Annotated in this window: 37 protein-coding genes, 1 tRNA gene and 1 pseudogene; 22 read left to right on the top strand and 17 right to left on the bottom strand. The window is 30.7% G+C overall.

The genetic code is table 11. The features are described from left to right. The 5 genes and pseudogenes from BVC87_RS23550 to BVC87_RS20170 all read left to right on the top strand — a co-directional run. Positions 1–752, top strand: a pseudogene (locus tag BVC87_RS23550) (hypothetical protein); the annotation flags it as partial. A 14-nt stretch (positions 753–766) separates the two neighbouring features. Then, on the top strand, positions 767–5,011 hold the full coding sequence (locus BVC87_RS20185) for a DUF6443 domain-containing protein (protein ID WP_159439397.1): 4,245 nt from the start codon (positions 767–769) through the stop codon (positions 5,009–5,011). A gap of 386 nt (positions 5,012–5,397) precedes the next feature. Beyond that, a complete protein-coding gene (locus BVC87_RS20180; RefSeq protein ID WP_075344219.1) occupies positions 5,398–6,393 on the top strand; it encodes an RHS repeat-associated core domain-containing protein in 996 nt (331 codons plus the stop codon). Positions 6,394–6,403: 10 nt separating this feature from the next. Further along, positions 6,404–7,021 carry a hypothetical protein gene (locus BVC87_RS20175; protein WP_075344218.1) on the top strand — a complete coding sequence of 206 codons (618 nt, stop codon included), beginning with the start codon at positions 6,404–6,406 and terminating at the stop codon, positions 7,019–7,021. A gap of 20 nt (positions 7,022–7,041) precedes the next feature. Continuing rightward, entirely contained in the window at positions 7,042–7,500 is a 459-nt protein-coding gene (locus tag BVC87_RS20170; RefSeq protein ID WP_075344217.1) for a DMP19 family protein, read from the top strand. A 251-nt stretch (positions 7,501–7,751) separates the two neighbouring features. On the opposite strand, the gene BVC87_RS20165 is transcribed toward BVC87_RS20170, so the two are convergent. Continuing rightward, positions 7,752–7,958, bottom strand: coding sequence for a hypothetical protein (locus tag BVC87_RS20165; protein WP_075344216.1), 207 nt, complete (start codon positions 7,956–7,958; stop codon positions 7,752–7,754). 201 nt (positions 7,959–8,159) lie between these two features. On the opposite strand from BVC87_RS20165, the gene BVC87_RS20160 reads away from it, so the two are divergent. Beyond that, positions 8,160–10,607: a T9SS type A sorting domain-containing protein gene (locus BVC87_RS20160; RefSeq protein ID WP_075344215.1), complete on the top strand. Its 2,448-nt coding sequence runs from the start codon at positions 8,160–8,162 to the stop codon at positions 10,605–10,607. A 14-nt stretch (positions 10,608–10,621) separates the two neighbouring features. Then, positions 10,622–10,777 carry a hypothetical protein gene (locus tag BVC87_RS23720; RefSeq protein WP_200799215.1) on the top strand — a complete coding sequence of 52 codons (156 nt, stop codon included), beginning with the start codon at positions 10,622–10,624 and terminating at the stop codon, positions 10,775–10,777. Positions 10,778–11,329: 552 nt separating this feature from the next. Here BVC87_RS23720 and BVC87_RS20155 read toward each other — a convergent pair. Further along, positions 11,330–11,417, bottom strand: a tRNA-Ser gene (locus BVC87_RS20155). Positions 11,418–11,858: 441 nt separating this feature from the next. Between BVC87_RS20155 and aroC the strand changes: the two genes are divergently transcribed. Both aroC and BVC87_RS20145 read left to right on the top strand, forming a co-directional pair. Then, a complete protein-coding gene (gene aroC / locus BVC87_RS20150) occupies positions 11,859–12,920 on the top strand; it encodes a chorismate synthase (RefSeq protein ID WP_075344214.1) in 1,062 nt (353 codons plus the stop codon). A gap of 155 nt (positions 12,921–13,075) precedes the next feature. Then, positions 13,076–14,140, top strand: a complete 1,065-nt coding sequence (locus BVC87_RS20145; RefSeq protein ID WP_075344213.1) for a PA0069 family radical SAM protein — start codon at positions 13,076–13,078, stop codon at positions 14,138–14,140. Between the two features lie 152 nt (positions 14,141–14,292). Here BVC87_RS20145 and BVC87_RS20140 read toward each other — a convergent pair whose 3' ends face one another. Further along, positions 14,293–15,153 (bottom strand): transporter, encoded by an 861-nt coding sequence (locus BVC87_RS20140; RefSeq protein WP_143569860.1) that lies wholly within the window; start codon positions 15,151–15,153, stop codon positions 14,293–14,295. Between the two features lie 4 nt (positions 15,154–15,157). Next, a complete protein-coding gene (locus BVC87_RS20135) occupies positions 15,158–16,354 on the bottom strand; it encodes an Ig-like domain-containing protein (RefSeq protein WP_075344211.1) in 1,197 nt (398 codons plus the stop codon). A gap of 313 nt (positions 16,355–16,667) precedes the next feature. On the opposite strand from BVC87_RS20135, the gene BVC87_RS20130 reads away from it, so the two are divergent. The 3 genes from BVC87_RS20130 to BVC87_RS20120 all read left to right on the top strand — a co-directional run bounded on the left by BVC87_RS20130 (position 16,668) and on the right by BVC87_RS20120 (position 20,388). Continuing rightward, positions 16,668–17,714: an AraC family transcriptional regulator gene (locus BVC87_RS20130; RefSeq protein ID WP_075344210.1), complete on the top strand. Its 1,047-nt coding sequence runs from the start codon at positions 16,668–16,670 to the stop codon at positions 17,712–17,714. A gap of 93 nt (positions 17,715–17,807) precedes the next feature. Continuing rightward, positions 17,808–18,233, top strand: coding sequence for a nuclear transport factor 2 family protein (locus BVC87_RS20125; protein ID WP_075344209.1), 426 nt, complete (start codon positions 17,808–17,810; stop codon positions 18,231–18,233). 1 nt (position 18,234) lies between these two features. Continuing rightward, the gene (locus BVC87_RS20120; protein ID WP_159439396.1) at positions 18,235–20,388 is read left to right on the top strand and encodes a DUF5916 domain-containing protein; all 2,154 of its coding nucleotides are present in this window, start codon (positions 18,235–18,237) and stop codon (positions 20,386–20,388) included. Between the two features lie 66 nt (positions 20,389–20,454). Here BVC87_RS20120 and BVC87_RS20115 read toward each other — a convergent pair whose 3' ends face one another. From BVC87_RS20115 to BVC87_RS20075, 9 genes are all read right to left on the bottom strand, one after another. Then, positions 20,455–22,095 carry a pyruvate dehydrogenase complex dihydrolipoamide acetyltransferase gene (locus BVC87_RS20115; RefSeq protein ID WP_075344207.1) on the bottom strand — a complete coding sequence of 547 codons (1,641 nt, stop codon included), beginning with the start codon at positions 22,093–22,095 and terminating at the stop codon, positions 20,455–20,457. Positions 22,096–22,120: 25 nt separating this feature from the next. Continuing rightward, positions 22,121–23,110 (bottom strand): pyruvate dehydrogenase (acetyl-transferring) E1 component subunit alpha, encoded by a 990-nt coding sequence (pdhA, locus tag BVC87_RS20110; protein WP_075344206.1) that lies wholly within the window; start codon positions 23,108–23,110, stop codon positions 22,121–22,123. Positions 23,111–23,238: 128 nt separating this feature from the next. Further along, entirely contained in the window at positions 23,239–23,904 is a 666-nt protein-coding gene (locus BVC87_RS20105) for a hypothetical protein (RefSeq protein WP_075344205.1), read from the bottom strand. Between the two features lie 105 nt (positions 23,905–24,009). After that, a complete protein-coding gene (locus BVC87_RS20100) occupies positions 24,010–24,681 on the bottom strand; it encodes a M15 family metallopeptidase (protein WP_234974700.1) in 672 nt (223 codons plus the stop codon). Positions 24,682–24,684: 3 nt separating this feature from the next. Then, a complete protein-coding gene (locus BVC87_RS20095) occupies positions 24,685–25,746 on the bottom strand; it encodes a bestrophin family protein (protein WP_075344204.1) in 1,062 nt (353 codons plus the stop codon). Positions 25,747–25,878: 132 nt separating this feature from the next. Beyond that, positions 25,879–26,409 carry a nuclear transport factor 2 family protein gene (locus BVC87_RS20090; RefSeq protein WP_075344203.1) on the bottom strand — a complete coding sequence of 177 codons (531 nt, stop codon included), beginning with the start codon at positions 26,407–26,409 and terminating at the stop codon, positions 25,879–25,881. 22 nt (positions 26,410–26,431) lie between these two features. Then, positions 26,432–28,450: a PspC domain-containing protein gene (locus BVC87_RS20085; protein ID WP_075344202.1), complete on the bottom strand. Its 2,019-nt coding sequence runs from the start codon at positions 28,448–28,450 to the stop codon at positions 26,432–26,434. After that, positions 28,443–28,787, bottom strand: a complete 345-nt coding sequence (locus BVC87_RS20080; RefSeq protein ID WP_075344201.1) for a PadR family transcriptional regulator — start codon at positions 28,785–28,787, stop codon at positions 28,443–28,445. Before BVC87_RS20080 ends, BVC87_RS20085 begins: the two co-directional genes overlap by 8 nt. A gap of 10 nt (positions 28,788–28,797) precedes the next feature. Continuing rightward, positions 28,798–29,232 carry a DUF4870 domain-containing protein gene (locus tag BVC87_RS20075; protein ID WP_075344200.1) on the bottom strand — a complete coding sequence of 145 codons (435 nt, stop codon included), beginning with the start codon at positions 29,230–29,232 and terminating at the stop codon, positions 28,798–28,800. A gap of 164 nt (positions 29,233–29,396) precedes the next feature. Here BVC87_RS20075 and BVC87_RS20070 point away from each other — a divergent pair, with 164 nt between their 5' ends. Both BVC87_RS20070 and BVC87_RS20065 read left to right on the top strand, forming a co-directional pair. Next, the gene (locus BVC87_RS20070; RefSeq protein WP_075344199.1) at positions 29,397–29,852 is read left to right on the top strand and encodes a DUF4442 domain-containing protein; all 456 of its coding nucleotides are present in this window, start codon (positions 29,397–29,399) and stop codon (positions 29,850–29,852) included. Between the two features lie 42 nt (positions 29,853–29,894). Continuing rightward, positions 29,895–30,701, top strand: a complete 807-nt coding sequence (locus tag BVC87_RS20065) for a TIGR00266 family protein (RefSeq protein ID WP_075344198.1) — start codon at positions 29,895–29,897, stop codon at positions 30,699–30,701. A gap of 73 nt (positions 30,702–30,774) precedes the next feature. On the opposite strand, the gene BVC87_RS20060 is transcribed toward BVC87_RS20065, so the two are convergent. Together BVC87_RS20060 and BVC87_RS20055 are read right to left on the bottom strand one after the other, a co-directional pair. Beyond that, positions 30,775–32,178, bottom strand: coding sequence for a TlpA family protein disulfide reductase (locus BVC87_RS20060; protein ID WP_075344197.1), 1,404 nt, complete (start codon positions 32,176–32,178; stop codon positions 30,775–30,777). A 188-nt stretch (positions 32,179–32,366) separates the two neighbouring features. After that, a complete protein-coding gene (locus tag BVC87_RS20055) occupies positions 32,367–33,758 on the bottom strand; it encodes a TlpA family protein disulfide reductase (RefSeq protein ID WP_075344196.1) in 1,392 nt (463 codons plus the stop codon). Between the two features lie 276 nt (positions 33,759–34,034). Between BVC87_RS20055 and BVC87_RS20050 the strand changes: the two genes are divergently transcribed. Both BVC87_RS20050 and BVC87_RS20045 read left to right on the top strand, forming a co-directional pair. Next, complete coding sequence (locus BVC87_RS20050) at positions 34,035–34,838, top strand: SDR family oxidoreductase (protein WP_075344195.1); 804 nt, start codon at positions 34,035–34,037, stop codon at positions 34,836–34,838. 171 nt (positions 34,839–35,009) lie between these two features. Beyond that, the gene (locus tag BVC87_RS20045) at positions 35,010–36,530 is read left to right on the top strand and encodes a fibronectin type III domain-containing protein (protein ID WP_075344194.1); all 1,521 of its coding nucleotides are present in this window, start codon (positions 35,010–35,012) and stop codon (positions 36,528–36,530) included. Between the two features lie 4 nt (positions 36,531–36,534). Here BVC87_RS20045 and BVC87_RS20040 read toward each other — a convergent pair whose 3' ends face one another. Further along, the gene (locus tag BVC87_RS20040) at positions 36,535–37,356 is read right to left on the bottom strand and encodes an HAD family hydrolase (protein WP_075344193.1); all 822 of its coding nucleotides are present in this window, start codon (positions 37,354–37,356) and stop codon (positions 36,535–36,537) included. A gap of 154 nt (positions 37,357–37,510) precedes the next feature. Here BVC87_RS20040 and fsa point away from each other — a divergent pair, with 154 nt between their 5' ends. From fsa to BVC87_RS20020, 4 genes are all read left to right on the top strand, one after another. Then, complete coding sequence (gene fsa, locus BVC87_RS20035) at positions 37,511–38,164, top strand: fructose-6-phosphate aldolase (RefSeq protein ID WP_075344192.1); 654 nt, start codon at positions 37,511–37,513, stop codon at positions 38,162–38,164. A gap of 78 nt (positions 38,165–38,242) precedes the next feature. Beyond that, positions 38,243–39,895, top strand: coding sequence for a 2-succinyl-5-enolpyruvyl-6-hydroxy-3-cyclohexene-1-carboxylic-acid synthase (gene menD / locus BVC87_RS20030; RefSeq protein WP_075344191.1), 1,653 nt, complete (start codon positions 38,243–38,245; stop codon positions 39,893–39,895). After that, positions 39,896–40,312, top strand: a complete 417-nt coding sequence (locus BVC87_RS23880) for a S1 RNA-binding domain-containing protein (RefSeq protein ID WP_075344190.1) — start codon at positions 39,896–39,898, stop codon at positions 40,310–40,312. It abuts the gene before it with no gap. A gap of 16 nt (positions 40,313–40,328) precedes the next feature. After that, a complete protein-coding gene (locus BVC87_RS20020; protein WP_075344189.1) occupies positions 40,329–41,087 on the top strand; it encodes a transporter in 759 nt (252 codons plus the stop codon). Between the two features lie 75 nt (positions 41,088–41,162). Here the strand turns inward: BVC87_RS20020 and BVC87_RS20015 are convergent, their stop codons facing one another. Continuing rightward, complete coding sequence (locus tag BVC87_RS20015) at positions 41,163–42,428, bottom strand: alpha/beta hydrolase-fold protein (protein ID WP_075344188.1); 1,266 nt, start codon at positions 42,426–42,428, stop codon at positions 41,163–41,165. Positions 42,429–42,520: 92 nt separating this feature from the next. Here BVC87_RS20015 and BVC87_RS20010 point away from each other — a divergent pair, with 92 nt between their 5' ends. Continuing rightward, the gene (locus tag BVC87_RS20010) at positions 42,521–43,360 is read left to right on the top strand and encodes a 1,4-dihydroxy-2-naphthoyl-CoA synthase (RefSeq protein WP_075344187.1); all 840 of its coding nucleotides are present in this window, start codon (positions 42,521–42,523) and stop codon (positions 43,358–43,360) included. Positions 43,361–43,667: 307 nt separating this feature from the next. Continuing rightward, a complete protein-coding gene (gene purU, locus BVC87_RS20005; protein ID WP_075344186.1) occupies positions 43,668–44,537 on the top strand; it encodes a formyltetrahydrofolate deformylase in 870 nt (289 codons plus the stop codon). The last annotated feature ends 116 nt before the right edge of the window (positions 44,538–44,653 follow it).

Raw genomic sequence — 44,653 nt, 5'->3', positions numbered from 1 at the left:
AAAAGCTTTTTAGAAAAAAGGACATATTATATGATTCAGAAGCAAATGTTAGTACGAGTACTGATTACTTTTATGATTACGATCACCACTATCAAGTAGCAGGATCAGAAATGACTAATAGTAAAGGTGAGTTATATAAAACAGAAAATACATTCAGTATTTTACCTGATCCTTTTAGAATACTTCCTAAAGGAACTACAACCTATAAAGGAAATGTGAAAATTGCTGAACAAAAAACGATTCATGCCAATAATCACAATCCATCTAACATATATTTACCGAAATATATACAAGCTATTAAAGGAACTGCTGCATTAGAAAGTCGTATCATATATCATAATTATGACGCTTATGGCAATCCAAAAGAAGTAAGTAAAAATAATGGTTCAAAAATCTATTATGTTTGGGGATATCAAGGTACGCAACCGATTGCTAAAATAGAAGGATATACTGCAATGAATAGTACTCAATTATCAGCAATTAATGCAGCTATTATAGCATCAGATGCAGATAAAAGTGCTGCTACAGAAAACACTTTACGTACACGATTAACTACATTACGTAATACTTTTGCCAATACACCAGCACAGGTAACTACATTTACTTATGATCCTTTAATCGGAGTCACTAGTACTACAGATCCTAGAGGATATACTATGTATTACAGTTATGATGAATTCAATCGACTGCATCTAGTAAAAGATCAAGATGGAAACATAACACAAGAGAATAAGTACCAATATAAAAACTAAAAATGCTAAGAAAAATGAGACATATATTATTTATGATTGCAGTATTATGTACTGTAACAATCAAAGCACAACTAGGACCAGTACCTATTGGACCAGGTGATCCTATTGGTTCTGGGGTAACAGCTACTTTCACAGGAGGAGATAAAGCCAATGTAAATGATATTAAAACCTATACAATAAGTATTGATTCAGGTAATATTATAGAAGGTACTTGGAATATAGATGGAGCTATTATTTTAAGTGAATCTACTACTTCTGTTAGAGTACAATGGATTCATAGCGGACATAGTTTTATCACCTATACAGGGAAAAACAATTTTAATCAAAGTTTTTTAGCAGGTCATGTAGTAGAAGTAAGTGCTTCAGCTGTTCCAGCAAAGCCTTCAAATCCAACTATTAAAAGTCAAAATTGTGGTAGTGCTACCTTACAACGTGGACTTCCACCTGTTGGCATAACTTGGTATTGGCAAGGCACTAATGCTTCTGGAACTAGTACTTCTAACTCTAATACTACCTATATAGCTAATACAGCAGGGAAATACTTTTTAAGAGCCAGAAATAATACAAGCGGACAATGGAGTACACAATCTGCGGTTGTACAAGTACAATTAACAGGAGGAAGCCCTAAAACTTGGTATGCTGATACGGATGGAGATGGTTTAGGAGACCCTAATGTAACAAAATTAGATTGTACTCAGCCTTCAGGTTATGTAGTTAATAATAATGATCTATGTCCTACGGAGCATGGTGCAGGTGCGGCTAATGGTTGTCCTAGTCTTGGTAATTTAAGTAATGAAAATTATGTATATACCATTACGCCTCAAAAACCAGTAACTAATACTTCTCAACTTAGTAAAAATAGTGATGCATTAAAAAGTGTGGTGTATTATGACGGGTTAGGAAGAACAAAACAAAGTATTGCTATTAAACAAAGTGCTAGCCAAAAAGATATAATTACCCATTTAGCCTATGATCCTTTAGGTAGAATGGAAAAAGAGTATTTACCCTATGGATCAACAAGTAGTAATGGTTTATATAGAGCCAATGCAGCTACGGAAACCAACAACTATTATAAAGCAAATTATAGGGAAGATATTAATACGTTAACACCTAATCCATTTAGTGAAAAAGAGTATGAAAATTCACCATTAAACCGATTAAAAAAGCAAGCCGCTCCAGGTTATGATTGGCGTATGGGTAGCGGACATGAAATAGAGTTTGAATATAAAAGTAATACCAATAGAGATGTACGCAAATATTATATTACAACTACAGTGTCTAGAAACACCTATTTGCCTACATTGCAATTAAACACGACAGCGGATAATAATTACGGATATTACGAAGCTGGAGAACTGACCAAAACCATAACAAAAGACGAAAATCATAGTGGGACAACTAAAAATCACACTATCGAAAAATTCAAAAACAAACAAGGTCAAGTAGTTTTAAAACGTACCTATAATAACAATGTAGCTCATGATACCTATTATGTATATGACGATTTTGGAAATCTAACTTTTGTACTTCCACCAAAAGCCGAACCACACACAGCCAAACCAGACAGTGTAGAGTTAAGCGAATTATGCTACCAATATAGATATGATTATAGAAACCGTTTAGTACAAAAGAAAATTGCAGGGAAAGATTGGGAATATACCATTTATGATTTATTAGATAGACCCGTATTAACTCAAGATGGATTACAACGTCCAAACAAAAAATGGTTATTTACGAAATATGATATTTTAGGTAGAGTAATTTACACAGGTATCTATACGCATAGCAGTATACTTTCTCAAGGACAAATGCAGGATCTTGTAAATGCTACTAATAATACCGATGCAGAATTATATGAAACTAAATTAACTACAAGTGGTAGCTTAGGTATTTATTATAGTTACAGCGACTTTCCTAAAACCAATTTAGAAGTACTTACCGCAAACTATTATGATAACTATACATTTAACCGAGCAGGAGCAGCTGCAAGTGTAACTAATATTTACGGAGTAAACTCTACGTCATCTACTAAAGGATTAGCTACAGGATCTAGAGTAAAAGTATTAGGTACTGATAAATGGATTACTACGGTAACCTATTATGATGTTAAAGCCAGACCTATTTATGCATATACTAAAAATGATTATTTACTAAGTACGACTAGTGTTAAAAGTAAATTTGATTTTACAGGAAGAACATTAGAAACGACGACAATGCATGATAAAACAGACGATAATTTACCTGTTATTACAATTATAGATAAATTTACCTACGATCATGTAGGTAGATTGCAAAAGCAAACTCAAAAAATAGGTAGTCAAGCAGAAGAAGTAATTGTTTATAATACCTATGATGAGTTAGGACAGCTCAAAAACAAAGGAGTAGGAGGAAGAACTAACCAAAATAGATTACAAACAGTAGATTATAAATATAATATTAGAGGTTGGTTAACCGACATTAACAATAGCGCTAGCTTAGGGGATGATTTATTTGCGTTTAAAATCAATTACAATACGACAGGGCATAGTAGTACAAAACTATTTAATGGAAATATAGCAGAAACAGAATGGCGTACTAAAAATGATAACACACTACGTTGGTACCGTTACAATTACGATGATTTTAACAGGCTTACTAGTGCTATAGACAATGCAAATCGTTATAGTTTAAGCTCCGTTAATTATGATAAAAACGGAAATATTACTAATTTAGAGCGCCGTGGGCATACCAATACAAGCGCGACCAGTTTTGGAGTCATGGATAAGTTAGAATACACCTACGTTAGTAGGAGTAACAAACTAACTAGAGTACAAGAATTATCAGGAGGAAATAGTACTTTTGGATTCAAGAATGGTTCTAACGCTACTACGGAATACACCTATGATGCCAATGGAAATCAATTAAAGGACCTAAATAAAAACATGACATCTAACACCTTGTATAATCATTTAAACTTACCAACCAGAGTAACTATTGGTGGGCAACATATTTATTATACGTATGATGCAACAGGTGTAAAACAACGTAAAATAATACAAGGTGTAATTACAGATTATGTTAATGGTTTTGTATATAAAAAGAGTGGTTCAGGAGCTAAAACTTTAGAGTTTTTAAATCATCCTGAAGGATATACGACAAAATCAGGAAGTTCTTTTAAATATATATATCAATTTAAAGATCATTTAGATAATGTAAGATTAAGTTATACTGATAATGACGATAATGGTAGTGTTTCTACATCCGAAATTATCAAGGAAAAAAATTATTATCCTTTTGGGCAAAAGCACAAGGGCTACAACGACTTAGTTCAACCACATGGAAACTCAATGGCTCAGAAATTTGGATACAACGGAGTTGAGTACAATGAAAGTCTAGGACTTAATCTTCATGAAATGGACTTTAGATTGTATGACCCAGCTATTGGAAGGTTCAATGGAATTGACCCAGTTACTCATCATTCACAAGGAACTAGTGTTGCTTTTGATAATAATCCTATATTTTTTGCTGATCCTTCAGGTGCAGATTCAATTTATAACGAAGAAACTGGTCAGTATGTAATAAATGGTAACGTAGTAACATTTCAAGAAGCGTTAGACTATGCTAATAATGGAGGGAATGCTGATGGAAGTAATAATAATACTCCTGATGATGTTATAACTGTTGACTCCAATGGAAATATAACAAACATTAAGAAACAAGCAGGTGATCACATTGTTTTAGATGAATCTGGTAATAAACTAGAGTTAAATGATAATGAATTTGATCAAGAACAATTAAATCATTTAGTCAATCTTTACGAAGCTTATGGTCAAGGTAAAATCTTTTCTAAAATTAGTGTCAAAAAAATGAACGATATATTACAAGACATTAATATTAGTTCTATTGTAAGTAATTATAAAACAGCTAAATTTTTATCTTTAATAGGAGTACAATTTGCAGAAGAATTGTATCTATTAAATCTAGGTCATGCATCGTTTGATTTTGCTCCTACCATGTCCTATATTTCTGAAAAAAATGGATTTCAAATAGAAGGAGGTCTAATTAAAGATGGTAGAGGAGGATTCTTTAAATTTGGTAATAGCAATACTTTATATAATCTTTATGACGCGGGTAATTTTGTAACTGGTAAAGCATTTAATGCTCTAGGTATGTCTTTAAAACGTGTTTTAGAAGGTGCTAATATAAATAGTAGGATTACTGGTTTTGGTCCTGATACACCTGCAGATCAAAGAGCATTAACCAACGGTTATAAATTTTAATTATTATGATGAAAAATAAATCCATATTAGTCTTTTTTATATTTTTATTAGGTTTAATAAAATATATCCTTTTTAATCATTTAGAAATTTTCCACCCTTTTGGTAAATTAAATAGACTTATTAGCTGGTTATTGATATTACCATCATTTATTCTTGGAACTTATTTTACAATAGTTGTCTTAAAAGATTTTATCACCCAAAAAGAGAAAAAGATTATCAATTTGTTAATGGTTATCCCTTTTGTAATATTTTATTTTTTTTACTTTTCCTAAGGGAATGAATAAATAAAAAACTGATACTGCTCTAATGAGCAGTATCTTTTGTTCATTGAAATAGCTTTAAAATTATAGAAAAGGGTTAAAAATATTTAAAAGCGTAAAAATTTTGTGGGTAGTTGTTCTCCCTTCGGTTTTACTCATCGTGGATATAATTCTATTGTTAGATCATATGGTAATAATACAGCGCAAAAATTCGGTTTTAATGGAAAGGAGTTTGAAGAAGCATTAGGTGTAAATTTAATGGAAATGGATGTTCGTCAGTTTGATCCTATTATAGCTCGATGGACTTCCATAGATCCTATTACACATCATTCTCAATCAACTTATAATGGGTTTGATAATAATCCTATATATTTTGCAGATCCTTCAGGTGCAGATGGTGAACCTACTAATGGATTTGGAGTTGACTTATTTGGACGTTCTGAATATGATGAGTATGGAAACTTCATCCGTGCAAGTGAAAGACAAGCAGTAAGTTCAGGTAGTTCTAGTTCTACTAGTAGTGATTGTGACGATTTTTGTAAAGCGTATGCAAAGTTTAGAGAAACCGTAATTAAAAATGGTGGTGTAGATCCTGAGATGAAAGATGCGTCAAACTATGACTACTCTATTGAACATGAGATGTTTGATAGTGAAAAAGGAGATGATGACTGGGATTATATCAAAAATGGAGAAGTAGGTACAATGCTAGGTAGGTACATTCGAATCTTAAGAAGAGATTGGAATGCGGACAAAGAAGTAAGGAAAGATCTTAATGTTTTGTCTATATTAGCCTTTAGAAGAAGTACTTCAATAAACTTAAGAGGAGGCAAAACATTTAAGGAATATAAGGATGCTAGAGGAGGAACAAGGACATTAACTAATATACAAACTTCATCTGGAGTACAAAGAATAAGTATTGAGTATCACCATGTTTTTTTAACTCAAAGATTACAAAGAAGACTTAATTTACCTAATTGGTTGGTAAATAACAGAATTAACGTATGGAGAATGAATACAGTTCAACATGCCTTACTCGATAAATATAGATTTAAGTTTCTTAGAGCTAGTTTTAAAAAAGACGTAGGTTGGTTTAAGAAATATAATTGGTTTACTAGATTTTAATTTTTTTATTATGTTTAATTTTTTCAAAAGAACTAAAGTACAAGATTGGGAATTAGAGTTGTTAAATAGAATAACTTCTGAAATACCAAAAGAGTTTAATTATTTAAATAAGCAAGTAAACAGTAGTTTGTTTAGGAGTGTTATTCTGGGAGCTAGTGATATACCTGGTTATATAGCCTTTGGTTATAATTATGATATTTATGAAAAGTTTAGTGATAAAAAAACGAATTATAAATTAACAGGTATTAAGGTTTATAATAATAGTACAAATGAATATTTGAACTGTGTAATTTATGTAACAGATAATGTAATAAATGGTTATTCCTTAGATAAAAAGAAAAAATACGATCTAGATCTAGATAAAATTGATTATTCAAACTTTAATAAAACTCTTGGTAACAACTCTGACTATGAGCGCTTTTTGAGTGTTTTGAATTCAAATGAGAAAAATATAATTACTGCTTCTGATGTTTATCTTGTAACTATTCAGGGAAAGGAAATTTTTCATATTAAGGATTTGGAAGATGGAGATTTTATTGGCATGGACATGCATAGAAACATTTATCAAGTTAATCATGACCCTTTAGAGTTAATACCAATTAATAAAGAAATAGTAGATGTTATTTAATTGATATTTACTAAATAAACATGGAATACAAAAAATTAATAGACAAGCATTTTAATGATGTTGTTAAAGGTTTAGATGAAAAAAATTTAGAAGATTATAATTTATGGCATAGTTATGTTAATAGTTTAGAAATAAAACAAAAAGCAACATATTTAGCTTCAATTCTAGATGGTCAAGTATTTAATGGTGGTTTCCATCAGTACTTCCTTAATTCATATGGAACTTTTGCTAATCTTACTTTAGAAATACTAGAAAAGATGAACTCGATTAAGTTATATAAAATACTTTCGAAAGTAATTAATGAAGTAAACTATTTAAAGTTAAATATTGAAGATTTTAATAAGATTATTTTTAATAGAAACTTAGATAAATTAGTCAACTTTGATGATGATTTATATGACTCACTTGATAAATATGATGATTTATATTACCAGTTAAGGGATGATTTAATAAATGATTTAGGAAAGTTTATATCTTAAATTTTAAGTACTTTTAATTTTGAATAAAGTAAATAATAGTTATTATAAAACTAATCTATAGTTTGAAAGAGCCTCTATCTACGAGGCTCTTTTTTTATTTCTAAAAACAGGTTTTTTCCCCTTTTTAAAAAGGGTTTCTACTATTAAGTTTATTATACTTTATTTCACTTGATCTTTGTATGAAGATCATTTTAGGTCTCTCGAATGCACAGAGAGGCTTTTTTTATGTTTATCATATAGAAAAATCACCTTTAAAATTCTACTTCTTCCAAATTTTCTAATTGCTTACTTTCTATAGAATTTAATTTTCCTGAATATATATTGTATTGTAACTCTTCTAAATTTTGAGTTTGATAGCGGTTTTTATCAGTGTATACATAGTGCTTTTTAAAGTCTGGAGATTTCTCTACATAAAAAATACAATCACCATCAAAGGCACTTTTAGAACCGCCTCGCATTTTCCCATCTGCTGTTTGCTGAAATACGATTAAAAATAGTTTCCCTTTTGTAAGTCATATAGATACTAAGAGTGTTGTGTTTTTTTAAAGTAGCTATATCACATTTTGAGATGTATATATGTAATAATAATCACCTTTTTTGGGTGATTTTTTTAGTTAAGGTATCCTTTAGTTTTGTCGGGTATTTAAAAAACATATATAATGAGGAAACATTTTTTCTTAATTTTTGTTGTGCTAACAATCGGGGGGATAGCACAACAAACTTACGTTCCTGATGATAATTTTGAGCAAGCATTAATCGATTTAGGTTATGATTCAGGGACGTTGGATGATTTTGTGCCAACAAGTAATATAGCAAGTGTAATTAGTTTAAATATTCCTCGTAAAGGAATTACTGATTTAACAGGTATAGAAGACTTTCTTGCTTTAAGGGTATTGAATGCATCTGGTAATAGCTTTACAAGTGCAGATATCACTAAAAACACGGCACTGATAGAGGTAAATTTTAATAGTAATTTCGGATTAACAGCACTGGATGTTACTAAAAATTTAGCATTAAAAAGGTTGTATGTTGTTTCTACTGTAATTACGAGTTTGGATGTAACTAAGAATTTAGAATTAGAAGAGTTGTCCACTATACAGTCAAGAATTACTGCTTTAGATGTATCTCAAAATACAAAGCTAACAACTTTGGCATGTTCAGGAATTTCTTTAGAGGTGACTAATAATACATTATTAAAAAGATTTTTAATGTTTGGTTCATCACAAACAACTATTGATCTTTCGAATAATCTAAACTTAGAAGAAATCGATTTTAGAACAAGTAGACTTAATTCATTAGATCTTAGTAATAATACAGCATTAAGAATAGTTAATGTAAGAGCTAATAGTTTAACAGATATTGATTTATCTTCGTTAACTCAATTGGTAACTCTTGATGTTGGTAATAATCAATTGACAAGTTTAAATTTACAGAATGGAAATAACGCAACAATTACAAGTGTTGATATTTCGGGAAATGCAAATTTAACTTGTGTGCAAGTAGATGCAGGTTTTGTTCCTTCAATATCTGCGTGGACAAAAGACGATACAACATTTTATAGTGAAAACTGTACTGCAACCAATATCTTTCAAGAGATTGTGGATACTGACTGGAGTAATGCAGGAAATTGGAATTTAAGTAGGCTTCCTGTAGCTACAGATAATGTTATCATTGCTGAAGGAAAGAAAGCAGTTCTTGATGATAAAAAACAAGAAACAGTGCTTCGTAATTTACGAATTAGATCTGGTGCTTCACTAACCGTAGTAGAAGGAGAAAAGCTAACCATTACTAGAGATGTAATCTCTGAAGGTGTTTTTGAGCTTTTAGGGTCTATGATTATTGAAGGTAATGCAACTGGAGATGCTACATTTCAAAGAAGTCTACCAACTACAGATTGGTATTTAATTGGTTCGCCTGTAATTTTTGAAAGTTTTGAGAATTTTATTGCTAATCACAATTTAGCAACTGGTACAGGAGGAAATTTAGGATTGGGAACCTACATAACTTCAGCTGCTAATATTTGGGAATATCAAAATGCAAGTAGTACAGGTTTTATGTTTTTAGGGAGAGGTTATGGTGTAAAATTAGCTACACCCGGCACTATTTCTTTAACAGGAAAAATAAACAATAATACTACAACTCAGTTGATTTTTAAAGGAACAAGAAATGATTTTAATTTAGCAGGAAATCCTTTTTTTGCAAGTATTAACTCTTCTACATTTATAACTAAAAATACATCCGTACTACAAGAACAAACTATATGGGTGTGGAATGGAAGCCGATATGTAAGTCATAATGCTATGAATCCTATAGATATTACACCAGGAATGGGGTATTTTATTGAAGCTAAGACAGACAGGGCTTCTATTCGTTTTGATAAAAATGATCGTAGACATACTATAGTAAGTAGAGAAAATCCTGTGTCTAAGATTAAGCTATTGATAGATAATGGGGATCAACAAACTGCAACAGAACTATACTATGTGGCTAATAAAAATGTTGGGTTTGATAATGGATATGATAGTAGTTTGTTTGGAGGAGTAGCTTCTGATTTTGATGTATATACAGCATTAATAAATGATGAGAAAGGGAAAAAGTTAGCTATTCAAACATTACCGACCACAGACAAAGAACAATTTAGCGTGCCCGTGGGTGTACATCTTGAAAAGGATCAAGAGATAACTTTTACTGCAGAAATGATGAATTTTCCTGAGGGAACAATGGTGTATTTAGAAGATAAGCAAGCGAATAGTTTTGTAAATCTTTCTGAAAAAGAGTATAAAATACAGCTAACTAAAACAGAAAAAGAAACAGGTAGGTTTTATGTGCATATTTCTTCAAAGCGTTTAAATAATGAAGATAGTATTACTGAAGAAGTAGACAAAGTTCAGATATATACAACAGGCAAGGAAGAAGTTGTTATAAAAGGATTAGAAACTACAGCAGAAGTAGACTTATTTACTTTAGATGGAAAAGTAATTGTACATCAGGAGCTTAAAAAAGCAGTGATACATAAAGTTTCTATACCGAAGATATCAAGTGGTGTTTATATAGTACAAGTAAAGGGAGCTTTAGGAGTGATTACTAAGAAAATACTATTACAATAAAACAATAATGTCATATGGGCAGTAAAAAAGAAATAACGCGTAAAGAAGCGTTACATAAGATAAAAAAATACGGAAAATATACAGCACTAACAGCTTTAGGTACATATTTAATTTTGCAACCTCAAAAAGCACAAGCAGCTTCACCAGAACCTCCAGGAGGAGGTTTTTAATACTAACAAAATCCTAGTGTAACACTTTAATGTTATGAGGTCATAATCATTAAGATTTTAAAAAGCTTATGAAGATCTGAACCATATTAATACTTTAACAATCCCTTAATTAAGTATATGATTTTAGTGGTTCAGTATCTTCATAAATAGGTTGCTAAAAATAAATAAATTTATGTTTAGTTATAGTTAAATTTAGCTAAATATTAAATCCTTATTAATTAAGTGTTGGGTTAAGTTGTTGGTAGTGAAGGTGTTTTAATGTTTGGTGGTTGGTTTTAAATTCGATAAAAAAGAAATAAATAGCACTATTGATAGTTTAAAAACGATTAAATAAACTTTTCTAAAAAAGAAACCCACTCAAAGATTGAGTGGGAAAATTGCTATGAAAAAGAAAAAGACCTAGTACGTCTACTAGGTTAGGCCAAATATATTCTTTTTTTTCTGATTTTAAAAGTAAAAAATGGTGAGATGTGTTTATAGTAGATATTTATTTTCCCCTCTACTTTCCCCCGAAATAAAAAACCCTTGAAAATCAAAAGATTATCAAGGGTTTGGCGGTGAAAGAGGGATTCGAACCCCCGGACCTGTTACAGTCAATGGTTTTCAAGACCACCGCATTCGACCACTCTGCCATTTCACCAGTCGACTAACGATTACTCGTTTGCGGGTGCAAATATAAGAACCTTTTTCAATTAGAGAAAACAATTTTGGATTTTTTTCAATCAATTTTGAGTAATAATTATAATGTGTTTAGTATTAGGTTTTTATTTTGTAATTATAGAAAGAGTAATTAAAAGCATTGTTGGCAGAATATCATTACTAACGATTTCATCACCTTTTTTAGGGTACTCTCAAATGTAGGCAATGGGGCTAATCGTGTCATCATATTTAATTTAAACTTTTCTTTTAGAATTTACATAGGAATTTCAGCTTTACTAGGTTTTTTAATAGGAGAAGAATAACTGTATATACTAAAGGAAAATACATTGTAAAAATATTTTTAATCATTAAAGCAATTTTTATGCTAGGAAAACTTTGGTTTTTCTCTTAATTAACTAAATTCGTTTTAAAATTAAGAAGTATGTTTAATTCCTTTGGAAATATTTTACGAGTATCAACTTTTGGAGAGTCACATGGAGTAGGAATCGGTGGAGTAATTGATGGTTTTCCGGCAGGTGTCACTGTTGATTTTGATGCAATTCAAAAAGAGTTAGATCGTCGTAAACCTGGACAATCAAAAATTGTTACACAACGTAAAGAACCTGATACTGTTGAATTCTTATCAGGTATTTTTGAAGGAAAAACTACTGGTATGCCTATAGGGTTTGTGATTAGAAATACAAATCAAAAAAGCAAAGATTATAGCCACAATACTAATGTGTATAGACCATCTCATGCAGATTACACTTACGATAAAAAGTTTGGAATAAGAGATCATAGAGGAGGAGGTAGAACATCAGCTAGAGAAACTGCAAATTGGGTAGTAGCAGGAGCCTTAGCAAAACAATTATTAGCACATATAGAAATTAATGCTTTTACATCTTCTGTAGGAGATATTTTTCTAGAAAAACCATATCAAGATTTAGATTTTTCGAAAACAGAGGATAATATTGTAAGATGTCCTGATGAAGAATATGCTGAAAAGATGATTACCAAAATTCAGCAAATTAGAAAAGCAGGTGACACTATTGGGGGCACAATTACATGTGTAGCTCAAAATGTACCCGTAGGTTTGGGAGAACCTATCTTTCATAAGTTGCATGCTGAATTAGGAAAAGCAATGCTTTCTATAAATGCAGTGAAGGGATTTGAATTTGGAAGCGGATTCTGTGGCGCAAAAATGCAAGGTTCTGAGCATAATGATATTTTTAATGCTGATGGAACAACCCAGTCTAATTTATCTGGAGGAATTCAAGGAGGAATTTCAAATGGTATGGATATTTATTTTAGAGTAGCATTTAAACCTGTAGCGACCATAATGCAAAATCAGCCGACGATAAATTCTGAAGGTGAAGAAACAGAAATTCAAGGAAAAGGAAGACATGACCCTTGTGTGGTTCCAAGAGCGGTTCCTGTTGTAGAAGCACTTACAGCTTTAGTATTGGCAGATTTTTGGTTAATGAATAGAGTTAGGAAAGCGTAAACTTATCAACATCATTATGTTTTTTACATAACTTGATGTAAATTTAGTCCACTTTTTAGAGTGATTTCAACAAATTGTTGAGGTTGTATCGCGAAGTTTTTAAAACTTTTTCTCGATAAAATCATTCGTTTTATAATAATTTAAAATGATATTTTATGGAGTATATAAAAGGTAGAGGAGCTCAGCACAACACACATAATAGATTTCTACAGCATAGTTATGAAGTCTTAGATGATTTTTTAAACTATTGCGCTATTGAAAATGAGAACTCAGACGATAATAAAACATCGTATCTTGAAATATTTCCAAAAACCATTATCAACAAAGTAAAAAGTCCAGATATTGGAGCTTCATTTTCAATGAATCCTTATCAGGGTTGTGAACATGGATGTATTTACTGCTATGCAAGAAACTCTCATGAATATTGGGGGTATTCAGCAGGATTAGATTTTGAACGTAAAATTTTATACAAGAATAATGCTCATAAATTACTTGAAAAAAAACTGAAAAGTAGAAATTGGCAAGCTGTACCAATTATGCTTTCAGGAAATACGGATTGCTATCAACCTTTGGAAAGAAAACTACAAATTACTAGAAAAATTCTTGAGGTCTTTTTAAAGTTTAAGCACCCTGTAGGAATTATAACTAAAAATGCATTAATACTTCGAGATTTAGAGCTCTTGAAAGAATTGGCTAGTTTAAATTTAGTAAGAGTCAATATTTCTATTACTTCACTTTCTGAAGAAACTAGAAAAACGCTAGAGCCTAGAACTGCTAGTATTAAAAAAAGATTACAAACTGTTGAAGTATTGTCAAAAAATGATATTCCAGTAAATGTAATGATGGCACCAATTATCCCAGCAATTAATAATCATGAAATCTTACCATTAGTAAAAAAAATAAGTGAACTGGGAGCAAAATCCGTGGCATATACAGTAGTTCGGCTTAATGGTGCTATTGGCGAGATTTTTTCTAAATGGGTGAGAAAAACATATCCTGATAGAGCAGATAAAATATTACATCAAATAGAAGATTGTCATAATGGAACTTTAAATGAATCTAGATTTGGGGTACGAATGCGAGGAGAGGGTAAGTTTGCAGAACAAATAGCAATGCAATTTCAATTGGCAAGGAAATTATATTTAAAAGATAGTGTGTTGCCACCATTGGATTGTTCTTTATTTGATAAAAATCAAACAAATCAAATGTCTTTGTTTTAAGAATTTATTTCTTATACTACATTAATTTTTGCCTGTAGAATTTCAGTTATTTTTATGCGGATGTAAATAATTTCAAAACCCTTCAAGATTTTACTTTACAAAAAAAGCCTTCTAAATTTAGAAAGGCTTTTTAAAATTATGAGGTATTTTTCTTATTTAATGTCTAAAAATATTCCTCCAGAGAATGAAGGATTAGCAGCAATTATGCTACCACTAAAAGCTGAATCAAAACTAGCAGAAACTCCTAAATTTTTCGTAAAATAGTATGCTGCTTCAAATCCAAAGCTGCTAAATTCAATATTATTAGCAAAAATACTTCCATTGCTATTTACAGCGTTTAAGGTTCCGTTTTTAAATGATTTTAAAATATTTAAACGAGTAATCAACCAAAGTTTAGAATTTAAAACATTAATTCCAGCTTCTAAACCCGTTCTGAATTCATCAGAAAACCCTTTAGATCTATTATTATATCCTAAGTATGATTTAGCATAAAAAGGCAAACCATGTAAAGAAGTACTATACCCTAATGATGTAGATAAATATTGATTGAATTCACCATCACCAGTTTGAAAGTTTCCATCTGTTCCTGCATTTTCATCTCCAGTTGGTAACCCTAGTAAAAGTTTTACAGAAGCAGCCCAATTCCCTTTTTTATAGAAACCATAATTAATTCCGATATCCATATCTCCAAAAGACGTCACTGATTCACCTTCACTAATAACTTCTCCAGTAGTACCAGAAACTTGATTGTTTTCAGAAGTACTGGTTAAAAAAGGAACATAAGCAATTAGATCAATACGATCACTAATTCCATATTCTGCGTAAATATTAGTGTTGAATTGAGTTCTTGTTGCATTTGAATCTATGGCACCAGTATCTGTATAATGTTGGTCAGATTGTAAATACCAAGCTGATAATTTATAATATCCGTTACCTTTTCCTTTACTCCATTGTGCGTAAATATTGCTTCCTAATACACAAACTAAGAGTGTAAGTATAATATGTTTTCTCATATGATTATTCAATTTTAGCTTCTCCAACTTTCACTTTAAAAGGCTTACACCAGTATAATAGGTGAGTGAAATCATTAATTCCTGTATTTTCTATGATATAAGTATGTCTTCCGTTGAAAATGCTGACAGGAGCTACTTCTTTAGCATTGTTAACAGTGCTAGGATTGTTAGTTAGGTATAAATACAAACCAGGTAAACTAGTAGAAGCTCTGTAGTTATCATTAATAACTAATTCTAAGTTATTGGTGCCTGGTATTTCTTTTAAAGTAAAGGTCCCTTCAAGTACATAGCTACTAGTAGTTCGTATAGTACCTGTTTTTTCATTACTATTGCCTTTTACGGTAACTATATCTTCAGCGGTTATTGTAGTTCCTGTTGAACCTATAACAGAAGCGGTTATAGTTGCTTCTCCAGCAGAAATCGCAGTGATTTTACCATTATTGTCTACACTTAAAATATTTGTATCTGAGCTACTCCAAGTAACAGTTGGTGTTTGCACCGTACCTGTATTATCTGTGTATGTTGTATTATATTGATGAGTTTTAGTAATATCAATTTCTACAATAGGATTATTAATACTTAATTTTTCTTGAATTGGAGTTACAGTTACTTCATCTTCAAAAAATACTTCTTGTCCACTACTTCCAGTAGTTGAAACTTTTATGGTTGCGGTACCTAAACCTGTTGCAGTAATTAATCCTGTATTGGAAACAGTGATTATAGTATTATCAGAACTACTCCAGCTAACAGTTGCACTTTCCACATCGTTAAGCATATTAGTGTAAACTGTTGCATATTGATGTGTATTATTGATGATAATCTCTTGAATAACATTTGAGATGACTATTTTTTCTTCAGCAGCTACTACTTCAATAGTTTCTGTATTGATAACTTCTTTTCCTTCCTCGGTAGTAACTTTAGCAGTTACCGTAGCAGTTCCAATTGCATTAGCAGTTAATAATCCACTACTATTTACAGAAATTACACTTTCGTCAGAAGAAGACCAAGTAATAGTTGGAGAGGTTAATTTACCTACATTGTCGGTGAATCTTGTTTGATATTGATGTGTCTCTTTTATCGTTAATTCGTTAACTGAGTTGTTAAACGATAGTACTTCATCTTGCTTATCATCAATAATATCATTTTCAATACAGCTTTGAAAAAGAATAAGTGATAGGAGGAAAATAGTCCACTGTTTCATTAGTTCTGTTTTTAATTAGTTCTCTCCTTGGTCGAAACAAAAACAAAACGTTTACAGGAAGGCAGAAGGATAAAAGTTAAATTAAAACTAAAAACGATAGTTAGTGTTAAAATGGAATGTTAACTATTTAATTATAAATGATATATATTTCGGTATGTGATGGCTAGAATAGAGATTTTAGTATTGTATATAAAACACCTAATTTTATACGTAATAAATAGTGAAGTAATTAAATTTACTGCATCAAAAATTAATAGTATTATTGTTATTTACGCTAATATAATTTATAGTTAAAAGTCAGATTTTGTTTCTTATGTTCAATAATCCAATCTTATTCTTTATTTGCGGTTTAGGAGTTTTTAATGGTTTTTTAGTTGCCTTATATTTTCTCTTTTTTAATAGAGAAAAAAGAGTACAAAACTTTCTGTTTGGTCTGTTAGTATTGTTTTTAAGTATGAGGATTGGTAAATCATTATATGTGATTTTCACTCCTAGAGAAGAACGAAATATTACGCTAATTCAAATAGGGTTATCAGCTTGCTTCTTAATAGGTGTAAGTCTCTTTTATTATATAAGAGCTTCTTTAGAAAATAAAAAAGATTTTCCTTTTAAATGGAAGCTAAACTTTGGGATTTTAGGAATAATCATAACAGTTCTAGGTTTTATTTTTCCTTATGAATATGCTAAAGGTTTTTGGAATTCTTATTTCGTGTATGTTATCTATTTTGTTTGGGGAATATACATTGTGGCTTCTGGTTTTATTCTGAAAAATATAGGTAAAAAATTAATTAGTAAGTCAGAAGAAACTACTACTTCTGAGTTGTGGTTAATTTGGGTGTACATAGCAAATCTACTAATATTTGTAGCATATTTAATAGGAATGTTTTATTTATACTTGGTAGGAACGATTACATTTTCAATTGTCTTTTATGTATTGTTAATTTTCTTTTTGTCTAAGAAAAATAGAGAAGAGATTTTTAAGGATATACCTGAAAAATATGCTTCAAAAAAAATAGTTGAATCAGAAGCTGAAAGTTTACTTGAAAAATTAAATCAGCTTGTTGAAGAAGAAGCATTATATAAAAATACAGATATTAAAATTTCTGATGTGGCCAAAGAAATTAAAATTACACCTCACAAATTGTCACAATTATTGAATGATAATCTAGGAAAAAGCTTTGCTGCCTTTATGAATGCGTATAGAATTGAGGAAGCTAAGAAGTTATTAGAAAAGCGAAAAGATTTGACTTTGGAAGCTATTGGGTTTGAAGCTGGTTTTTCTTCTAAATCAAACTTTTATGCTACGTTTAAAAAAACAGTTGGATTGACTCCATCTCAGTTTCAAAAACAATTTTTATAGTCTAGTTTTATAATTCAGGACACCTAAATTATAAAATATCATCTATTTGAAGTAGAGTTTCAAGAGTTTTGAATCAAATTTAAAATCAAAACTATGAAACGAGCTTTAATAGCGTTTATTTGTATTGTATCACAGATTGCAAATGGGCAATCGGAATTGAAAAACGTAGAAAAAACACTTCAAAATTATATTAAAGGGAGTTCTTATAACGAACTGGAGATACTTAAAAGTGCCTTTGCGGATAATGCAACTTTATACTTAACTACAAAAAGCGGGTTTAAACGATATACCCCCGAAGAGTATGCAGGATTTTTTAAAAATAAGGCAAAGGGAGAATTTAATGGACGTGTTGGTAAAGTGTTAGCAATAGACATTGTAAAAGATATTGCAACTGCAAAAGTCGAAATAGCGGGACCAGAAAGAAAATGGGTATATATTGATTTATTCTTATTGAAAAAGGTTGAAAAAAGTTGGGAGATTATAAGTAAAACAGCAACTAGGGTAGACGATAATGAGTAGAATGAAAATACTAAAAGTTAGTATAGCTTTTTTATTAAATGCAGTTGTTTTCTCTCAAAACTCATCAATAGTATATAAAGATGTTTCTATTGAGATTGATGGGAAATTGAATGAAGAAGTTTGGGAAGGAATACCTATTAATTCAAATTTTCATAATCTGCTACCAACAGATGAAGGGTTGGCAGAGAATCAAACTGAAGTAAAAATATTTCATAATGGTGAATTTTTATATATAGGAGCGGTGTATCATGATAGTACATCAAAGCAACAAGTGAGTTCCTTAAAACGAGATGTTTCTATTGGTTTGAGTGATGCATTTATTGTAGTGTTAGACACACAACATCAACAGCAAAATGGAAATTTATTTGCAGTGAATACATATGGAACACAAGTAGATGCTTTAGTAGAACGAAATGAAACAGGGTATGGATTAAACTTTAGCTGGAATGCTGTATGGGAAACTAAAACATCAGTAATAGGAAATAATAAAGTTTATGAAATAGCTATTCCTTTTAAAGCACTAAATTTTAATAAGGAAAATACAACGTTTGGAGTACAATTTTATGTAAGAGATATTAAAAATAATTCTTGGACTATTTTAACGGATTTAAGTAGGAACTATCTAACGTTTGATTTACGCTTTACAAGAAGTTTTATTGTTGAAAAAATACCTGAAACAGTTCGTTCTCGTTTTGCAGTAACTCCATCTGTAACTGTAAACTATCAAAATATTGATAGTAATGATGAGACTACTTTTAAACCCAGTTTAGATGTACAATATAACGTATCATCTTCTTTAAAGTTAGATGCAACAATTAATCCGGATTTTTCACAAATAGATGTAGATCAACAGGTAACTAATTTATCTCGCTTTTCTGTATTCTTTCCTGAGCGTCGTAATTTCTTTTTAGAAAATGCTGATCTCTTCTCGAATTTAGGTACAACAGATGTAAATCCATTTTATTCTAGGAGAATAGGAGCTCAAAACGAAATTCAATTTGGATTAAAATTATCAGGTAACGTAGCCCAAAAAACTAGAGTAGGGGTATTGAATGTTCAAACAAATGACAATGAAAATAGTAAAGCTCAAAATTATACAGTGTTAGTAGGAGAACAGCAACTACTAAAACAATTAACAGCAACAGCTTTTTTGATAAACAGACAGGAAACTAATGGTTTTAGCTTTGCAAATAACTATAACAGAGTTGCGGGAGGGAATCTGAATTTTAAGTCAGATGATAATAAATGGATTGGATTAGCAAATCTTGCGATGAGCTTTACTAACGATATCTCTGAAAAAAACAAGTTTTTTAATTTGGGAATTGATTATAATGATAGAGGGCTACAGGGAGGTTTTTCAGTTAAAAATGTACAAGAGAATTATATAGCCGATGTTGGTTTTACACCGAGATTGTATACATATGATGCTGTTAATGATGTATTGGTTAGAGAAGGCTACTATCAAACAACGAGTTATTTACAATACACGAAGTTTTATGATGATTCTAAAAAGTTGAATTCAATACGATATTTGAATTATGAGAATAATTCTTATTTTGATATAGATGGTAGTTTAAATCAAATGAGTCATTTTTTAAATTCTGCAGTGTTTTTTAAGGATTTTTCTGCGGTGTATTATGTCTTAAATTATGATGATATTGATCTAAAATATGGTTTTGATGTGCTAGGAAATGGAAATGCATTACTACCTAAAAGATATCATAATTGGAATGTAAAAGTTGGATATAATTCTGCTAATAATCAACAATTACGATATCGAGTAAACATTCAAAAGGGAAAATTTTATGAAGGAGAAAAAATTACAGGAGGTATATATGTGAATTATCAACTATTACCTTTTGCCAACTTAGAATTATCGCATGATGTTAATTCAATTGATTTACATGAATTAGGAAAAGAAACATTTCACTTGAGTAGATTCACAGGAGAGATATTTTTTAATAATCGTTTAAACTGGACAACATACGTACAGTATAATAATCAACGAAATAATTTTAATATCAATAGTAGATTGCAATGGGAATACAAGCCTTTGAGTTATGTATACTTGGTAGTAACAGATAATTTTGATCAAAATTTTAATAGAACCAATTGGGGAGTAGCTTTTAAAATGAATTATCGATTTGATTTTTAAAAGTCGTTTAAACAAAAAAACTCGGAGATAAACTCCGAGTTTTTTATTGATATTTATTTAATCCACTTACACTAACATGGTAACTGGATTTTCGATATACGTTTTTAATGTTTGTAAAAACTGAGCTCCCACAGCACCATCTACAGTTCTATGATCACAAGCTAATGTTAACATCATTGTATTTCCGACTACAATTTGTCCGTCTTTAACTACAGGTTTTTGAACAATAGCACCTACAGATAAAATTGCAGAATTAGGTTGGTTTATAATAGAGGTAAAGCTTTCAATACCAAACATACCTAAGTTAGATACCGTAAATGTACTTCCTTGCATTTCGTTTGGTTTGATTTTTTTACTTCTAGCTTTTCCAGCTAAATCCTTAACGCTAGCTCCAATCTGAGTTAATGTTAACGCATCAGTATGTTTTACAACAGGTACTACTAAACCTTCATCTACAGCTACTGCAACACCAACATGAATATGACTATGATGTTTTGTAGTGTCTTCAGTCCAGCTCGTGTTTACTTGAGGATGCTTTCTTAAAGCCATAGCACAAGCTTTTACGACCATATCATTAAATGATACTTTTACATCAGGAATAGCATTAATTGTTTTACGAGAAGCAATTGCATTATCCATATCTACTTCAATGTTTAAGTAGAAATGCGGAGCAGAGAATTTAGAGTTACCTAAACTTCTAGCGATAGCTTTACGCATTTGAGAGTTTTTAACTTCTTCAGTTTTCTCTTCGCCTGCAATAGTAAAACTCGTAACAGCTTTTGGAGAACTTGTAGCTTGAGCTTGAGGAGTAGCAACTTCTGTTTTAGCAGAAGGAGTATAATTTTCTACATCCTTTTTTATAATTCTACCATTTTCACCAGAGCCTTGTATGTCGGCTAAATTAATTCCTTTGTCTTTAGCTATCTTTTTTGCTAATGGTGAAGCAAAAATTCTTCCTCCGTTTGCATTTGTAGTTGTCGCTACGATTTTAGTCTCATTTACCTTGCTTTCAGAAGTAGTACTAGCACTTTTTTCTGGTGCAGCTTCTTCTTTACTTGATGAAGTATTTGCTACTCCACCGTTTTTATGAGCTTCAAGTACAGCTGAAACGTCAGTTCCTTCAGGACCAATTATAGCTAATAAGCTGTCTACAGGTGCACTATTTCCTTCTTCAATTCCTATATGTAATAATGTACCTTCATAGAAAGATTCAAATTCCATAGTAGCTTTATCAGTTTCTATCTCTGCAAGAATATCACCTTCTTCAACTTTATCTCCTACATTTTTTAACCAAGAAGCTACCGTTCCTTCTACCATAGTATCACTTAACCTAGGCATAGTTACTACTTCAACACCTTCTGGTATACTAACATTTGAAGTTGTTTTTTCTTCTTTTTTAGGAGCTTCTTTAGTTACAGGCTCTTCTTTAGTTTCAGAAGTTCCATTCAATAAGGCAGAGAAATCTTCTCCTTCTTCTCCTATAATAGCTAATAACGTATCAACAGGAGCACCTTCTCCTTCTTTAACTCCTATATGTAATAAGGTTCCTTCATGAAAAGATTCAAACTCCATTGTTGCTTTGTCAGTTTCAATCTCAGCAAGAATATCACCTTCTTCAATTTTATCACCAACTTTTTTTAACCAAGAAGCTACTACTCCTTCTTCCATTGTGTCGCTTAAGCGAGGCATATTTACTACTGTTGCCATGTGTACTTAATTTTGTTGGGTTGTATTATTTAATGAAAGGATAATCTTCTTGTTCGTAAACAACATCGTGTAAGATATTTAGATCTGGGAATGGAGATTCTTCAGCGAATTTCTCACATTCTTTAACCTTATCTTTTACTTCTTTATTAATAGCTTCAATTTCATCATCGGTAGCATAATTATTCTCTTTGATGATATCTAGCACTTGAGTAATAGGATCTATCTTACGATATTCTTCTACTTCATCTTTAGTTCTATAATGTTGTGCATCAGACATTGAGTGACCTCTATATCGATACGTCTTCATTTCTAAGAATGTAGGCCCTTCCCCTTTTCTAGCTCTTTGGATAGCTTCGTCTACAGCTTCAGCTACCTTTACAGGATTCATACCATCTACAGGTCCACAAGGCATTTCATAACCTAAACCTAATTTCCAGATATCTTCATGGTTAGCAGTTCTCTCTACAGAAGTACCCATAGCATATCCATTATTCTCACAAATGAAAATTACAGGTAGTTTCCAGTTCATAGCCATGTTAAATGTTTCGTGCAATGAACCTTGACGTGCAGCTCCATCTCCAAAATAACATAAAGTAACTGCATCGCTATTATGATATTTGTCACCAAAAGCAATACCTGCTCCTAAAGGAATTTGTCCTCCAACAATTCCGTGTCCTCCATAAAATCTAAATTCTTTAGAGAAAATGTGCATAGACCCACCTAAACCTTGAGATGTTCCTGTAGCTTTACCATACAATTCAGCCATTACTCTTTTAGGATCTACTCCCATTCCAATAGGTTGAACGTGGTTACGATATGCCGTAATCATTTTATCTTTGGTTAGATCCATAGCGTGCAATGCTCCAGCTAAAACAGCTTCTTGACCATTATACAAGTGTAAAAAACCTCTTACTTTTTGTTGGATGTATACCGCCGCAAGTTTGTCTTCAAATTTTCTCCAAAAAAGCATGTCCTTATACCAATCTACATAGGTATCCTTAGTGATTTTTTTCATTCTGAGTTGTTGTTTGTTTCTAGTTGCTTAATTATAATGCAATAACAAAAATAACTGTTTTTTAGAGAATAAAAAATGCTATGCGTATAGATTTATCTAAAACGTTTTCGTTTGAAATAGAGAAGAGATTATTTTTCTCGAATTACGTGTGCGATAACTTTGGCACCCTGAGCTAAATTCCATAAATCAGAAACCACTACTGAATCATTAGTGTCAAAAACAGTAAAACCACCAGTATTTGGGCGAAGATATCCTTCATGAACGGCTAAGATTTCAATTTTATTGAAGCCAATTTTCAGTGGAATTTCATAAGTAGTTTGATACTGTTTAAGTGTTTGATTGGTAACTACAGGCTCACCATTAACAAAAATGGAAATTACATCACCATCTAATTGACCAAAATCAAAAGCTCTAACTTTTATTGATGCAGATTTTGTCGTAAAGCTACCAAGATCTTTATCAATTACAGGAAGATCAGTGTTATAACGCTCTGCTTGTTTTTTTAATGTCATTTTTCTTAACATAGCAGGAGTAATAATTCCTTTATTTACTAAATCGTCTTCAGCTTGTTTTTTTCTTCTCTTTTTTTCTAAATCAGCATTAGCTGTTTTAAATCCGTTAGTATTTTCAAAATCTAAAGACTGAGGTTTTTTTACCTCTCTAGCTGGAGCTTCAATTTTACCAATAGAAGTACCTTTACTATTCGCACCACTAGTTTTATCTAATTGGGCAAATAGATTAAAGCTACTTGTTAACACTAAAATTAGAAGGGTATGTAAAACGTTTTGAACCATACTATGAATAATAACAAAGATAATACCAATTTGGTAAAGTAAGTCGTTAACAATTCTTAATTCTTACTTAATTAAAGTGAAAATAAAGTTTTGCTATTAAAAGTATTATTGAATAGGAAAATTAAAATAAGTTTTAGGAAAAGGTTCATTTCTTAAAGTAAAGTGCCACCATTCATTGGAATAGGGTTTAAAACCATGTTTTAGCATAACATTACGTAGTAACATTCTGTTTTCTTTCTGTTTTTTTGTGATGTCTTTGTACCAAACGTGAGATATCTTTCCAAAAAAATCATAAGGACTTCCCATATCTAACTCTTTGTTAGTTTTTAGATCCACTATTGTCAAATCTATAGAACTTCCTCGAGAATGACCAGACTTGCTAGCGATATATCCAAGTTTAAAAAGATTTCTTTTATTTAAATTAGGGTAATACTGTTTTTTAGTTAATGTGTCATTGGGTACTCTGGCCCAACGCACGAAATGGTTGACAGCTCTTTGAGGTCTATATGCATCAAATATTTTTAGACATAACCCTTTTTTTAAAAGCTCATCTTGTACTTTTTTTAAAGCTTTTGCTGTTTGGGTTGAAGTAATCAATACAGGTTCTTTATATCCGTCTACAGGTATTCCAACAAAATTATTGTGAGAACAGTAGCGTAATTCTTTTTTTATACTTGGTGCAATATCTTTTACATAAGAGAAATCTTTAGGCATTTGTTGGGCATAGGTTACTAAGTATCCAAAGCAAAAAAATAAAAAGTATTTTAATTGTGTCATAAGTTACATTTGTGTGTTATAAACCATAGGAAATTGTTCTGGAATTTCTTCATCGGTTTCTCCCAGATTTTGTCGTAAATCAATTTCAATTCCTCTAGCGATAGTCGATATTGGAACATCGTTAGCAGAGCCTTCAAAAGGATTTTCTCCCGTTCTACCTATTCGTTCCATAGTATGGAAAATCCAAGCAATAATAACATAAAAAGGAACAGATAGCCATATGAATATATGTCCAAATAAAGGAAAAATACTGCTAATACTAGCTCCAATCTCAGCAAATTGAGGAACTAAAGCTACAGGCATTATAATTACAAAAAGCCACATAAAATAATGATTTAAAGAAGCAAAATGTCTAGGGTAGGGGAAGTTTTTAATTCTTTCAGATTTACCTTGTAATGTAAATAATTCTTCTATCACATTTTCTAATTCTAAAAATGCGAATTCCCATATTAATCCTTTCTCTTTTAATTTTCGTAAGTGGTGAGATTGTAAATAAAGTAATGCGGTTTGCTTGTTGTTTTTACTTAGCACATATTTCATGTCTTCTTCAGAAAGGTAAGGTTTTAAGTCTTCTGCTAAATCAATATTCCATTCAGGTGGGCTTATTTTTTCTGCCCATTCTTGATTCACCCTCTCTTGTTTGATAACTTCCCAGGGTTTATCAGCTCTCATGGCATGACGAAGTGCCGTCATCCATGCAATATGTCGATAGGTTACTGTTTTTATTTCTTGATGTAACTTGTCTTCAGAAAGTTTATTTTTGGTATGTGCATTAGTGATCATATCTTGAGCAAACATTCCGAAAGTTCTAGAGGTGTTTACAATACCTCCCCAAATTTTTCTTGCTTCCCAAATTCTACCATAGGCAGAATTATTTTGAAAACCAATAACAAAAGATACGGCTGTACCTATTAAGGCTAGAGGAGTCCATGGCATTTTAAGCCATTGTATGTCTAAAAAATAATAGATGCCTACTATACCTGTAATAAAACAAAAGAAAAATAGCGTTTCGTAGCGAGTCCACCTAGCCATGTCTTTTGCTTTAAAAACTTTAAGAGTATACATTATAGTTTAGTTTGCGATTTCAAGAATCTAAACTATTTTAAATAAATGAGATAATCAAATAAAAAAGCCAAAGCTCATTGAGCTTTGGCAAAGTAAACCAAGTATTAGTTTAAGAGTTAGCTAACTAGTAAACTAATGTTGTACAGGAAGATGATTGTAACTTAATACTCGTTTCAACTTCCATTTATTGTTATCAAGAATCCAAAGATGGGTGAATAAGGCCGATCCAGTTGGACTCAGAGAGTTTTCTTTTTTCAAATAAAAATTATGCTTTCCTTTTTGTATTGCCCCATATAGTTTTCCATTCTTTTTTAAGGGGTATACTTCTAAACTGTTATCGACTAACTTTCGAATAGGTTTTTCGTTAGTATTGCCACAAATATTCTGTTGCACAGATGCTAAAAACATTTTTCTGTTCTCAATTCCTGCCACATCATGATAAAACTCAAAATCTTGGTCGATAATATCGTTTAGTTTTTCAACCTCACATTTATTAAAAGTACGTTCAAAAATTACACTGTCTTTACTTTTTAATGTTTTGAAAAGTTGTGAATCCTTGTTTAGTTGGGCTTGAGTTAGAAAAGACGTAAGTAAAGACCAAAGAAATAAAACGATTTTCCAAAATACATTCCCTTTAAAGAAAAAATCAAATAAGTCAGTCATAGTTAGTTGTGTTTAGTTGAGTTTACCAAATTTTGAAAGCTAATATTCCTTCTTCCTCATCATAGTTTCTAAAAAAACCTTTTGGGATAGAACTTAAGGTACTGTTTGATATTTTTAATTCACCTGTATATCCATCATTACAATCAATATTTAATGTTAATCTTTCTATTCTTTGATTGTTATCGTACTTAGAATCATTAATTGTGATGTTGATGTTTCTTTTTTCTTTAAACCATTTTATAAGTCTTAACAATTGTTTTTCAGTAGTTCTTTTACTGATAATGAATTCTGCCTTGCTATCGTTTATAGTACTATCAAATAAAAAGGTTAGCTCTTTGTCATTATTATCATTTCTGTTTTCTTCATATTCTTCTCTTTCTTCTTCTTCTTGCTCTTCATATTCTTCATCTGAATTTGATTTTTTCTCTTTTTTTGAAGTGCAATCCATACACTCAAAACCTCTGGATGTCATTTTGAAATGATGATTTCCCATGTTTCTGTCGTAAATATTATCTACGTTATCTATATCATATAAGAATTTACGAGATGAGTTTTCAAAGAAAATAGTAGTACCTTCAGGTATAAATAATGTTAACATTACTTCTTCATCTTTTCTCATATTTTTAAAATCTGATAAGAAGAAAGCATTAAAAGAAAGTCTGTTATTTTCAGTTTTAAAATTATAGGTAATCTTCTCAGCATTGGCTACAGCATCTCTTCTTTTACGGCCTTCAGACTCTTTCTTTATTTCAACATAAGCCTCGTTATCATCACTTTTTTTGACATTAATTTTTACATTATTAGAGTATTTCATTTTTAAATCCTCGATGTAAACTTCTTTGGAGTTATTCCTTCTTTCCAGATTATGTAAATAGAAGATGTCGTTATCATTTTTAACAGAAACTTTTAGTGGAAGTTGAGTGTCATATACTAAATCTTGTTTACTGGCTTTTATTCCTTCTTTAGCTCTTGAAGTTGCATATTCTATACCTGAAAAGCCTAAGAATAGTAATGAAGCTAACCATACTCCAAACAATGATAAAGATGTAGTTGTATTGAGTCTTTTAATATTAGGAGAAAGTATTCTTAATCCTAAAATTAATAAGGCTAAAAATGGAATTCCTACTACTAATAAACCAAAAATAGTTAGTAGCCATTCAGGTAAAAAAGAATCGTAAAAGAATGGTGGGTAGTCTACTAAATCACTATCGAATCCTAATATTTCTATACTACTTATAGAAAATAAAGCAAATAATAAAGAAATTAAAGTAATTCCTGCTACAAATACTAAAAGTGCGCCAATAAACTTACCAAATACTTTAAATAGTGCGGACAATATTTTACCTACGGTATCTAAAAAATCTTGCAATCCAGACTTGGTTTGATTCCGTAATTTGTCATAATCTGTACTAGAAATCTTGTCAGAAAGGTCACTGGCACCGTCTTTTAGCTTCGTGGAGAGGTATTCAAACTCGTCACGAATTTTTTTTTCAATGCTATCGATATTTACTGGCTCGCCTTCCATCTGTAATTTTTCAGCAGTTGTTTTAGCTTCAGGTAATAAAATCCATAGTAATATGTAAACTAAGAAACCAAAACCAGTAGTAACAGCTGTGATAATAAAAATTAAACGAATCCATATCGTATCTACTTTAGTATAGTGAGCAAAACCAGCTGCTACACCACCTAAGAACTTATTATCTCCGTCTCTAAATAATTTTTTGTTAGACTTTTCTCTTCTAGCGTAAGAATATCCTTCATTATAAGATTCTTCAGCTTCTGTATAGTCTTCAGGCTGACCCATGATAGAAATAATTTCATCTATATCACCTTCGTTAACTACTTGGCGAGCGTCTACAATTCTTTCAGATAAAAGTTCGCTAATTCTAGCTTCAATATCTGCTATAATTTCATTTTTACCTTGAGGATCATCACTAAGCGATCGACCAATGGCGTCTAAATATCGTCTTAATTTTTGATAGGCACTTTCATCTATATGGAAGAAGAATCCACCTAAATTTATATTGATAGTCTTATTCATCTGATGTTGATTTTGTACTTGTTACTTGATTTACTGCATTTACTAAATTATTCCATGTTTTGTCTAGTTCTTTTAAGAACATGCCACCGTTTTCAGTTAAAACATAGTATTTACGCGGTGGTCCAGAAGTAGACTCTTCCCATCGATATGATAAAAGTCCAGCATTTTTAAGTCGTGTAAGTAAAGGATATATGGTACCTTCTACTACGATCATCTGAGCACTTTTTAGAGTTTCTAAGATTTCTGATGTATATGCATCACCTTTTTGCAATATAGATAAGATGCAATACTCCAAAACTCCTTTTCGCATCTGTGCTTTTGTGTTTTCTATCTTCATTAAAGAGTTTTTATTTTATAAATTTTATAACAAAAGGATATTTGTATAATTCTCCATTATTAGCCTTCATCGCAGCGATTATGATTAGTCCAATTTTAATTAGTGTTACAATTCCTACTATAGAAAAGATTCCGAAAAAATTAAAGAAATCACCATTAAAACTTATAGAATGTCTAAAGTCTACATGATCTATTTTATTTAAGATTTTAGAAAAAATTCGGAAAAAGAAAGTAAAGAATGAAGCACCTAATATAAATAAGTATAACCCAAAACTAATATTAAAATTCACAGCTTCTTTCCCATGTTCATCTAAAAAATCGCTTCTATCTTTTTGAGCTTGCCATAGGATTAAAGGGGTAATAATACTTCCTAACGGGAATATATATCCTGCAAAAGAGGATAAGTGTATTAAAAAAGCATTAGTGTTTTCGTTCTGATTTTTCATAATAAAATGATTTATATAATACTTTACAATGCAAATATATGGTTAAAAAAAGGTATTATGCAATACATAGTACTAAAATTTAACATAATTTAACAATTGCAGCTATGTATTTTATTTTATTTGGAATGATGAAAAAGGCTTAAATTGCAAGGAAATACTATTTTATGAAGTTCACACCAAGAAAGATTAATTTGTACTTGCTAGCCAAGTTACCGTCAGCATTTATTACTGGAATTAGAGTAAAAGTAATTTCAGATAATAGTGCAGTTATTAACGTAAAACATAGATGGATAAATCAAAATCCTTTTAAGTCAATGTTTTGGGCTGTACAAGGCATGGCTGCTGAGTTTTCTACAGGTATTTTAATGGTGAAAAAAATTAAAGATTCAGGTAAAAAAGTATCTATGTTGGTAACAAATATGAATGCAACTTTTACTAAAAAAGCTACAGGAAAAATAGAATTTAGATGTGATGAAGGAGATTTAATTGAGAAAGCTATAGCAACAGCAGTAGAAACTGGAGAAGGACAAGTGATTTTATTACATTCTGAAGGAATTAATGAAGAAGGAATTTCTGTTTCTAAGTTTGAATTTGAATGGAGTATTAAAGTAAAACCGTAACAAAAAAAGAAAATTGTAGTCTAACCAAATAAAAGATAACACATGTTTTTAGAAAATAACGCTCACGAAATAGATTATCGCATTTACGGAGAAGAAATGCAGTATGTAGAAATTGAATTAGATCCAGAAGAAGGGGTAGTAGCTGAAAGTGGAAGTTTTATGATGATGGATTCAGATATAAAAATGAATACCATTTTTGGAGACGGATCTAATCAAGAAAAAGGACTACTAGGAAAAATTTTCTCGGCTGGGAAAAGAATTCTAACAGGTGAAAGTCTTTTTATGACAGTTTTTACTAATATCGGTCGCGGTAAAAAACAAGTTTCTTTTGCTTCACCTTATCCAGGTAAAATTATACCTATCGATTTAGTAGAATATGGAGGGAAATTTATTTGTCAAAAAGATGCTTTTTTGTGTGCAGCTAAAGGAGTATCCATTGGAATTGAATTCTCGAAAAAATTAGGAAGAGGTCTTTTTGGGGGTGAAGGATTCATTATGCAAAAGATGGAAGGTGATGGGTTAGGATTTATTCATGCTGGAGGTACTATGGCTAAAAAAGTATTGAAACCGGGTGAAGTATTAAAGGTAGATACAGGTTGTATAGTTGGTTTTACTCAAGATGTAGATTATGATATTGAATTTGTAGGTGGAATAAAAAATACAATTTTTGGAGGTGAAGGATTGTTTTTTGCTACGTTACGTGGACCAGGTACTGTATATATTCAATCACTTCCATTTAGTAGGTTAGCAGGGAGAGTTTTATCTTCAATACCAGGTGGAGGTAAAAGTAAAGGAGAAGGAAGTATATTAGGTGGGATAGGAGACTTATTAGACGGAGATAATTTTTAATATGAAAAAAAATCAAGTTCATAAAAAAACATCGCAATAAAATATTGCGATGTTTTTTTGTAAGTTTTGTTTATTAAATATCTAATTCATTAAAAAGTGTTGTTAGCTTATTCCCGTTACTTGGTCTTGGAGCGTTTGCAGTTACAATGTTCCCGTCAGGGTCTATTAGTATGAATCTAGGCAATCCTCGAATTAAATAGTCTTTAGTAAAATCGAGTTCAAAATGATTTTTACCTGCAAATAACTGTACCCCAGTCATTCTTTTTTCTTTTACAATTTGTTTCCATCTTTCTTTGGCAGGCGCATCATCTACACTAATACTAACAAATTCTATATTTTTATTATGGTATTTTTTTTCTAATTCTTTTAAATATGGGATTTCTTCTTTGCAAAAGCCACACCAAGTTGCCCAAATATCAATAAGTATATATTTCTCTTTACCAATTAAATCATCTAAAGATGTATTACCTCCATTATAATTTTCATAGTTACTAAATTTAGGCGAAGGTTTACCTTTTATGGTATATTTTAATCTATCATATAAACCAGTAATAATTTCTTTATTACTTTTATTGGTAGAAAAGGCTGAATACTTCTTGTAGTATTCTTCTAAATTACTAGATCTAGCAATATTTTCTTTTACCGCTTTGAATAATAGATCGTTTTTAATTAGAGTATCATTTATTATTGAATTTGCGATTTCAATATAGGTTAAGTTGTAATCTCCATCTTCTCTTTTTTTCTTATTGGCTAAGTTATTTAAGTGTTCTTTAATTAATGTCCTGTAAGAGAAAGAGTTAATGTAATCTGTGCTATTGTTGAAATCTACTTCATTTAGTATGTCTTTAGGATAATTACTAGAAACTTCAAATTCACTATCCCCATACAAAATTCGGTGGTAGGCTTGATAATTATTTATGTTTCTTGCAAATTCATAGAAAATGTTTCTTTTTTCTAATTCCAAATAATAAGAAGGTAAATTGAAAGATTCAGCTAAATTCTCAAGTTGAGATTTATACTTATCCATTTTACTTAAAAATGCATCCTCGTTAAGGGAAAATAATTTATCAGCATTACCAAGAATTAAACCGAACTTTTTATATCTAGCAGTTAAGTATTCATTTATTTTAGCAGTTTCTCCACTAAAAATAGGATCTTCACGTCGTTTCTTAGCATCGACGATGAGTTTTAAATCATCTATAGAAGTAAGATATACACCTACAGGTCTTTTTCCTATTCTTAGAGTATAATGACCGGGAGTAATATGAGTAAGCGTATCTAAGAAAGACTTTTTACTTTTATTAAAGTTAATTTTCTTTTCGAAATTAAAGCCAGTGAGCTCTATGGTACGTTTCTTGAAATTATTCACTTCTCCAGAAAGTACTAAATAGTCTTTAGGCTTTTTATCCTTTTTTATCTCACTTTTACATCCAACAAATATCAACAGTGCTAAAAGGATGGGGAATAACTGCTTCATAATATAATTTTATGGGGATATCCTTTTTATATAAAGGATGCACAAATTACCCTTTTTTTAGTAGAACACAAAATAAATAAACACAAAAGTAGCTCTCTTGTTAGTTTAAAATGAGAAGTTTAAATGGATATAAAAGCAAAAGCTGCTTTTGTAAAGCAGCTTTTGTTATATTTTGAGAAGGATTTATATTAAATACCTAATTCTTCAAACATTGTAACTAATTTGTCTCCGTCACTAGGTCTTGGAGCATTAGCGCTAACAATATTTCCGTCAGGATCAATTAAAATAAATCTTGGTAATCCTTTGATTAAATAATCTTTTGTAAAGCTTAATTCATCTTCAGGAGCTCCAGCGAATAATTGTACACCAGTCATCTCTCTATCTACAATTGTTTGCTTCCATTTTTCTTTATTTTGAGCTTTATCAACATTAATACTAACAAATTCAATATTCTTGTCATGGAATTGTTGCTCGAATCTCTTTAATAAAGGAATTTCTTTTTTACAGAAACCACACCAAGTTGCCCAAATATCAATGTATATGTACTTGCCTTTACCTACTAAGTCATCTAAAGAAGTTTTCCCACCATTATAGTTTACATAGCCATCAAACTTAGGAGAAGGTTGTCCTTTAGCAGTTAATTTTAACTTATTATATAAATCAGTAATTACCTTTTTATTGTGAGTATTAGTAGAGAAATTATTATATTTTTTATAATACTCACCTAAATTGTTTGTATAGGTGATACTCTTTTCTGCAGCTTTGTGCATTAAGTCATTTTTAACTAAAGTATCGTTTACTTCATTGTGAACAGTTTCTAAGTACACTACATCGAAGTCACCATCTTTAGTCTTTTTTCTATTCGCTATTTCATCTAACCTTCTTTTAATTAAATCTCTGTAAGGTTTAGAATTCATATAATCTAAACTATTGTTTAAATCTACATTGTTTGGAATATCTAGGGGAAATTGATCAGAAACTACAAATTCATCATCACCATATACAATTCTATGGAAATTTTGATAGTTTTTAATTGCCAATGCAAATTCGTAGTTAATATTCCTCTTCTCCATTTCTAAATACTCAGGAGGTAATTGAGAACTTTGTGCTAAATCTTCCAAAGTAGATTTGTACTCATCCATTTTACTTAAAAACTCATCTTCATTGTATGAAAAAAGTTTATTAATGTTTCCGAGTACAAGACCAAATTTCTTACCTCTTTCAGTTAAGTAAGTATTAATGTTTGCAGTAGATCCTTCAAAAACAGGGTCAGAAGTTCTCTTTTTGGCATCAACCAATAGTTTTAAATCATCAACAGATGTTAAGTAAACAGGTACAATACGTTTACCTACTTTTAATGTATAGTGTCCAGGAGTGATACCTTTTAATGTGTCAAGAAAAGTTTTGTTTTTTCTGTCAAAACGAATTTTCTTGTCAAAGTTATATCCTGAAAGTTCTATTGTACGTTTTCTGAAATTATCAACCTTACCAGAAAGCACCAAAAAATCTTTTGGCTTCTCTTTTTCTTCACATGCGGTAAAGAATGAAATTGCTAATAGAATAAGAAACAGTTTTTTCATGATTCTGTATTTTGTGGGAATATAAATTATGTTTATAAATCCGAAATTAGTTTTTTTTTGAAACACCTCAAAATCTTTCACCAAAAAATTTGGAAAAAATGCTTTGTTTACAGACTTTTGAGTGCCTAAAATTAGTGAAATTATAGTTCTTTTACAGTTTAATTAACATTTTAAAACTGATTTATACTAAGTTAGTTAATTACTGAAAGATAATTTGCATATACTTTCATTTTACTATTAAAACGAAATCTTAGGCTTAATATTTTAAATCTAAAAATGACCAAAGTAGTTTTTATAACAGGAGCATCTTCAGGAATAGGGAAGGCTATTGCTGAGTATTTAGTAGAAAAAAAATATAAAGTTTATGGAACCAGTAGAAATCCAGATAAAGTAAAAGACATAAGTTTTCCTTTATTAGCTTTAGATGTACTGAATACAGAAAGTATTAAAATAGCAATATCAACTTTGATAGATAGAGAAGGTCGAATAGACGTATTAATTAATAATGCAGGGAAAGGAATTACTGGTCCAATAGAAGACACGCCAACAGAAGAAATGAAATCGAATTTTGATACAAATTTTTTTGGTCCAATAGAAGTAATAAAAGCTGTTTTACCTTACATGCGTAAACAAAAATCTGGAAAAATTATAAATGTGACTTCAATTGCCGGCTATATGGGATTACCTTATAGAGGAATATATTCTGCAAGTAAAGGAGCTTTAGAATTAATCACAGAAGCTATTAGCATGGAAGTAAAAAGTTTTGGGGTAGATGTTGTTAGTGTGGCACCTGGAGATTTTTCTACAAATATAGCTGCGGGAAGATATCATACTCCTGTATATGAAAATTCTGCATATAAGGATAGTTATGCGGAGAACTTAGCTTTGATGGACGAACATGTAGATCATGGAGAGGACCCGATGGTGATGGCAAAAGCGATTCATCATATAATTACATCTAAAAAAACAAAGATTCATTATAAAGTAGGAGGATTTATGGAAAAGTTTTCTGTTGTTTTAAAACGAATCTTACCTGATAGGGTTTATGAAAAGTTGTTAATGAATCATTATAAGTTGTAAAAAATAAATTAAAATCAACTATTTAAAATAATCTGTTTTGGTTAAGTACAATACCCGCAGAAAAGAAAATTAGAGAATATTGTGCAGAAAAATCAAAGGAGATGGGTAACATTTTTTCTACTATGACACATAGATTAAATGTTTTACGCAATTTTATAAATAGTTGAAAAAATGAAGGATTTAAAATTTTATGTATTAGTTTTTGTCACAGTATTATTTAGCTCTTGTTCAGATGATAAAGACGATGTGATTAAAAACCCTACACCAGAAAATTTAGAAGTTAAAGTAACAGGAATAAGTTCTGATTTAGCTACCATAGAAATGTCTGCTACAATTTCTGACAATACACAATTAACTTATGATGTATATTTAAATAATGTTATAGTAAAAGAAGGTTATACTTCAAATACCTTAGTTTTAGCTGAATTAGAATCTGCTACAGATTATTATGTAAAAGTAGTGGTGAAAAGTGCACAAGGAAAAGCAGCCTTAAAAACTATTGAATTCAAAACTTTAGATCCTATTATTCCGTCTACTTTTGAAGTAGAAGTTAATGAAATAGAACAGGAAAAAGCTTTAATCATCTGGACAGAATCTAAATTAAGTAATGGAGAAAATGTTGTTTATGATGTGTATGTTGATGATAATAAGGTTGTGAAATCATTGACTGATAGAAGTTATAAGTTAGAAAATCTAAAACCTTTTACTTTATATAAAGTAGAAGTAGTAGCGAGGTACAAAAGGGAAACGAGTACTAAACATATAGACTTCCGAACATTAGGAACACCTCCTTCAGAATTTCCATTATCTTTGAGAGAAGGATTAAATGGGAAATTTGATCCTTATGACTTATGGGTAGAATGGACACCTCCTACAGTAGAAGATGGATCATGGTATAACTACCAGGTGTATTTGAATGATGAGTTGTTAGATGATGGATTATTTAGAAATAAGGATTCATATCATTTTTTCAATTTAAAAGAAGACACAGAATATACATTTAGATTAGTAGCAAAATCTTCTAATAATACCGAAAGAGAAGAATCTATAACTTTTACAACAAGATCGTTTCTTATACCTAGCGATTTTGAAATTTCTGTTACGGATATAAGAGCTTCTAGAGCAAAAATAGCTTGGAGTGAATCTAAAGCAGATAATTATGAGGTAACATACACCATGTATATAAATGATGATTTTCATAAATCAAATGAAAAATTTGATGATATAAGAAGAGAAACTCTATGGAATTTACAACCAGGCAACACATATACAATTAAGATTATTGCTAGGGCTAAAACTGCAGAGGGAGCAAGTGGCGGTTATATTAAATATAAAGTAGAAGAAGTAACATTCACTACAAATGCAGATTATCCTATACATCCTTCAATTTCAGTTGATGAAGCAGTATTATATACTAAAGATAGCCAGTTTTTTCCAGGACAATTAATTGTAAAAGGAATTCCTTCTTTAAAAATAAGTTATAAAGAGTTTTTTGTGGCTGATTTTTCAATTTCAAATTCCTTAATTCAAGATAAAGTGCTTACTAGTAATGTGCTAACAGATGAAGAGTACGAGAAAGTTAAAAATAATCCTGTAGGTTATGTTTTAATCTCAGAGTTTGATACAAATGTAGACTACTATGACCGTATTATTTATAAACTACCATTTAATGTAGTTATTAAGAAAAATTAATAGTCTAGAAGTTTGAATTGAGTTGTTCTTTAGCTCTAATAAGTTGATCTATAATAAACTCAACACCATTATTATCATTGGTTTTTGTCATAAAGTTAGCAGTTTCCTTAACTAAAGGATGTGCGTTTTCCATAGCGTAGCTGTAATAAGCAGATGCTAACATTTCTAAATCATTATTATAATCGCCAAAAGCCAATGTTTCTTGTGGTGTGATATTGTATAATTGTTGTAATAATTGAATAGCTTCCCCTTTATTTGAATTCATTTCAGAAATATCAGCCCAATTAATAGCAGATAGTTTTACTTTAAAGTCGCCTTCTAAATGTTGTAGATGAGGATATATATGATTTTCAGCATCAATCTCATGATACAAAGCAATTTTTAAAATATCTTCTTTAATGTCACTAATGTCTGTAATGATTTCGTAGTCACTGTAATATTGTGTCATTACATCTAAAGCTTTTTGAGAAGAGGTAAATGTATATGCTTTATCTTTTGTGCAAAATAATAGATGAGTGTCTTGTAAACTCAATAACAAAGGAGCTAATTTTTCTATGCTTTCCTTTTTTATGGTGTTAGAGGATAATATATTTCCTTCTTTAATGACTATACCGCCATTTTCAGCTACAATAATAATATCCTCTTGAATAGAAGATAATTTATCTTTAATACTATAAAGAGGTCTTCCACTTGCAGCAACAAAAAGAACATTATGCTGTTTTAATTTTTCAAATTGTTGATAAAATAATTGACTAACTTCATGATTGGAGTTTAATAATGTTCCATCCATGTCGGTTACCACCATTTTTACCTTTGCTAAATCCATAGTTTATAGTATTAGCAAACAAATATAAAATAAGCTTTTTGGAATTAACGGTTGTAGTGATAACTTTTGGTTAAGTTTTTAAAAAAGAAAAAAAAAGAACAAGTTTAATATTGTAAGTTTGCACAAAACTTACTGTAATTAAATACAAGAATTAATGAAATTTTTTATAGATACTGCCAACTTAGAGCAAATCAAAGAAGCACAGGCGTTAGGTATTTTAGATGGAGTAACTACTAATCCTTCTTTAATGGCAAAAGAAGGTATTACTGGAGAAGAGAATATCAAAAATCATTACAAAGCAATTTGTGAAATTGTTGATGGAGATGTTTCTGCAGAAGTAATTTCTACTGATTTTGAAGGAATGGTGAAAGAAGGAGAAGAGTTAGCAGCGTTACACCCACAAATTGTAGTAAAATTACCAATGATAGCTGATGGTGTAAAGGCATGTAAGTATTTTTCTGATAAAGGAATCAAAACAAATGTAACTTTAGTGTTTTCTGCTGGACAAGCTTTATTAGCTGCAAAAGCAGGTGCTACCTATGTTTCTCCTTTTATTGGTCGTTTAGATGATATTTCTACAGATGGTTTAAACTTAATTTCTGAAATTCGTCATATCTATGACAATTATATGTTTGAAACTGAAATCTTAGCTGCTTCTGTTCGTCATACAATGCACGTTATAGATTGTGCTAAAATTGGTGCAGATGTAATGACAGGACCTTTAAAAGCAATAGAAGGTTTATTAAAGCATCCATTAACAGATATTGGTTTAGAAAAATTCTTAGCAGATCATAAAAAAGGAAACTAAAGAATAATCAATATAAATACATAAGAAATCCGTGCCTATGGTGCGGATTTTCTTTTTTAGTGATATTTTTGCAGACTGATGTATCCAAAAAAACAACTTGCACAATTAGTTATTTCTGCTTGTCAGTTTCATAAAGTTGATAGAGTAGTAATTTCACCTGGTTCCAGAAATGCGCCTTTAACTATTGGTTTTTCAAATATAAAAACTATAAAAACGTACAGTATAGTAGATGAGCGCTGTGCAGCTTTTTTTGCTTTAGGGATGGCACAGCAAACTCAAAAGCCAGTAGCTATTGTATGTACTTCAGGTTCTGCATTATTGAACTATTATCCTGCTATAGCTGAAGCGTTTTACAGTAGAATTCCTCTATTAGTGATTTCAGCTGATAGACCAAAGCATTTAATTGATATTGGTGATGGACAAACTATACGTCAAGAACAGGTTTTTGATAATCATATTTTATGTTCAGCAAACTTAAAAGAAGATAAAAACGAGTTCAAATTCAATAAGACGCAAATTCAGAAAGCAATCTATACTTGTATACAACAACAAGGACCTGTACATATTAATGTACCTTTTGATGAACCGATTTATGAAACTGTAGAGGTGTTGGAATCATTTAGTTTTGATGAAGCTAAAGTGGTTAGTAGAAAAGCAGCAATAGATTACCACAAATTAACTGAGATATGGAATTCCAATCAAAAGAAATTAATTTTAGTTGGTGTTCATCATCAATGCGAAGAAACTCAAAAGCTCATTGATGTTTTAAATAATGATCCTTCAGTATTAGTGATGACAGAAACCACATCGAATCTTCATCACGAAAAAAACATCAATTCCATTGATAAATTGATATCGAAATTAAATGTAGATGAGTTTAAAGAACTCCAACCTGATGTATTAGTTACATTTGGAGGAATGGTTGTTTCTAAAAGGATAAAGCAATTTTTAAGAAAGTATCAGCCAAAACACCATTGGCATATAGATGAGTACAAACAAATGGATACCTATTTCTGTTTATCCCAATTTATTCAAGATAGTCCTATTGCGTTTTTTAGAAATATAAAAGATAGTTTAAAACCTGTAGAGTCAAACTATCAAAAGACTTGGGTAGAAGAAAAAAAATCAAGAGATCAAAATCATAAAAATTTTCTTTCAACAGCTCCTTATTCGGATCTGAAAGTAGTGAAGAAAGTTTTAAGTGAGATACCAAAGACTTCTCAAATACAGGTTAGTAATAGTTCGCTAATTCGATATATGCAGTTGTTTAATGTAGACTCAAGTTATAATGTTTTTTGTAATAGAGGAACTAGTGGAATTGATGGAAGTACATCTACTGCAATTGGTGCGGCTCATGCGGTAGATAAACCAACAACATTATTGACAGGTGATTTAAGTTTCTTTTATGATAGTAATGCCTTGTGGAATGGTTATATTCCAAATGATTTTAGAATTATCTTGATCAATAATTCAGGCGGAGGAATTTTTAAAATAATTCCTGGCCCAAAATCAACAAATGCACTTCGCTATTTTGAAACACCGCATCAATTAACAGCTGAATATTTAGCGAAGATGTTTAATTTTGAATATTTAAGCGCACAATCAACGGAAGATTTAGAAAGATGTTTCGCTAGTTTTTATTTAGAGAGTGAGAAGCCTAAAATAGTAGAAATTTTCACACCATCTGATTTGAATGATCAAATTTTAAAAGAATATTTTAACAGTTTATAAATGGAATTAAAAGAAGGAGATAAGGTAGACTTAATTATAGGTGTAAGAACAGCATTGGGATATACCGTTTTAATAAATGAGAGTTACGAAGGGTTATTATACGAAAATGAAGTGTTTTCTGATGTTGAAGAAGGTATGCGAACTGTTGGATATATTAAAAAGATTAGAGAAGATGAAAAGATTGATGTTTCGCTAAGACCACAAGGTTTTAAAAATGTAATTGATGAAGATGTAGATAAAATTTTGAAAAAACTACATGAAAAAGGAGCTTTATTATTAACGGATAAAAGTTCTCCTGAGTCTATCAAGTTCCACTTACAAATGAGTAAAAAGGCATTCAAAAGAGCCATTGGAAATTTGTATAAGCAACGAAAAATTCAGATTTTTGATGACCGAATAGAGTTAATCAAAAAATAAATTAAAAACACATACTATGAAAAAGGCGCTATGGATTTTCCTATGTCTTACAGGTACAATCATTTCTCATGGGCAATACCAAGAAAGTATAGATTCAGGTAGGTCAGGTAGAGCTGTTACAGCTTTTACTGTAGGGAAAAATATTGGTCAAATTGAAGCAGGGTTAAATTATCTTGATCTACAACAACAATTTTCTACAGCCCCTTTTTTACGTTATGGATTAACAGAAACTATTGAACTTAATGGAGGAGTAGATTATAATTTTTCTGATTCAGAAATAAGAGTCTATAATTTTGGAGCTAAATTCAATATTTTTGAAGGAGATACTATGTTACCTTCTTCTGCATTTTTAATAAACTTTAATATACCAAATAACAGTGAAGAAAATCCTTTTTCTAAAGTGTTATTTATTTTCAATTTTAGATCTCACGGTAATTTGAGTATTACAGGAAATATAGGTGCAAATATTGATTTAGATAGTACAGAGATCATAGGTGAGGATGATAATGGTAATTCCAAAACAACTGAAGTTGTTAAGTTTGAAGCATTGTATTTATTAAATGTAGGCTATCAATTGAGTAATAAATTCTCTGTTTTTGTCGAACCTTACGTTTTGTTTAATAAATTTAATAATCCTAAAACTAATTTCAATGTAAATTCAGGAGTAACATACTTAGCTACCAAAGATATTTTATTGGATATTCAGGCAGGATATAGTATTGCTGATAAATCATTTACTGCTAGTTTAGGAATGTCGTGGCGATTCCCATTTTAGAGAGAGTTAAATAATATCAAATAAAAAAGGAGAACATTTTAGTTCTCCTTTTTTTATGAATTGTATAATAGTAAATTATAATTTTTCATCATCGTCATCATTTTGCTCTTCTTCAGGTTGTTCTTCATCATTATTTTCCTCTTCTTCTTCCTCTAAAGGAGCTTCTTTTGGAGCATTCTTTAACTCAGCTTCAACACGAATAATGTTTTCATAAAAAGCTTCTGCATTAGGATCAGAAAGTTCCATTTTACCATAAGCTTCTTTGTAATAAAATAAAGCTTGTTCATAATCCTTTCCAGATTCATGATACTTTCCTACATAATATTCACCTAAATGAGATTCGGGATGCTTGATCATAACAAAATCTCCTAAAACTCTTAAGTAATCACCATCAAGTTTATCAATAACGATTCCTTCAATTGCGTAAATGTCTTCAAATCGAACATTTAAATTCGTACCATATAAATATTCAATATCAAGGTATTTAGATTCTAAATATTTTATAGCTTCGAGCGGATCTAAATCTTTAATTTTTTCATCATATTCTTGTTTAGATATTCTAGGGTATAATCCAAAAATATTACTAAATGCATCAGGTAATGCTTTCACTAAAGCAGTTGGCTTATCGCTTTCATCTTTAAAATCATTAAAAGCAATATGTAATTTTTCTGTTTCTAAAGTCTCTAAACCTTTTTTAAGTTGCTCATGTAAATCCCTTCGTTCTTTCTTTTCATAAGGATTAGAACTCACATACAGATAAAATTGATTGTCAATTTCATCAAGTCGTTTCAAATCAAAATTACTAACCAGTCTAAGTGTTTGTTCAGTTAATTTTGGAGAAATAGAAACGTAAGCATTAAAAATAGGATTTTGTTCCTTTAAGAAATGAAGTAAGAAATTTCCAGCATCTCTATCACCAACAATAGTTAGATATGGAGACGTTTTATAGTTTGCTTCCAAATAAGGGATTAATTCTTTTTTGATATAGTTATAGAATTTTTTTGATGTATCCGTTAAGTTTCCACTTTTAGTAACTACAGAAACATCTTTATTTTTTCTAAAGTCTACATCTAAACCAACAACAATTTGTTTTGGTGTTAAATCAGCGTTAGCATAAATCTTAGAATTCCCCACATAAATATCAAATAAGTAGTCATTATCTAAAACAATAGCAATTGGATATTTGCGGATCGTATCTGTTTCATGTTCTTTAGGAACATATAATTTTATAGTTCTATCTCTATTAAATTCAACAGAATTTACCTTTTTAGTAGAAATTCCTCCTTGTGAGAAAAGACAGAAGTTAAAAAATAAGATGGATATTAAAAGTAGATTTTTCATCGACATAGTTGTATTTCCTTTTGAGTAATAAAAGTGCAAAGCTATAATTATAGTATTTTTGTTTTTCTAAATAACGAATTTTTTTTCATATTATGATACAGATCGAGTGGAAAACTGTAAAAGAATATACAGATATAACCTATAAAAAATGTAATGGTGTAGCCAGAATAGCATTTAACAGACCTAATGTTAGAAATGCATTCAGACCTCATACCACAAGTGAATTGTTAGATGCATTTCATAACGCACATGAAGATACTTCTATTGGTGTAGTTTTATTATCTGCTGAGGGACCATCAACTAAAGATGGAATTTGGAGTTTTTGTTCAGGAGGAGATCAAAAAGCAAGAGGGCATCAAGGTTATGTGGGACAAGATGGATATCATCGTTTAAACATTTTAGAGGTACAACGTTTAATTCGTTTTATGCCTAAAGCAGTAATTGCAGTAGTGCCAGGTTGGGCAGTTGGAGGAGGTCACAGTCTTCACGTTACTTGTGATTTAACATTAGCAAGTAAAGAACATGCTATTTTTAAACAAACAGATGCAGATGTAACTTCTTTTGATGGAGGATATGGTTCTGCTTATCTAGCTAAAATGGTTGGACAAAAGAAGGCTAGAGAAATCTTTTTCTTAGGAAGAAATTATTCTGCTCAAGAAGCATATGAAATGGGAATGGTAAATGCAGTAATTTCTCATGATGAATTAGAGTCTACTGCTTACGAATGGGCACAAGAAATTTTAGCAAAATCACCAACTTCAATTAAGATGTTAAAATTTGCGATGAACTTAACTGATGATGGAATGGTTGGTCAACAGGTGTTTGCTGGAGAAGCGACTCGTTTGGCGTATATGACAGATGAAGCAAAAGAAGGTAGAGATGCTTTTTTAGAAAAGAGAAAGCCGAACTTCGATAAAAGATGGATTCCGTAGTATTCAATTATCAATTATCAATTGTTCCGTTGTGCATCTAAGGTGAAATCATGTCAATTCGAGTGGTTTTTCTGAATGCAATGAAGAAAAATTGTATCGAGAATCAATGTTTGGGTTTTCAAAATGATATTTTTTGGTAGACTTTTTCTTGTTTCAGGGGTAATTTAGATTGTAAAAAGATAAATACAATTAAAGCAATTGGTGATTCATCATTAACAATTATTAATAATCAGTTAATAATTAAAAAACCTATGTGATTTATAGTGAAATATTTTACATTGTAGATCCAAAATCGTAAATCAACTAAATGCAATCACAAATAGTTACATTTTTAATTAAATGTCCAGATCAAAAAGGTTTAGTAGCCAAGTTCACTACGTTTTTTTATCAAGAAGGATTCAATATTTTAAGCTGTCAGCAATATGTAAATAGTATTGCTGATCGTTATTATATGCGTATTCGTTTAGATGCTGAAGGTGCTGAGATTTCTAAGAAAGAATTAGAAACTAAATTTTTAGATTTAGCTGAGACTCTAGAGTGTACATGGTCTGTGCATTATGAAAGTGAGAAACAGAATGTAGCGATTATGGTTTCGCATACTAGCCATTGTTTGTACGATTTGTTAGAAAGACAAAGAGAAGGAACTATAGATTGTAATATCAGTTTAATTATTAGTAATCATAATAAGCTGAAACCAATTGCTGATATGTTTGGTATACCATATTATCATTTGCCAATTACTAAAGAAACTAAGAAGCAACAAGAAGCAGAAGTTAAAGAGTTATTGACAAAACATAATGTGGATTTAATTGTAATGGCACGTTACATGCAAATTTTATCTGAAGATTTTATCAATACCTATCCTGAACGAATCATTAATATTCATCACTCTTTCTTACCAGCTTTTCAAGGAGCAAATCCTTACCAAAGAGCTTATGAGAGAGGTGTGAAATTGATAGGGGCTACAGCACATTATGCAACTGTAGATTTAGATGAAGGACCCATTATTGAACAAGATGTAGAAAGAATAACACACGAGAGCACGCCTAAAACATTAAAACAGATAGGAGCAGATGTAGAACGATTAGTGTTGGCAAAAGCTGTGAAGTGTCATTTGCAACATCAAATTATTGTGTCAGATAATAGAGCTATTGTGTTTCCAGAATCTGGAGAGTAGTTGACAATGCTCATTGGTCAGTGAACAATAAACAGTTATGATTGATCAATGAAGTTGATAAAAATTGGATAAGATCCACGATTTTTATTTGTTTTAAGAAGTGAAAAAATAGTTTT

The organism is Tenacibaculum agarivorans (assembly GCF_001936575.1).
In the GTDB taxonomy this organism is placed as follows: domain Bacteria; phylum Bacteroidota; class Bacteroidia; order Flavobacteriales; family Flavobacteriaceae; genus Polaribacter; species Polaribacter agarivorans.
Note: the sequence above shows the minus strand (reverse complement) of the source record. Positions and strands in the feature narration are given on the sequence as shown.

Bases quoted from the DNA above. Each gene is read 5' to 3' on its own strand.
- BVC87_RS20185 (WP_159439397.1), top strand. From the start codon at position 767: ATGAGACATATATTATTTATGATTGCAGTATTATGTACTGTAACAATC.
- BVC87_RS20175 (WP_075344218.1), top strand. From the start codon at position 6,404: ATGTTTAATTTTTTCAAAAGAACTAAAGTACAAGATTGGGAATTAGAG.
- BVC87_RS20170 (WP_075344217.1), top strand. From the start codon at position 7,042: ATGGAATACAAAAAATTAATAGACAAGCATTTTAATGATGTTGTTAAA.
- BVC87_RS20165 (WP_075344216.1), bottom strand. From the start codon at position 7,958: ATGCGAGGCGGTTCTAAAAGTGCCTTTGATGGTGATTGTATTTTTTAT.
- BVC87_RS20160 (WP_075344215.1), top strand. From the start codon at position 8,160: ATGAGGAAACATTTTTTCTTAATTTTTGTTGTGCTAACAATCGGGGGG.
- BVC87_RS23720 (WP_200799215.1), top strand. From the start codon at position 10,622: ATGGGCAGTAAAAAAGAAATAACGCGTAAAGAAGCGTTACATAAGATA.
- aroC (WP_075344214.1), top strand. From the start codon at position 11,859: ATGTTTAATTCCTTTGGAAATATTTTACGAGTATCAACTTTTGGAGAG.
- BVC87_RS20145 (WP_075344213.1), top strand. From the start codon at position 13,076: ATGGAGTATATAAAAGGTAGAGGAGCTCAGCACAACACACATAATAGA.
- BVC87_RS20140 (WP_143569860.1), bottom strand. From the start codon at position 15,153: ATGAGAAAACATATTATACTTACACTCTTAGTTTGTGTATTAGGAAGC.
- BVC87_RS20135 (WP_075344211.1), bottom strand. From the start codon at position 16,354: ATGAAACAGTGGACTATTTTCCTCCTATCACTTATTCTTTTTCAAAGC.
- BVC87_RS20130 (WP_075344210.1), top strand. From the start codon at position 16,668: ATGTTCAATAATCCAATCTTATTCTTTATTTGCGGTTTAGGAGTTTTT.
- BVC87_RS20125 (WP_075344209.1), top strand. From the start codon at position 17,808: ATGAAACGAGCTTTAATAGCGTTTATTTGTATTGTATCACAGATTGCA.
- BVC87_RS20120 (WP_159439396.1), top strand. From the start codon at position 18,235: ATGAAAATACTAAAAGTTAGTATAGCTTTTTTATTAAATGCAGTTGTT.
- BVC87_RS20115 (WP_075344207.1), bottom strand. From the start codon at position 22,095: ATGGCAACAGTAGTAAATATGCCTCGCTTAAGCGACACAATGGAAGAA.
- pdhA (WP_075344206.1), bottom strand. From the start codon at position 23,110: ATGAAAAAAATCACTAAGGATACCTATGTAGATTGGTATAAGGACATG.
- BVC87_RS20105 (WP_075344205.1), bottom strand. From the start codon at position 23,904: ATGGTTCAAAACGTTTTACATACCCTTCTAATTTTAGTGTTAACAAGT.
- BVC87_RS20100 (WP_234974700.1), bottom strand. From the start codon at position 24,681: ATGACACAATTAAAATACTTTTTATTTTTTTGCTTTGGATACTTAGTA.
- BVC87_RS20095 (WP_075344204.1), bottom strand. From the start codon at position 25,746: ATGTATACTCTTAAAGTTTTTAAAGCAAAAGACATGGCTAGGTGGACT.
- BVC87_RS20090 (WP_075344203.1), bottom strand. From the start codon at position 26,409: ATGACTGACTTATTTGATTTTTTCTTTAAAGGGAATGTATTTTGGAAA.
- BVC87_RS20085 (WP_075344202.1), bottom strand. From the start codon at position 28,450: ATGAATAAGACTATCAATATAAATTTAGGTGGATTCTTCTTCCATATA.
- BVC87_RS20080 (WP_075344201.1), bottom strand. From the start codon at position 28,787: ATGAAGATAGAAAACACAAAAGCACAGATGCGAAAAGGAGTTTTGGAG.
- BVC87_RS20075 (WP_075344200.1), bottom strand. From the start codon at position 29,232: ATGAAAAATCAGAACGAAAACACTAATGCTTTTTTAATACACTTATCC.
- BVC87_RS20070 (WP_075344199.1), top strand. From the start codon at position 29,397: ATGAAGTTCACACCAAGAAAGATTAATTTGTACTTGCTAGCCAAGTTA.
- BVC87_RS20065 (WP_075344198.1), top strand. From the start codon at position 29,895: ATGTTTTTAGAAAATAACGCTCACGAAATAGATTATCGCATTTACGGA.
- BVC87_RS20060 (WP_075344197.1), bottom strand. From the start codon at position 32,178: ATGAAGCAGTTATTCCCCATCCTTTTAGCACTGTTGATATTTGTTGGA.
- BVC87_RS20055 (WP_075344196.1), bottom strand. From the start codon at position 33,758: ATGAAAAAACTGTTTCTTATTCTATTAGCAATTTCATTCTTTACCGCA.
- BVC87_RS20050 (WP_075344195.1), top strand. From the start codon at position 34,035: ATGACCAAAGTAGTTTTTATAACAGGAGCATCTTCAGGAATAGGGAAG.
- BVC87_RS20045 (WP_075344194.1), top strand. From the start codon at position 35,010: ATGAAGGATTTAAAATTTTATGTATTAGTTTTTGTCACAGTATTATTT.
- BVC87_RS20040 (WP_075344193.1), bottom strand. From the start codon at position 37,356: ATGGATTTAGCAAAGGTAAAAATGGTGGTAACCGACATGGATGGAACA.
- fsa (WP_075344192.1), top strand. From the start codon at position 37,511: ATGAAATTTTTTATAGATACTGCCAACTTAGAGCAAATCAAAGAAGCA.
- menD (WP_075344191.1), top strand. From the start codon at position 38,243: ATGTATCCAAAAAAACAACTTGCACAATTAGTTATTTCTGCTTGTCAG.
- BVC87_RS23880 (WP_075344190.1), top strand. From the start codon at position 39,896: ATGGAATTAAAAGAAGGAGATAAGGTAGACTTAATTATAGGTGTAAGA.
- BVC87_RS20020 (WP_075344189.1), top strand. From the start codon at position 40,329: ATGAAAAAGGCGCTATGGATTTTCCTATGTCTTACAGGTACAATCATT.
- BVC87_RS20015 (WP_075344188.1), bottom strand. From the start codon at position 42,428: ATGAAAAATCTACTTTTAATATCCATCTTATTTTTTAACTTCTGTCTT.
- BVC87_RS20010 (WP_075344187.1), top strand. From the start codon at position 42,521: ATGATACAGATCGAGTGGAAAACTGTAAAAGAATATACAGATATAACC.
- purU (WP_075344186.1), top strand. From the start codon at position 43,668: ATGCAATCACAAATAGTTACATTTTTAATTAAATGTCCAGATCAAAAA.